Genomic DNA, 57,671 nt, shown 5'->3' with positions numbered 1-57,671 from the left:
TTTATTGTCAGAATCAGTCAATAATTAACCTGCTATCATCAATTTACCTGTTTTTAGTTTTTTAGCTTGATGTATGGCATTATAAATTGAGTATCCAGATGCTTCTTCAAATTGTCGACTAATTCTTCTTTGTTCTGTAATAGCTGGGACAATTCTTGAAAATGCATGGTATTTAGTTAAAAATTGCTCGCAATCAATAGATGATTCATATGCCTGCTCTACAGCATTATAAAAAGCAATTGCTTGAGTTGTCTCTTCTATAGACCAAAAATCTTCTAAAGGATAAGCGTAATTCATTTTGTGTTCTCCTTCCACTAGTCGTCTTTATTTTAGCGCATTTTTTTAAAACATCAAAGAAAATTTAATGGAAAAATCTTGTCCCTAAACCTTTTCAATATCGTGTTTTTTGTCTCTATAAATGTGGTAAAATAAACTAATAAAGATTATATTTAATATGGAGGCTTAACTATGCTATTAATGAAAGATATTGTCCGTGAAGGAAATGATGTCTTGAGAAAAGTGACCGATGAGGTAACTTTCCCTCTATCAGATGAGACTAAAAAACTAGCTGAAGATATGATGACATTCTTAAAAAACTCACAAAACCCTGAATTAGCTAAAAAACACCAACTACGTCCCGGCGTCGGACTAGCAGCTAACCAAGTTGGTGTCTCAAAAGCGATGAGTGCAGTTTTAATTCCTGATGCTGATGATAATATCATCATGGAAGAAATGTTAATTAACCCGAAAGTTATTCGTCAATCAGTTCGCAAAGTTGCTCTTGGCGAAGGCGAAGGTTGCTTAAGCGTTGATCGTAACGTTCCCGGATACGTTCCTCGTGCTAATAAGATTACGATTCGCTATCAAAATATGGACGGTGAATTCATCGAAAAAACACTTAAGGGCTATGAAGCTATTGTTTGTCAGCATGAAATCGATCACTTGAACGGTCATCTGTTCTACGACAGAATAAACCAAGAAAATCCATTTTTTGTCGAAACTAACATGCTAATTTTAGAATAAATTGGTACTTTATAGGGCCATAAGATTTTTGTACTTAATCATGCTTTTATGCTATTATTCAACTATCTGTTGGTCCATTTCAACTTATTGTTCGTAACAAATACTATTTAATTAAAAGGAGATTTTACTTTGATTTATAAAGTTTTATACCAAAAAAATACAATTCAAAACCCACGTCGAGAAACGACACAAACACTCTACTTAAATGCCACATCACTTGTTGATGCTCGTGAAAAGATTGAAAAAAACACCCCCTATAATGTTGAATTCATTCAAGAGTTAACAGGTAATTCTTTAGATTATGAAAAAAAATCTGAAGCATTTAAAATCACGGAGTTTTAGTCGATTATGAAACTCAATGTAAAAAATCATGAAACAGCCGTCTTTGCTATAGGGGGACTAGGTGAAATTGGCAAAAATATGTACGTTATCCAATTTCAAGATGAAATCATCATCGTTGATGCTGGAATTAAATTCCCAGAAGATGATTTACTCGGCATTGACTATGTTATTTCTGATTATTCTTACTTAATCGAAAACCAACATAACATCAAAGGTTTAGTTATCACTCACGGACATGAAGATCATATTGGAGGTATTCCTTACCTGCTTAAACAAATTCCATCAATCCCTGTTTATGCTGGACCATTAGCTTCTGCATTGATTAAGGGCAAGCTAGAAGAACACGGTCTACTCAATACTACTGCACTACATGAAATTCATGAAGACACCGTATTGAAATTTCCAAAAATCACCGTTGACTTCTTTCAAACTACTCACTCAATTCCTGATACTTTAGGAATCGCTATTCATACACCTCAAGGTGTTATTGTTGAAACTGGAGATTTCAAATTTGACTTCACACCTACCAGTAATCAACCAGCACCTAACTTACAAAAAATGGCTAAGTTGGGAGAAGAAGGTGTTCTAGCTTTACTATCCGACAGTACAAATGCAGAAGTTCCTGAATTCTCAAAATCAGAACGTTTTGTTGGAGATTCTATTAAACATATCGTTGAAGGCATCGAGGGTCGTATCATTTTTGCAACATTTGCTTCAAACCTTTATCGTGTTTCTCAAGCTATTGAAGCTGCTATTCAAAGCAACCGGAAAGTAGCTGTTTTTGGCCGAAGTATGGAAAATTCAGTAAAAAATGGACTTGAACTAGGTTATCTTAATGTACCCGATGGCGTAATAATTGAAGGCCGTGACATTAATCAATATCCCGCAAATGAAGTCTTGATCATCTGTACTGGATCACAAGGTGAACCAATGGGAGCTTTAAACCGTATCGCAAACGGTACCCATCGTCAAATCACTCTAAATCCTGGCGATACTGTTATTTTTTCAAGTAACCCTATCCCCGGAAATACGATTAGTGTTAATCACTTGATTAACTTATTATATGAAGCTGGCGCTGAAGTGATTCATGGCAAAGTTAATAATATCCATGCTTCAGGTCATGGTGGTCAAGAAGAACAAAAATTAATGCTTCGATTGATGAAACCTAAATATTTTCTTCCTGTCCATGGTGAATACCGCATGCAAAAAATCCATGCCGAATTAGCTATTCAATGTGATGTTAATCCAGATAATATTTTCATCATGCAAAACGGTGATGTATTAGCTCTTGGACCTGACTATGCTAGGACAGCCGGACATCTCCCTGCCGAAGATGTCTATGTTGATGGCTCTGGTGTCGGGGACATTGGATCGGTTGTCTTGCGAGACCGTAAAATTTTATCCGAAGAAGGTGTCGTCGTTGTTGTTGCTACTATCGATTATGACAAAAAGCGTGTTTTAGCTGGACCTGATATTTTATCTCGTGGATTTGTTTATATGAGAGAGTCCGTTGAATTAATTAATCAAGCTCAAAAGCGTGCTTATCATGTTATGCGTTCAGCAATGGAAAACAGTGATAAACCTTCTGAAAAAATCATTCGCCAACGTGTTATTGATTCACTTCAAGAATTTTTATTTGATAAAACAGAACGTCGTCCCATGATTTTACCAATTATTATTAGTAAAGATTAAGGACAAATAAAAAGCCTAAACTCAACTGTGAGTTTGGGCTTTTTATTTTAGTTGAACATCTGTCATTCCAATCATCGGATCAATTTGTTGACTTAAAATTAAATCCGGGGTTAGCTGATAATTGTTTGTTTTTTCATCTTGTTGACTATTGAGTTCTAACTGCTGTTCTAGATTACTTTTAAACTTGGTTTGGAGTCTCAAAGCCAACGTTGTTTTTCTATTACTGCCATCTGTTGTGATAGCAGTCTGAAATGCCCGCTTCTCACCAACCATCACCAAACTTTCACTGGCACGTGTAATTGCAGTATATAGTAAGTTACGTTTTAACATTCGACTGTTTTGCATTGTCAATACTAAAACAATTAGCGGAAACTCGCTCCCTTGTGATTTATGAATAGAAATCGCATAAGCTAACGTTAAATCTCTTAACTCTTTTTTACCTAAAGTAACTTCATGCCCATCAAAATCAACAATCATTGTTTCAGTTTGATTGCTAGGCGTCAAACTAACAATTTCACCAATCTGACCATTATAGATATCTTTTTCTGAATTATTAACAAGTTGCAAAACACGGTCATTAATACGAAATTTGTGCTTACCTATCTCAATTTCTTTAGTTTTTGATCCTTCTTTTGGATTTAGCAATTTCTGAAGTGACTGATTTAAATTATCAATCCCACTTTCTCCACTATACATTGGTGTTAACACTTGGACTTGGTCCATTGAAAAGCCCTTTTCTGTTGCCTTTTTGACAATTTGATTCACAACAGTGGGGACTTGATTTCTCGAACAAGCAATAAAACTACGATCTTTTTGCTGTTGAAAAACCAACTCTTCATTTTGTTCGTGATTAATTGCATGCGCTAATTCAACAATAGAAGATGATTCAGCTTGGCGGTGAATTTTTTGTAATTTTGTTTTTTCAAAGCAGTTTGATTTGAGTAAATCAGAAAAAACATTTCCTGATCCAACTGAAGGTAACTGATCTTGGTCCCCTACCAATACAACTTTTATTTCTGGCGTTAACGCTTTTACTAATTGATAGAACAATAGCAAATCTACCATTGACATCTCATCTACGATTAACAAGTCACCTTTAATTTCGGTTTCAGTATCTTCTTGGTTTTGCTGACCATCAGAAACAAGTCCGAGTAATCGGTGCAATGTTGTTGCTTGATATCCTGTTACTTCAGACATTCTTTTAGCGGCCCTACCAGTTGGTGCTGCAAGTAGAATTTTTTGACGATTGGTCTTATCTAACTGATTAAACGATTCAATAATTCCTTTGATAACCGTCGTTTTCCCAGTACCTGGTCCCCCAGTTAGAAGTGACAATTGATTAGTTAACACCATGGCAATAGCATCTTTTTGAGTTTGGTCATACTCGATATCGAGCTTAATTTCTGCTTGCTTGATTACAGCCTCAACATTATCTGCCTGATTGACTTCGGTTTTATAGTCTTTGAATCGTTTTAATTCATCAGCAACATCCAATTCGCATTTATAAAATAATGGCAAGTAGAGTCTTTGTTGATCAATTACAACTTTTTGAGCTTGCACCAAATCTTGCAGCTGTTCTAAGATCTGTTCATCAGTTACTTCGCCAGAAAAACGTGACTGATTTAAAATTTGATGTGCGTCATCAATCACTAAAGTTGCATCCTGGTAAGTGTCACCATTCACGGCTGTATTGCTAACCAATCCCTGTAAAATAGCACCCTGGATTCTTTTCTTTGAGTCATAAGTAATTCCCAGTTTTAATGCAATTTCATCTGACCGCTTAAATCCTACTCCACTGACTTCTGAAATTAATTGATAAGGATTATCTTCAACTAACTGTAAAGCTTTATCACCATACAATTTATAAACAGCTGTCGCTACTTTTTTAGGAAGTCCCAAATTTCCTAGTTGCAAAATAATTTCTGAAAAATTATCAATCTTTAAAGCCCCCAAACTCAATGACTCTTGTTGCCTTTTTGTTAGATTAAGTTGATTAATGTCTTCACTATCTAACCCTTGTTGCAAAGTAGGCAGTGTTTTTCCTCCTAGTTTATCAACAATTTTTTGAGCTGTTTTTTGACCAATTCCCGGAAAATTTTCCCCACTTAAATATTTGATTAACCCTGCTGTACTAGAAGGCTCAAGAATATGATAATAATGACATTTAAACTGATCTCCAAATTTTGGATGAGTTGTTAATTCTCCTTGAAATTCATAATCTGTATCATAATCTAAATCACCGATTGTTCCTGTCACAATAATTTCTGATGTTGGCCAATTTAAATCTTTTTGATTACTAATTTCAACGCTGATAATTTTAAACAAATCAGCTGTATTTTCAAAAATTATTGTCTTTAGTTTCCCTACAAAATCAGCCATTTAACTTACCGTTTTTAACTGCTGAAAGTAGCGATTCATATTGATTCAATACTTGTTTGGCTACTTTAGCATTCACCTCATTTGCTTTTTCAAAATAAACCTGGGCTTGTTCATAATTTTCGCTATATAAGCAAATTCCCAAAAAAACATATGACTTTGCCGTAGGGTTAATTTTAACAGCTTCATTAAAATAATAAGACGCCTGTTTCAAATCACCCATAGATAACCAAATATCTCCTAACAGTTCTTTAGTTTGACTATCTGATGGATTTTTCTGGTCTGAAGTCATTGCATAAGCTAAAGCTTTAGGATACTGTTGCACGTTGAAATAAACCAGCGCTTTTTGATATAAATTATCGGCTGTGTCAGGTAATTGATTCAGCAAGCTGAGCGCTTTTTCAAGTTCACCTTTAAGATAATATGCTGTTGCTAAATTAAAGTACAAATCTTTAGGCTTTTCTACAACATTAGCGGCTTTCAATAGCAACTCGATAGCTTTTTCAAGTTCGTTACCTTTTACTAAAAATAAAGATAGTTGCAAGTAGCCCTGTATATCTTTAGGGTTATGATCAATTTGATTGACAAGTAGATGAACCGCCTCATCTGTTTTTCCTTGTTCAAATAAGTCTTGAGCTTGTTGATTCATTAAACTGTGTCACTCTTTTCTGGTTTTTTAGTTAGATAAGAAGTATTATTAAGCATTAAACACTCAAATTCTTGACTACTATTTTTATTTTCAAGAATAGATAGACTTGTATTAGCTAAGCCACCATCTTTTCTCATGTCTGCTAAAGGTACATGAAGTTGGCTCTTTATAATCGCATTCAGTGCCGCCCCATGGCTAATAATTAAAATATTGGCATCTGTACTGCCATACTGTGCTAAGATTTCCTTGATAAATTGGTTGCCTCGTGCGATGACAGATTGAAATGTTTCACCACCAAAAGCAGACGGGTCATATATTGCCGGATTTTCACGAAAAGCTTTGATTTGACTAGGATAATTTTTTGAACACTCTGTAAAAGTTCTTCCTTCTAAATCACCTAAACCAAACTCTTTTAAACGGTCATCTTCAGTGATTAGAACTTGTGTTTGGTTTAGTGCTTTAAGTAATTCTTTTGAAGTTGTTATCGTTCTTTTTAATGGGCTTGTAAATAGCGCATCAAAAGAAATCCCCTTGATAAAAGAAGCAAGTTGCTTGATATCTTCATATGATTGAGGTAATAACGGGGAGTCCCCGTTAGCCCCTTGATACCTTCTTTCTAGGTTCCACTCTGTTTTCCCATGACGAATCAAATATAATTTCATAAGCAATTTACTCCTTTTTTAGTCTTTCTTTTATTATGGGAAAAATTTGCATAAAACTCAATGACATTTAACTAAAAAGATAATAAAAAAACCGCAATCACCTCAAATAAGAGGGATTTCGGTTTTTAAATATATTGTAAAACTCTTTCGTTTTGGTATGCATGGTCAATGATACCACCGCCTAAACATTCTTCACCGTCATATAACACAACAGCTTGTCCAGGTGTAATTGCTCTAACAGGTTCATCAAATACAACATTGGCTGTATTATCTTCAGCATTGTAATGAACAGTGACCCCTACATCTGGTTGACGATATCTAAACTTAGCCGTCACTTTGTAAGTGCCCGTTTCTGGAAATTGTGTTGTAAACGAGAAATCAGAAGCTTCCAAACGGTCAGCATAAAGATGTTCATTATAAAAACCTTGATCAACGTATAAAATATTTTCATTAATATCTTTTCCAACTACAAACCATGGTTCATTAGAAGAACCTTGTGTTCCACCAATCCCAAGTCCGGATCGTTGCCCAATTGTGTAGTACATCAATCCTGTATGTGTACCCATTTCTACACCATCAGGTGTCATCATTTTACCGGGTTGAGCTGGTAAATATTGACCCAAAAATTGGCGGAAATTACGATCACCAATAAAACAAATTCCAGTTGAATCCTTTTTCTTAGCGGTAGCTAATCCAGCTTCTTCGGCAATTTTTCTAACTTCAGGCTTGGTTAAGTCTTGAAGTGGAAACATTGTTTTATCTAACTGATATTGACTAAGTTGAGATAAGAAATAGGTCTGATCTTTATTTGTATCTGTCGCACGCATTAAGTGTGTATAGCCTGTGTCATCGCGACTAATTTTTGCGTAGTGACCCATCGCAACATAATCAGCATCCAAATCCATTGCGTAATCTAAAAAGGCTTTAAATTTAACCTCTTTATTACACATTACATCGGGATTTGGTGTACGTCCTTTTCGATATTCAGCTAAGAAATACTCAAATACACGATCCCAATATTCCTTTTCAAAATTAACTGAGTAATAGGGAACTCCTATTTTTTCTGCAACCTTACGAACATCTTCATAGTCTTCTGTTGCAGTACAAACACCAAATTCGTCTGTATCATCCCAGTTTTTCATGAAAACACCAATAACGTCATATCCCTGTTGTTTAAGCAACAAAGCCGTAACAGATGAATCTACTCCACCACTCATTCCTACAACAACACGAGTCTTGCTATTATCCAAAAAAATCAACTTCCTTCTTATTTATCTTCAGTAATAATATGTGCTTCGACTAAATCTTTTAAGATAAATTCAAGTAGTTCTTTTGCAGCAGATAATTGCTCGTTTTTAAATAAGTTCACCTTTTGCAAACCGTTTTTATCAGTAATGACCATTGTCAACTGTGTCATGTCCTTAGATATTGTGATTTTCAATCGCATAGTTGCGTTATAAGGCGAGTCATTATATAAAGGACGATCGTAACTAAAATTTCCATTTTTAGTCTGCTTAAACCCAGCATCTATTAATGGATAACGTTTAATATTATCATCTATTGCAAACTGTCTTGAATCACCATTTATTGAAACAAATTTAGATTTTGCCATCATAAAACTCCCAACGAATTATTATTATAAAATAGATTGCACAAAAATGCACGCATTTTTACTTATTTTTTGTTAGTAATTTTGAACTAATTTTCACTACCTGATTAGACAAGGCTTCAACTTCACTTTCTGTATTGAATTCGCCAAAGCTAATTCTAATTGATTCGTTAACACGAGAACTATTTTCCCCATACATTGCAGTTAAAACATGCGAAGGCTCAAGTGAACCAGCTGAACAAGCAGATCCGCCAGATACCGCAATATGGTTAAGATCCAAATTCATTTGCAGGCGACTTGTTTCAACACCTTTTATCCACAGATTTAAAACATGATAGGAATGATTGTCACTAAGTTGACCATTAACTTCAAATGCAACATGATTTTCTTTTAAATTACTAAGGAGCTGAGTCGTTAATTTTTTGAAGAAATCTTGTTTGTCTTGTTTAGATTTTTCATCTAACAAGCTAACAGCTTTAGCAAATCCAGCAATTGCAGGAACATTTTCTGTTCCGGCACGTCTTTTGCTTTCTTGTTCTCCACCTAAAATAAGTGGTTTGACAAAAATATCTTTGTTAAGGTATAAAAATCCGATAAATTTAGGGCCATTGATTTTATGGGCACTAGTCGAAAGTAAGTCAATATGGTCACGTCTAACATCGATGCTATCTAATCCGTAGGATTGAACTGCGTCTGTATGAAAAACAGCCTGATGATCTTTCAATAGTTCACCAATTTCATGAATAGGCAACTTCGCACCAGTTTCATTATTAACACTCATAAGCGAAACTAGAATTGTATCTGGTCTTAAAGCAGATTTCACGTCTTCAGTACTTAAATTACCTTGTAAATTAACAGGTAAATAAGTAACCTCAAATCCTAAACCTTCTAGATATTCAAGCGTTCTTAGCACTGAGGGATGCTCGATAACAGTTGAAATAATATGGTTACCTTCGTTTTGTTTAATTTGAGCAACTTGGCGAAGAGCCATATTATTACTTTCTGTTCCACCGCTGGTAATAATAATTTCTTTATCTGTTGCATTAATACTTTTAGCTAAAATTTCTCGACTATCATCTAAAACCTTTTTGGCTTGACGACCAAATTCATGAGTACTCGATGCATTACCATAAATAGTAGTCATCTTGTCTGTCATTTCTTCAATAACTTCAGGTCTCATCGCTGTTGTTGCAGCATTGTCAAAATATAGTGAATTCACTTGTAAACGCCTCTTCTTTTTATTTTAAATTATCTAAGAAGTGGAATACGATTTTCGCAGCATTTTTACCAGCAAATTTAACAAAATGATCAAATGTCATATCTGAGCTCATATCACTTTTGTCAGATATTGAGCGAATTCCTACCATTGGAACTTGATAGTTATTCAGCACTTGCGCAATCGCAGCCCCTTCCATTTCAACACATAAAGCATCGGGAAAGTTAGAAATAATATGTTGCTTTGTTTCTAATTTCCCAACAAACATATCTCCTGTTACAACTAGTCCTGTTGTATTTGGCACACTTAGCTGTGTTAATGCTTGTAATAATTGTTCATTGTAATAACGACTTGTTTCGTATCTTTCGGGTTGTCCTGGTAATTGTCCTAGTTTATAGCCATCTTGAGTAGAATCAGCATCATGATAAACTAGTTCATTTGCAACAACAACATCACCAATTTCTAACTCATCTGATAATGCACCAGCTGAACCTGTCATAATCACTAAGTCAGGTTTGAACTCTTGCATTAACAAAGTTGTCGTCATTGCTGCTTGAACTTTACCGATACCACTTAATACGATAACAATTTCAAAATCATGGTACTGTGCTTCATACACTTCAGTTGGACCTACCACTGATCTTTTAATATTTTCAAATTGCTCTAAATAATACTCTCGTTCTTCTGACATTGGAACAATGATACCAATTTTCATTTAAAATTTCCTCGCTTTAAATTAAAGATAAATCAAGACTAATATTGTCAAAATAATCAAAGCGCTAACGCTTAATATGGCAATATTAAGTTTCTTTTTTAATCTTCTTACTTTTTTTTCTTGCTCTTTAAGTTTATCAGTATCAATCCGATTTTCCAATTCTTTATTGGACAAACCCTTATCACCTTCGGCATTTTGCTGCCGTTTTTTGATTTCTTTTTGATATTCTTTTCTAGTTTTCATTGAGCCACCTCAATTGTTTTCCAATAGTTGATTGCCATTATTGTTTTTAAATCAACTATTCTACCAGAATCTATCAATTTTTCTGCTTCAGACAATGTTAACCAATTAACACTCAAAAACTCGTCGTCATCAAGTGGGCGCGTATCTTTTAACCGACTTAATTCATCACAATAATAAAAATACATTTTTTCATCACTAAATCCTGGCGAAGTATAAAAGTCATAGACTTTCTTCCAATTACTAGCTTGATAACCCGTTTCTTCATCTAGCTCTCTTTGAATCGCTTCAAAAGGCTTTTCTAAAGCCGAGTCTAGTTTTCCTGCAGGGATTTCAATACTAACACTTTTAAAAGGTTCACGCCATTGAGTGACAAATAATGCTCTCCCCTCATTAACTGCTAAACAACTAACTGCTCCATTATGACGTACAATTTCTCGAAATGAGACTTCACCATTAGGTAATTTAACAGTTTCGACATCTAAACTAATAATTTTACCTTTGAATTTTTCTTGTCTTGATAACTCAATTTCACGATAGTTATCCATTTTTTCCTCCTGATAAAAAAGAAAAGAAAAAGCTGAATATTCAACTTTTTCTTTTACTTTAATCTAAAACTGTAACATTGATTGCTTGGTACCCCTTAGGGCCTTTAGCTAATTGGAATTCGACATTTTGTTCAGGTTTTAAGGTCTTAAAACCATCGGTTGTAATAGCTGTATAATGCACAAAATAATCAGTATCCATAAATTCATCATAGATAAATCCGAATCCTTTTTTCAAATCGAATTCTTGAACTATTCCTTTTATCATTAATCTTCAAATCCTTCTGCTACTGCTTCTGGGAAATCAGCTTCTACAATTTTAGCACAGCGAGCACATAATTCAGGTAATTTTTCATCAACACCTGTATCTGTACATACTTTACGACATCTTGGACAAACTTCGCCATCAGCGTGTTCAACAACGACTGCCATATCTTCATAGTGGTCAGCATTTTCTGGTGCTTGCTCATCACTTACAACAAGTTCTGATGTAATCAATAATACACGAACATCTGAATTCAAGCTACCTAACAATGACTTCAATTCTGAATTAGGATGAATTGTCACTTTAGATTCTAGTGATTTACCAATTACTTTTTGATTTCTAGCTTCTTCAAGAGATTTTAAAACATTATGACGGAATTTCATAAATGCTTGCCATTTTTCAAGTAGTTCAGCTTCATTTTCAAAAGTTTCAACTTCTGGCATTTCAGCTAATTGTACATATTCTTCAGGTTCCTTCAAGAATGACCACACTTCTTCAGCTGTATGAGTCAAAATAGGTGTAATTAATTTCGTTAATTTCACTAAAACATCATACATAACCGTTTGCATTGTACGACGAGCTTTAGAATCAGCTGATTCAATATAAACAACGTCTTTGGCAAAGTCTAAGTAAAAGGCTGATAAATCATTTGTAATAAATTCAAAAACTAGTTTATAAACATCATTAAAGTCATAATTTTCATAAGCTTCTTCAACTGCTTTGACTACTTGATTTAGGCGAACTTCAATATATTGATCGGCACCTGGCATATCTTCAAAAGCAACACGATTTTCTTTTGGATTAAAATCAGTTGTATTTGATAGCATGTAACGCATTGTATTACGGATTTTACGGTAAACTTCAGATACTTGTTGCAAGATTTCCATTGAAACTGCAACATCTGCACTTGAGTCAACTGATGAAACCCATAGACGGATAATTTCAGCACCCATTTGTTTAATAACTTTGTTTGGTTCAATAACGTTTCCTAGAGATTTACTCATCTTACGTCCTTGACCATCCAACACAAATCCTTGTGAAAGCAATGACTTGTATGGTGCTTGTCCATGAACAGCGACACTTGTGATGATACTTGAGTTAAACCAACCACGGTATTGATCTGATCCTTCTAAATAAAGATCAGCAGGATAGCTTACTTCAGGACGAGCTTGTAAAACAGCTGTATGTGATGAACCTGAATCAAACCAAACGTCCATGATATCATTTTCTTTTGTGAACCCACCGTTTGGACTACCTTCATAAGTGAATCCTTCTGGTAACAATTCTTTGGCTGTTTTTTTATACCAAATATTTGAACCTTCTTTTGAAAATAGGTCTGCTACATGTGCAATTGTTTCTTTTGTGATGATAGCGTCACCATTTTCAGCATAGAAGATTGGTAGTGGTACACCCCATGCACGTTGACGAGAAATTACCCAGTCACCACGGTCACGAATCATATTGTAAAGTCTTGTTTTACCCCATTCAGGTAAGAAGTTAACTTTATCGATTTCAGCTAAAATGGCTTTTCTAAAGGGTTCGATTGAGGCAAACCATTGCGTTGTCGCACGGAAAATAACTGGTTTTTTAGTTCTCCAGTCATGTGGGTAACTGTGAGTGAAGAATGATAGTTTAAGTAGTGAGCCGTTTTCTTTTAGCTTATCAGTTACCATTTTGTTACCATCGTCATAGAATACACCTTCAAATCCAGGTGCTTCATCAGTATAGTGACCAGATTCATCAATTGGTGATAACACAGGCAAGTTATATTTCATACCTGCGATAAAGTCATCTGCCCCGTGGCCTGGAGCTGTATGAACTAAACCAGTACCACTATCTAGTGTGACGTGATCTCCCAAAATAACAAGTGATTCACGGTCATATAATGGGTGTTTAGCCTTAACATATTCTAGGTCTTGTCCCTTGATTGTTTTTAAAACTTTGACATCTTCAAAGCCTAAAGTTTCGCTAACAGTTTCAAGTAAATCTTGTGCAATCACATATTTGTTACCATCAGCTTCAACAACTGCATAATCAAAATGAGGATTTACGGCAATGGCTAAGTTTGATGGGATTGTCCATGGTGTTGTTGTCCAAATAATTAATTTGGCATCTTCATCTAGAACACCTTTCCCATCTAAAATGTCAAATGCTACATACATAGATGGTGACTTAACGTCTTTATATTCAATTTCTGCTTCAGCAAGTGTGGATTCAGAAGATGGTGACCAATACACCGGTTTTTTACCTTTGTAGATGTAACCATTTTCATACATTTGACCAAACACTTTAACCTCTTCGGCTTCATATTCAGGTTGCAATGTGATGTATGGATTATCCCAATCAGCAGCTACACCTAAGCGTTTGAAGTCTTCACGTTGTTTGTTAACTTCGTTCATTGCAAAGTCACGACACATGTCACGATATTCTGAAAGTGAGATTTCTTTGCGGTTAACACCTTTTTTAGCAAGTTGTTGTTCGATAGGTAGTCCGTGAGTATCCCAACCTGGAATAAATGGTGTTGAGTAACCTGTCATTGATTTATATCGCACAACAAAATCTTTACTAATTTTGTTTAAGGCATGTCCCATGTGGATATTACCATTAGCAAAAGGAGGTCCATCATGTAAGATAAATTGAGGTTTACCTTCATTTAGTTCTAAACGTTTTTCATATAGTTTATTTTCACGCCAGTCTTCTTGCCATTGACCTTCACGATTTGGAAGATTTCCTCGCATTGGAAATTTAGTTTTTCCTAGATTCAAAGTTTCTTTTAATTTCATGTTAGTTCCCCCTTTTAAAATAAAAAAGCTTTCACCCTATATAGGACGAAAGCTTCGCGTTACCACCTAAATTGTATAAAACAAACTTTTATACCACTTAATTGATATGTATCGTATATCATCACGCTAAAATGTTACAACAGCTGATGGACTTTTTAAATCTATAATTGTTGGGCTTTCACCATCACCAACTCGCTTTAATCGACTTTAAGCCACTACTATTCATCTTAGTTTTGTTTTTTATAATCATCAGGAAATACGATTACTGGACCGTCATCATTTGACTTTTCCGTATTTGTATCTTCCGATGACCGGTTATTATGTTCAGATTGTACCTCTTGATCATCGCTTGTGTCAAGGTCATTTACAGAAATAGGTTCTTCGCCATTTGCTGGGTATATACGTTGACGGCCAAAATATTTATCTAGGAAATATTGCCAGTCATCACTTTGAAATTCTTCAAGTTGTGTCTGTAATAATTGACCGTATTCTTGTCTTGTTTCAAGTATTCTTTGTTTAAGCAATTCATAGTCATTATTCAATGACTTGATTTTTGATTGTGCCTGTGATTCTTCATGTTGGAGTCTTTGACTAGTTTCTTCTTTTAATGATTCAACATACTGTTTAGCCTCTGAAACAAGCTTATTAGAATCTGTTTGCGCTTGATTCTTGATTTGTGTTGCTACTTCCTGGGCACTAATAATAGAGTCATTTAGAGAATTCTTTTTATGGTCATACTCATCAAGTTGTTGATGCATTATTTGTCGCTCTTGCTTCAACTGATCAACTTCTTTTAGTAAATCACTATAGTCAACAATAACTTGATCTAAAAATTCGTCGACTTGATCAGGATCATATCCCCACATTTTCCTTTGAAAATCTTTTTCATGAATGTCTTTTGGTGTTAAATTCATTGTTTCTTATCCCCTTTTCTTGGTCCTCCACAATTTAAGCCTTAGCCGATGCTTTCCACGTTTTGTTTCGCCTTCTTCAACCACAAACTGAAAGCGACCAAAGTGTCGCACACTAATATAGTCTCCAGGTAAGATTGAAGAAGATAACTGTTTAGGTAGCAGCGCCACCCAATTACGCTTAACGGCTGATGATTCAACCAATTGCTTAACGGCAGAACGACTTTGATTGGTAGCCGAGGCAATTAAATTATCAATTCTCTTTGAACTTGTTAGAATTGAAGTTTCTTCATAATTTTGGTCAGGTATTATAACTTCTTCTAATGGTACATTTATCAGTTTGATTTTTATTTTAAAAATTGATGTTAACTCTTGTTCAGCATAGTCTGCCATTGTTTGATTAACAAAAAATTGCCAGGTACTGCCTTGATTGACAATATCACCAAACGAATTAAATTCAACACCCAATTGATGTAATGCTGCATAAATTTTACCATGAGACAACTCATTGAATTTGCTATTATAACTAATTTCAAACGCGTTTATCTCAAATGAAACATCATCAATAGAAGTTTGTTTATCGCTAAATAGCAAAGCCCTTTTTCGCTCAGCTTCCCCATCAATAGATTTATATCCACCAAAAAAGCTAACGTAGCATTCAGTTTTAGAAACTTTCAACAGCTGACTTAAAATAAACTGTTCCCTTAGAGTTAAAAAAGGAGTTAGGATTTTTCCACCATATGAAAAGTGAGTTTGATTAATCAAACCCACTAAATAGTTTATTGTTTTATGTTCATTGGTCTCAAAAAAACTATAGAAGTTACTTGCTTGTAATTTCATTAACCTAATAACCTCCAGATTAATAAAAAGAAATTAGGTAAAACATAGTTTTGTGCTAGATATAGCACAAAAACACCAATGACTGGTGCAAAACTAATGCCACCAATTGCCGGAACATATCTTTCAATAGTACCAATATAAGGATCTACCAATTTACCAAGTAAACGTCCCAAACTGCCGTTTTTTAAAGCTGGAACCCAACTTAAAAGTGCATCTATTATGATAAGAATAGAGTAAATGTTAAGCACAAAATGTATTATTTTATAAATAAAAATAATAAAATCAGCCATTAATCTAAATCATCCTTATTTTGTTCCATCATTTTTGTAATTTTACCATCGATTTCGAATTTAGGAGGAGTGGCTAGAAAAATTTTATCGCCAACACGTTCAATTTTACCGTTTAATGAGTAAACTGTACCTGTTAAAAAGTCAACAACTCTTTTTGCTTGGTCGTCTTCCATTCTTGAAAAGTTAATGATACATGCACCATTATTCAAAACTTGCTCTGCCACGTTTTTGGCATCTGAATAAACTCTAGGTTCAAATAAAAAAATCTTATTTGAAGGTTTTTTATCAGAATTCAAAGGGACCACATTGTCTCTTTTTGTGTTATTAGTTTCGTTTTGATGGTAATCATTTTCTTTTTCGTAATCATAAGTTTCTTGTTCAATATCTTCGTCTCCAAAACCAAAGAATTTTTCAAATTTTTCAAAAGCCATAATGATTCCTCCTAAATATTTCTAATCATAATTTATTAAAATTTATTTTTGCGGCGTCTAAAGAACGGTGGTAAGTTATTATCATCATCTTGATGTGTTTCAACGTCTGTATTTACTGTACTCTCATCTTTTTCTGTTCTAAAGCTTCCAAATGGATTGCTTTCAGTATCATCATCTGAATAAGTATCAAAACTTTTAGACTCTTGACTTTCTTTCCAATCAGAAGTTGGATCAAAAGTATTTCTTTCGGTACCATCTTCACGATTAGTATCAAAAGTGAATTCTTTCTTAGGTTCTGCTTTTGGTGATACTTCAGTTTCTTTTTGAAGTTCTTGTTGTGAATATGCCGCGTGAGTTTCTGCTTGACTACTTGAATTTAAAGTAGGTTGTGGACGTGTATTGAGTGATTCTTTTGTGATTGAAGGCTTAACGCTATCACCATTTTCAATACCCGTTGCAATCACAGTGACAACAACTTCGTCTCCCAAACTTTCGTTAATTGACGTACCAAAGATAATATTAATATCATCACCAGCTGACTGGCTAACAATACTTGAAGCATCTTGTGCTTCAAACAATGTTAAATCAGGTCCACCTGTAATATTTAATAATACTTGTTTTGCACCATCAATTGAAACTTCAAGTAGCGGTGATGAAATAGCTTTTTTAGTAGCTTCAACTGTACGATTTTCGCCTGTAGCATAACCAATCCCCATTAAAGCAGAACCTTGATTTTGCATAACTGTTTTAACATCAGCAAAGTCTAAGTTCACGTAATCTGTTGATGTAATCAAGTCTGAAATTCCTTGAACACCTTGACGTAAAACATTATCTGCTTCTTTAAAGGCTTCAAGCATTGGTGTCTTTTTGTCAACAATTTCAAGTAAACGGTTGTTTGCAATAATAACCAATGTGTCAACAAACTCTTTCATATTTGAAATTCCTTGAGCGGCATTTTTGCTTCTCTTGGGTCCTTCAAATAGGAACGGTCTGGTCACAACACCAACAGTTAAAGCACCTGTTTCTTTAGCAATTTTAGCAACAACTGGAGCTGCACCTGTACCGGTTCCGCCTCCCATTCCGGCTGTTACAAAAATCATATCAGCGCCTTTTAATTCATCTTCAATAGCTTGTGCACTTTCTTCTGCAGCGCTTTCTCCAACTTCTGGATTAGAACCAGCACCTAGTCCACGTGTTAGTTTAGGACCTAACTGTATTTTTGTTTCAGCTTTTGAACTTTCTAATGCTTGCACATCAGTGTTTGCAACGATAAATTGTACGCCTTGTACATCTTCATCAATCATTCGGTTAACTGCATTTCCTCCAGCACCCCCGACACCAATCACCTTGATGATGGCGTTATTTGTATCTTGTGAATCAAATGAAAAATCCATAAAATATGTGCCTCCAATTATTAGTCAAAAAATTTACTCCAGAAATTTTTGAGTTTTTGTTTTCCTTGCTTAGGTTGTTTATTATTTGAATTCTGTTGAGTAGAAGAAGAGTTGTTTTCTGATGGCTTTTCAGAATCATTATGTACTTGTTCTTGTTCGTCACTAGAATTGTTAGAAGCATTAGGTTTATTAAATTTACTAAACAAATTGTTACTTCTTTTATCAACGTTAACACTAACACCTTTACCATCTATATTAACACTAATTAGGTGATTAATTAAACGGTCAATATCCTTTAATTGAGACATATAGTCAATAATACCATATACATTTGTGTATTCTGGATGTCTCATGCCCATTCGATCTGGACTATAAATTCGCGTTTGGATACCATAAAAGTTTTGAACAAACTCTTCTAGACCTGCTAGTTCAGCACTTCCACCGGATATCACAATACCCCCAGGAGCTTCAAGTAAATCATGGCGATACAAAGCTGAACCAACATTATCTAATATTTGATCAACACGCGCACCAATAATTTGCGATAGATACCTTTCGTCCACAATATCTAAATTCTTTTGACCAATTTTTTCAACTGAAAAAGTATCTTCAACACGAGTTTGAGATTCCATCGCATTACCAAAATCAATTTTTATTTGTTCCGCTGAATTTTTGGATGTATTCAAAACAACTGCAATGTCATTTGTAATATCACTTCCAGCCTCCAGGTCTACAAATGCATACCTTAACTGATTACTTTGAATGACAGAAGCAGTTGTTTGCCCCCCGCCAATATCCAGTAAAATAGTACCAAATTCTTTTTCGTCATCTGTTAATGCAACAGATGAAAAAGCTAAAGGTGCTGCAACAAAGCTTTGACTTTGGTAACCCGCAGTTTCGATTGCTTTTTTTAAATTATGCATGAGGTATTTAGGTGCTGACATCATGGTACCTTTAACTGCAAGAACTTTTCCCATCATACGTCTTGGATCACCGACATTGCCTAATCCGTTAACTTTAAAATAAAGTGGTGTAAAACTAACGACCGCTTTATCTTGATCCAAATAAAATTCGAAGGCTTGGTTTAAAGCCCGTTCAACATCTTGGTTGTCAATTTCTCTAGCTTCTTGATCAATTTGATATTCTGTCTCAATAATTTTCAACTGTAGCATATTAGCAGGAATAGCTGTTACTACTTGCTTAATATTATGCGTACCAGCTTTTTCTTCAACGTTGCTTAATACTTGTTTAATTGCTTCTGCTGTTTGATTAATATCAACAATATTGCCTTTATCTAATCCCTGAGTTTTAACAGAGGAAACTCCAATAATACGAATATCATTAGAAGAAATATCAGCAATTGTTGCTTTGACATTTTTAGTACCAATATCTAAACCAACAACTAACTTTTGATTACTCAAAATTTATCCCCCTATACATTAGCGTGGATTATTTAGTCTAAACTAAATTTTATCATAATTTAGAATTATTATGATACTGCTAAATCTAATTATTATAGTTTTTTTCTGTTTCATCTGATAATGGTTGTGCAAAATAGCCTACTTCTAAATCAATCAAATACTTTTTGTTATCTAGCTTTTCCTTCATTTTATCGTAATAACTTGATTTATCAACAATTGTATCTTGATTTCCTAATATAATGTTACCATCTTTCATAACAAATATAATTTGATTTTGTTTTAATCCATCAACTCGAATCTTGGCTACTTCTGTTTTCACTTTGTCTGACAGCCGATTGAATAAGCCAACGCTCTGTAGAAGTCTATCTTTTTGATTATCTCCTTGAAATCCGAAATAAATAATGTGGTCCTTAGGGTTTTCAACATTTTCTGGAGATACTCTACCATCCGTCACTATGCGTTGATATCCAGAAGCATTTTGGAGATACCCGATAACTTCAGCAGGAACAGCTGTCATATTCAATTCGTTATAATTAGTGATTTTTAAATCTAATCTTGCAATAGATGGATAAGTTTCATTGACTTTTTGACTTAATGTTCCTTGATTAAAATAGGCAATCAATACTTTATCATTTGGATTGAAAATCACTAATTTTTCAAGTTCTTCTTTCGAAATGATATTTTCAGAATTTATATCAACTTTGCTAACATTTGATATTGGGGACATATAGTAGATACTTGCTAATATAACCAATGTTGCAATCGTGAATATCAAAACCAGCTTTTTAATTAAAGAACGTCGTCTTTGAACTTTTAATTGAGTTAAGCGTTGGCTAGCTCTTTCCGGCTTATTCTTGACGTCTTGATTTTTCTGGCTAATCCAACCATCTAATTCTTGCCGTGGATCTTTTTTTGTGAACTTTGAAGACGACGAGTTTTTCTTCTTATGACGTCCCATGATAAATCACCACCTATTTTCACTAAACTTACTGCGTAATATCATGTACCAACTCAATTAGTCTATCACTTGCATCACTAATACCATGTTTCTTAGCTGCTAAGGACATTTTTTTAGCATATGAAGCATCTAACAAAATATGATCAATTGAACTGACAAAGTTATAATCATTTAAATCACTTTCAGCTATCACTACTGCGGCACCGGTTTTTTCTAAATCTTGTGCATTTTTAGTTTGATGATCATGCGTTACATTAGGGCTTGGAATCAAGATAGACGGTGTTCCAACAGCTGTCAACTCTGCTATTGTCGTTGCACCCGAACGAGAAACAACTGCTGTTATTTCTGGTAAAATGGCTGTCATATTGTCAATATATGGCATAATGACAATGTTTTTTTGAACATTTAGTTGTTCTTTAGCAATTGTTTCTTTAACCTCATTATAATAATGACGCCCTGTTACAAACATAACTTGATAGGGTTTGTGATTTAAGACATCCAAAGTGTCTAACACTTTATCATTAAGCGCTTTTGACCCCTGAGATCCCCCAAATACTAAGACAGTTGGAACATCATTTTCTAGGCCAAAGTCAGTTAGTCGAGCAAACTGTGTCATTTCGGCAACTTCTTGTGACCTTGGATTCCCTGTTTTAACTAGTTTTTTCTTTTGCGAAAATTGAGTAGCTGCTCCATCAAAAACATAGGCAATTTTAGTTACAAAATGAGATAAAAATTTATTAGTAATGCCCACAACCGAGTTTTGTTCATGAATAATAGTGGGAACTTTGAGCCTTGAAGCTGCGTACACAACTGCGCCACTCACGTATCCACCACTCCCAATTACAACATCTGGTTTAAACTCTTTAATCATTTTCTTTGCTTCACGAACGCTTTTAAAGAAAAGGTTTAATGTTTTAAAGTTATCGAAAGTTAATTTACGTTTAAATCCTTGAATTTCTAATGATTTGAAATCAATACCTTCTTTGGGAACAAGGTCACTTTCTAATCCCCTTTTACTACCTACAAAAAGAACATCCTCTAACTCGCCACGTTCTTTCATTCTCTTGATTAAAGCTAGCATTGGATAGATATGACCACCCGTTCCGCCACCAGTAACTAATACTCGCATTTAATTTACCACCAAACTCTTAACATATTTTATAAAACAATCGCCACGTTCTTCAAAACTATCGAATTGATCCCAACTAGCAGCGGCCGGTGAAAACAAAATGATTTCACCAGGACTACTTTTTTCAAACGCTAGCGGGACAGCTTGTTCTAGAGTATCCACAATACTGATATCGGATAGTCCTGCTTGCTTAGCAGCTTTAGCCATCAATTCTTTGGTCTCACCATACAAAACAATTTTACTAACATGTTCTTTTAACGCTATAACTAAATCATCAAATTCAAATCCACGATCTAATCCACCAGCAATTAACACTTCTGGATTATTAAATGAATTAATCGCCACCAACGCCGCTTCAATATTAGTTGCTTTTGAGTCATTATAAAATTTCCGATTGGCAATTTCATCAACATATTGTAACCGATGTTTAACCCCTGTAAACGTTGTCAGTGTTTTTTTAATCGCTTGATTTGTAATTCCCATGAGCTTAGATATTGCTACAGCAAAACTAATGTTTTGTAAATTGTGTTGCCCTGGTAATTTAATTTCATTAATGTTAATAATTTTTTCTTCTTTATACTGCAAGCAATTATCCTTAATTGAAACTACAGATTCTGACTTATTTTCCAAACTAATGGGTTCAAGTGTTGCTTTGCTATATTCTGTTTCAATTTTTAAGATGTCGGATTGATCTTGATTGACTAAAAGAAATTGTTCTGCAGATTGATTTCTAGTAATAGACAGTTTAGCACTAATATAATTATCAAAGGTTTTGTGATAATCCAAATGTGTTGGATAAATATCAATAATGGCAGCGATATCGGGTTTAATTGACGGCATTCCCATCAATTGAAAACTAGATAATTCTGTTACTAAGACGTCATTTGGCGTTACTTTTTGAACGATATCACAAACAGGCACGCCAATATTTCCTACCGCATAAGCCTTCCCTTTTTTAAGACCATTGTTCAACATATCTGCAACTAATGTTGTGGTCGTTGTTTTGCCATTAGAACCTGTTATGCCGATAATCTTAGCGTTGCAGATGGAAAATCCTATTTCTGGTTCTGTAACAATTGCAATGGATCGGTTTAATCCTTCTTGTACCATCGGATTATCATATGAAATACCCGGACTTTTTACTATGACTTCAAAACTGTATTTATCATACCAATCAAGTGCTAATTCACCTGAACGAATATTCACACCTTTAGACTGTAATTTTTCAGCATCAGTATTACCAGACAAATCTTTTGATTCATTCAAAAAGACTTCACAACCTAGGTTTAATAAAACATTAGCAACAGAATAGCCGCTTTTACCCATACCCAAGACCAAAACGGTCTTGTTTTTATAATCTGCATTTTCCAAAATTTAAATTCCCCCAAAAATCAAGTAACAAATTGAAGCAACTAAGCCTACTGCCCAGAATAGACCATCCACTTGCCATTCATTCATACCTAACATTTCAAAATGGTGATGAATAGGTGACATTTTAAATAGCCTCTTATGCGTCATTTTGAAATAAGATACTTGTAAAATCACACTAAGTGTCTCTAAAACAAATACGATTCCAATAATCAGCAATGACCAGGGACGGTCTAGTAAGATAGACACTGTCGCTAAAATCCCCCCCAATGCCAATGATCCAACATCGCCCATGAATATTTTAGCTGGTTTTTTATTAAAAATCATAAACCCAATCAAAGCAGAAATTAAGGTTATAATAAAAACAAATACGCTTAAATTATTTTGATTGTATGCAATAACACCATATGTACCAAAGGAGATAATACTCAATCCAGTAGCTAAGCCATCTAGTCCATCCGAAAGGTTTACCGCATTTGAAAATCCAACAATCCAGATTGTGTAAAAAACAAATAGAATCATAAGTGATGAGGTACTTCCAACAATTGGCAACTGCAAATTAGGTAAAATCCCTGTAGCTGTTGCAATAGTTAAACTGATAACTGCTGCTGCAACTTGTAATGTGAATTTTTGATAAGCTTTCAGTCCCAAATTTTGTTTTTTGAAAACTTTGATAAAGTCATCAAAAAATCCAACCAGACCGTAAACCAATAAAATAACAAGTAAAACATAAAAGGCACTTGTAACCGTGTGGAACAGACTGAGATAAATAAAAGAAAAGATAGCTGTAACAACTAAGAAGACCAGCCCTCCCATTGTCGGTGTCCCAGCTTTTTTTTCGTGCCACTTAGGACCTTCTTCTCTAATCTGCTGTCCTTCTTTGTGTTTTCTCAAATAACTGATATAAAATGGCATAGTCACACATATACCTAAAATGGTAAGTATGATCAAGAAAGCCACACTAGCATTAAACATTTAATTTCCCAACCTATCTTTTATTTTAATGTTACCGTAATTTGACCATTATCTGTCAAGGCCTGACCTTTCGAGATTGACTGGGCAGTAACAGAACCAGCTACATTTTGATTTTCATAGTTGATTTTTTGTCCTGTAAGCGCAGCAAACTCATCAACCGTATCTTTCGACCATCCTGTCATATCAGGCATTGTTAAAGCCCCATTTGTTAACAGTAGCAATTTCTTAGAAGTTGAAATCATAGTTGATGGTTGTAAACTCTGTCGAACAACTTGTTGACCATCGCCCAATATAACGGGTGTCACATTAGCTGTTTTACTCAAGCTTGTCGCTTCTGAGATTGTTTTTCCTGTAAAGTCAGGAACACTAACAGACGTTGGCGTTGTGTTTGTTGAGCTCAACACGCGTGTCATTAATGGCTTGAAAATATTAGACATTATTGTTTCTGCAGCTGCAGTCATTTTTTGTGGCTGCTTAACAGTGATATATAATGTGTATTTTGGATCATCTGCTGGTGCCATACCTACAACAGAAAAAATGTAGTTATTACTACCTGTTAAATAGCCACCACCATTGGGATTAGCTATTTGGGCAGTACCCGTCTTGGCAGCAATATCAAATCCCGGAACTTTGTAAGCAGTCCCTGTTCCATAATTTTGATAAACAACATCTTTCATTGCTGAAAGAACTTGACTAGCTGTTTGTTTAGAAATCACAGGGTTACCGACATTTTCAACTTGATATTGACTACTATTTTCACCCGTATTAGGGTCTGCAATATGATCAATAATTTGTGGCTTGACCATCTGTCCTTGATTTGCAATTGCACTAAAGGCTTGCATCATTTGAACTGCTGTTACGTTTATTCCTTGACCAAAAGAATTGATAGCAAAGTCTAAATCAGTTTTAGATTGTCGGCTACCAACAACTTCTCCTGGTAAAGTAATTCCTGTTTTTTGATTGATTTGGAATTTTTTAAGATAATCATTAAAAACTGTACTGCCCATTTCTTGTTCAAGTTTTACCATTCCCACATTACTTGATCTAGGAAAAGCTTGAGAAATTGGAATACTACCCCAACCAGACCAATTCCAATCTCGAATAGTAGACCCATTAACATTTACAGCTCCTGATTGGTAATATTGATTAGGATTATATGTGCCGTTTTGAATAGCTGCAGCTAGTGTCAAAATCTTCATAACAGAACCTGGTTCGTAGCCGTCTTCAACTAATGTATTACGCCATGAATTATTTAAGTTGTCTTTGGTTGTTGGGTTAAAAGTTGGCCTTTGTGTTGCAGCTAAAATTTTACCTGTTTTAGATTCCATTAAAATAGCGTTCATACCCAATGGCTCGTACTTATTTTGAGCTTCAGTTAAAAGCTCCTCCATATAGCTTTGAAGTCGACTATCTATAGTTAAATGAACATCTTTACCGTTAGATACCTTCTGAATCTCTTGCTGACTCCCTGGCATCTCATACCCTCTAGCATCGACTTGTGCCCTCTTTACACCGTCTATACCTTTTAACGTATCATCCATGAATTTTTCAATCCCCATGTTACCTTTCAGATATTGACTATTATTTTCATTTGTATCCAATTGTGTCAATCCAATTGTGTTAGAGGCAAAAATGCCATTTGGATAAAGTCGTGAGGGTGTTTCTGTAAAATTTATCCCCGGTAAATTTAATTGTTCAATTTGTTTCTTCATTTGTAAAGACAAATTGATACCTGCCACACCAAAGCTAACTTGAAATGCATTTCGTGTGTTCAAGTATGATAAAAGTTGTTCTTTGGAAGCTGGTAAAACTTTACTTAATTTTTCTGCTGTTTCTTCTTTATTAACTACATACAACGGTGTTTTTTTATCTATAGAGACCTGTGTGTCACTGAGTACAGCATAGATAGAGTATAATCTTGAGTCGGTGGCAATGACTTGATTGTTGTTATCATATATCGTTCCTCTATTTGCTTTTTCTGTTATTGTTTTGTCGTAGGCATTTTTTATTAACTGTCCTAAGTTTTGACCATCAACCTGGCCAATTGTTGTGATATAAACAAACCTCAACGCAAAAATGATGAAAACTAAAAAGACAACTAGCTCTAAAAAAATCCCCATTGCTCTGCTATATTTCTTAGCTTTCATATTTTCATTTGGGGCTTTGTTTTTATTAGGGTTCATGCTCATTTTTGAATATTCCTTATATTGCCTTCGATTAATTGAAGGTGGTTTTGCTGTGTAATATCTGCTAATTTTTGATTATTAGTCAATTCACCAATATCTTGTTGCAAATCGATATTTTTATTTTGTGTCTGTGTAATTGAGGCATTGATACTTTGCAAATTCTGCTGTGATTGCGTACTAAGTACACTTGTAAAAACCAAAGCAATCATCGCTACAAACCCGGTCGCACCTAACCCTAATAACATTATTTTTTCACTAGCAGTGTGTTTTACAACATCTTTTTTATTTGAGTAATTTTGCTGATTTTCACTTTCCATTTTGAAATTGGTTGGCTTTTTAGTGTAGCCATAATCGTAATTGTGCTTTTTTAGTGGACTATCTGCCATAATATCCAGTTCCTCTCCTTATTACATCTTTTCGGCAACACGTAATTTAGCACTATGGGCACGATTATTGTGTTGGAGCTCTTTTTCTCCGGCTGTAATCGGCTTTCGAGTTATTAATTTTAATTCTGGTTTTAGATGATCAGGTATAATGGGCATATTGCTTGGAACATCAACTTCTGAATGTTCCTTAAATATATTTTTTACTATTCTATCTTCTAGAGAGTGGAATGATATAACACTAATCCTACCACCCGGTTTAAGTAAAGAAATCGCATCTTCTAGAGATTTTTCTAAAGCCTCAAGTTCATGGTTAACAGCAATCCGAATAGCTTGAAAACTTTTCTTAGCTGGATGACCACCATGCCTTCTAGCAAACGCTGGGATAGATTCTTTGATGATTTCACTAAGCTGTGTTGTTGTTTCAATAGGTGCGATTTCTCTTTGCTTCTCAATATTTCTAGCAATGTTTTTAGCAAATTTTTCATCACCATAGCGCTTTAAAATACGATTTAAATCTTGGAACCTCCAAGAGTTGACTACTTGATAAGCATCCAGCTCTTGTGTTTGATCCATTCTCATATCTAACCGCGCTTCATAACGATAACTAAATCCTCTTTCGGGAATATCGAATTGAGGGGAAGAGACGCCCAGATCATAGTAAATGCCATCAACTTGATCAATATTTCTTTCATTTAACTGAGTCTTTATGTTTTCAAAATTAGAATGAACAAGATGTAGTTGTGATTTTTTTGAATTAGTAGTTGGATCGAGATAATTTTCGTAGACTTGCTTAGCTCTTTCTAAAGCCATTAAATCTTGATCAAAACCATAAAGTGTCGCTTCTGATATTTGTGATAATAAATAGTTAGCATGTCCACCACCACCAAAAGTACAGTCGACATAGGTCCCTTTATTCTTAGGATTAAGTTGATCAATTGTTTCATGAAGTAATACTGTTGTATGATTAAATGTCATAATTATAATTCCAAATCTTTTTTAGTTTAATTGAGTATCATCGTATAAAAGCAAGTTCATAAAAAATGCCTTTAAACATGCTCTCTTATACCACAAATTTACCATAAATTAAGGCTTTAAACCAGTCGATTTATATATTTGACTCCATATTACATTGATTCTTTAGAAAAAATTGTTAACTATAGTCAATAGACTCAAAAGTAATAAACAAACAATCGATAAAAACGATTGAAATTTACAAAACTTCATCAAAAATACTTTCATATAAATATTTCGATTCAGGATAGCTGTGTAAACAGCATAAACACTGATTGCACTTGCTAGAATAATAAGCACTATCGGTATAAAATGACTAAGCCCATCAGTTAATGATAAATTAAGAACTGCTACCCAAGCAAAAACAGAAAAAACATCGTATCCACTAAAATATGATTTTTTTTTGAATAATGGCTGACTTACAAAATAAGAAATTATTAAACCTATCAAAATAATTAAAAAATACAAACTCATCCCTCCTTATGCTTGTTTTTATATTATGTGACACTAGTATCACATAATGGATTGCAATTCGTTATTTCATAAGTTACAATTTCAATTAATAAAGGAGTTTTTTATATGAATAAAAAAAAGAGTCCGTTTCAAATAGTAACTATAGTTGTTGCAATATTCATGGCATTACTTATGTTAGCCGGACTAATTATCCCAATTGTTTCTCAACTTTTCAGATAACATAAAAAAGCAAGTATCCATTTTATAAAAGATACTTGCTTTTTATATTGATTTAATAAATGGGTACTTTTGAATATATAAAATAAATAATCTATCGAAAATTACGAATAAAATAGTAGTTAACATCGCTGTTTTTATTACCGTTGGTATTCCAGACACAAATCCGGTGTTGGTTTGTATTCTAAAAATAACCAGTAAAATACCAAGGGACAATTGATATCCCACAGAACTTAATAACGTGACAAAACCTCTAGCTAATTTGATATCCGGAAATCTTTTAGCATTAATTTGGCCCAAATAAAAGACAACGGCATATAAAAAGGTGTTAATTCCTATTATTCCTGAATAAAAAACATCACTAATAAGTCCCATCCCAACTATTACATATAGCCAGTAAGTATTGTTACCATTATAAAAAGCAATTAGCGATTGAAATATCAAATAAAATTGTGTAGAAACAATAAAAGTATTATTACCTAACAACGGTGAAATAGACTTTGAAAGTACACCGTCTAATATTAAACACAGCAGCAATAACAAGGGGAGTACCCACTTTTTCACTCTGTGCATACTATTTATCCACATTTCTTAACACCACCGAAACTACTGAAAAATTATTAATATTAGCTGCGGGTTTTATTTTAATAATATTTGAAAAACCATAATCCCCTGCATCTGACTTCTCGACAGTCCCAATTAATAATCCTTTAGGAGAAGCATCACCCAGGCCACTAGTGTAAACTTGAGTTCCGGGTTTTATTTCACTATTTGAACTTACTTGTGTCATCGATAACGTACCCGTTTTGGTATCATAGCCAGATATCACACCAATATTGCTATCTAGTCGATTATCTGTACTAGTTTGAACAGAAAAACGATTAGATGATCGTGATGTCGTTGAAATTAGTTCTACTTTTGAACTGATACTATCAGTTTCTAGAACACGCCCTACTACACCTTTATCAGCCATAACAGTCATACCTTTTTCAATACCACTTTGACTACCTTGATCAATTATCACCAGATTAGACCATGTTACTGAGGGCCTGGAAATAATAGAAGCATTCACCAACTTATAACCAGTTAGCGTTTTTTTCAAATCTAATGCTTCTTTCAATTCTTCATTTTCATCTGCAATAGCCTTAGATTTCACTTTTGTTTGTGCTAGATCATCTAATTGTTTCTTTAGATTTTCATTTTCTTGATAAGTATTAGCTAGTTGACTGACTGTTGCTGCTCCCGAGCTAAACCATGTCACTGGGACATTTATTACCCTAGTCACAACAGAGACACTGTCATTCAAAAATGTCTGCAGAAAAAATGGCTTATCTTGTTTTTTTTGTAAATTGGTAGATGTGATAACTAATCCAACAACTACTATTAATATTGCAAGAATAGACATTATTTTTTTGTTTTTTAGAATTTTCTTCATTTGCAATTAGTCCTAAACACTAAAAAGCGACCCTAAGTCGCTTTTTATTTTTTGCGCATTACATCGATGCTTTTTAAAGATTCCCCTGTTCCAATAGCCACACAATCAAGTGGTTCTTGTGCAATGAATACAGGTACTTTAGTGGCTTCAGATATCACATCTGGTAAGTGTTTTAACAATGCTCCACCACCAGTTAAAACAATTCCATGATCAATAACATCAGCAGCAATTTCTGGAGATGTCTCTTCCAGTGTTTCTTTAATTACAACAATAATTTCTTCTATTACTTCATGGATGGCTTCAGCAATATCTTTAGCTGTGATTTCAACAGACTTAGGTAAACCTGTCAATAAATCTCGCCCTCTAATTGACATATCATCTAACTCTTCTGATTTCTCAACAGAAGCTGAAGCAATATTAATTTTTATATCTTCAGCAGTTCGTTCACCAATCAACAAATTAAAGTGTTGACGAACATGAGATATAATAGACTCATTAAATCTATCGCCTGCCATGCGAGTTGAGCGGGATGAAACAATTCCACCTAATGAAATTGTCGCAACGTCTGTCGTTCCACCACCAATATCAACTACCATTGATCCAGTCGGTTCCATCACAGGTAACCCTGCACCAATTGCAGCCGAAAAAGGTTCTTCAATAACATACGCATCACGGGCACCTGCAACTTTAGTTGCATCAATAACCGCACGCTTTTCAACTTCAGTTACGCCACTAGGTACACAAACCATCACAAATGGTTTGCTATTCCCAATAGTTTTTTCCATAAAATACTTCATCATTGCAGCAGTTGTATCGTAATCGGCAATAACCCCATCTTTCATTGGTCGTATTGCCTTGATGCTACCTGGCGTTCTACCTATCATAGCTTTAGCCTCTGACCCAACTGCCACTATTTCCCCAGTTTTCATATTCTTTGCCACAACTGAAGGTTCTCTTAATACGATACCCTTGCCTTCCATGTAGACAATGGTATTTGCTGTCCCCAAATCAATTCCTATATTTTTTGAACCAAACCCAAACAATAAAATCGCTCCTTTTTCATGCATACATATTCTAAATCAGTATATCATAAGCACTTTACACGAAAAAGAAATATTAAATGTTTACAAATAATTAAATAAAATCATAAGATTTCAAACTAATAAAGCGACTTTTGGAAACAATAAAATGATCTAGACACTCAATACCCATTATTTTACCCGCAGCCACCATTTGTTTCGAAAATTTAATATCTGAAGATGACGGTTCCAAATCTTCACTAGGATGATTATGCGCTAAAATAATTTTAGCACTTCGATTTAGTATCGCTAATTGAAAAACTTCCCTAGGATGGACCACAGAGTGTGTTAAAGTCCCCTTGAAAACGACTTTTTCACTTATTATATAATTTTTTACATCTAAAAATACGACTACCAAAACTTCTCTGTTGAAACAAGCTAAAGAATTGATGAGATGTTCTCCCATAAGCTGATTGCTCGTATATTTCATCAGACTTTTTAAACGCAATTTTTTAAATCTATCGACAACTTCGGCAAAAATGGCACTATTTTGACTCTCACTATCAAGTAAAGATAGCGATGTTGCATATTGCTGTAAACTTTTTAAATCAGCTTCTTTAGTGAATTGATTTAAAAAAAGTTCTAATAACTTTTTATCAGATTTCCTGGTTAAGTTAACTATATTTTTAATCATCATATTTCTTCCTGACATTTGAATGTACTGTTAAGTACGCGAATAGAAATATTAGCAATCAAATTTTTCTAAAGAAGACAATGTCAAAGTCGCGATTTGCCGTTCTACTTGGGTTGCATCCCTCAAATCAGAAACGAAAACACTTGAAATCCCTGCCGCGTTTGCTGCTTGAACACCTGGGACAGAATCTTCAAAGACAACTAGTTGACTGTGAGGAATCACTAGCTTCTTTTGAGCTGCATCGTAAATGTCAGGACTGGGTTTTGGACGAGTTACATCTTCATGGCTTAAGACTACATCAAAAACATGGTGCATATTTGTCTTATTTAAAGCTTCATTAATAAATAAATTATGATTATTAGAAGCTAATGCCAGTTTAGTACCATTCTTTTTCAGTTGACTAATTAGTTGATTAACACCTGGCATCAGTTTTAATTTCCCTGCTTGAATTGCCTTTTCCACATAGTTATTAGTTTGTTTCATAAAACGAGCAAATATTTCTTTGCTAACAAAATTTAAATAGAACGCTTTGAACTCTTTCGACGAATAGCCTTTAATATCCAAATATGCATCTTTTGGTATAGGAAGCTTGTCTCTTTCAATAATCGCTACCCCTGTTTCATAGTAAAGCTGCTCACTATTAATTAATAAACCATCCATATCAAAAATAGCTCCTTTGATTTCTTTGTGTAATTGCGAACTGTACATCTTTAAATCCTCCTTAGTTTTTATTAAAAAACTTTATGACCTCAGATGCAAAGTAAAATGACCCACAAATAACCAAAGTATCACTAGAGTCGGATTGTTGACGCCAATGTTGTATGAAAGATAAATAATCCTCAACATATGTTAGATTGGGAAAATTTAGTTCTTCAAATTCAGACTTCTTTACGGCTCTTGGATTATCTATTGTTGTCAATTTGATTTTGTAATCTTTTAATAGATTAAAGATACCCCGATAATCTTTATCTTTCATAATTGCTGTTAAAATAGTTAATTTTTTTGAATCAGGATAATGCGTGACTAAATAATTTTTCAATTCTTTAATGGCATCAATATTATGAGCACCATCAACGATAATATCAGGTTTTTCGTTAACAAATTGATATCTAGCTGGAATTTCAACCGAATTAAGTACATCAACCACTTTCACAGAATCTAACTGATAAGGTAGTAATAATTCATAAGCCTGTGTTGCTATTGCCATATCGATTTGTTCAACATAGGCTGCTGGCTTAACATCGATATAGTGCCGATTTTGTGTCTTAAATGATTGTTGTTCAATTTCAAACTGATAATCGAGCCAGTACCCACAGGCCTTTATCTTTGTAATACGATTTTGTATAACTGATTTCACTTCTTTTGAAACATGGCCAATTACAACTGGTTTATGTGCTTTGATAATACCAGCTTTTTCTTTTGCAATATCTCTTAAAGTTGGCCCAATAAGAGCTTTATGGTCCATGCCAATTGAGGTGATAATTGAAAGTTCAGGTGTAATAACATTAGTTTTGTCATTCTTACCTCCAATACCAACTTCAATAATAGCGTAATCGACTTGATGATTAGCAAAGGCTAAGTACCCTAGAACTGTCACAAATTCAAACTCAGTTATAATAAAATCTGGTTGTTGATTTCTTATTTTATCAAGTACAGATTTAACTATCTCAACTAGTTTGACCAACTCATTATCACTAATAGGCTGATTATTAATTTGAATCCGTTCATTAAATTGAATAATAAATGGTGAAATAAACAAACCTACTTTTTGATTAGCTGCCGTAAGTAAATGACTCAAATAATAGCAGGTCGACCCTTTACCGTTTGTTCCTGTAACGTGAATTGTCTTAACTTTATTTTGCGGATTATCTAATTGATCAAGCACTAATTTGATATTTTTTAACGAATTAGTGCGTTGCAGTTTCGGGAGATTATGAATAAAACTGACCGCTTGATCAGCCGTCAGTTTATGAGGTGTTGCCATATTATTGATTATCCTTCAATTCTTGAATACGTTCTAACACGCTATCCAATTGTGATTGATAATCTGCTTTTTTATCTTTTTGTTCAGCTACAACTTTTTCAGGTGCTTTACTTACGAACCCTTCGTTTGACAATTTCTTATCAATACGTGCGATCTCACCATTTAAGTTTTCAACTTCTTTATTTAGTTTGTCAATTTCCGCTGAAATATTCACTAATTCTGCTAAAGGAACAAAAATTTGAGCCCCTGTAATTACTGCGTTAAGTGCTAATTTTGGCGCTTTAATATCAGTTGCAATCATCATTGATTTTGGATGAACAAAGCGAGATAAGAAATCTGCATTATTATTTAAGATGTCAGATTGTGCATCCCCATCAACACGAATTTGTAAATCGATTGGGGTTGAAAGTGGTGCGTTAGCCTCAGCACGAATATTACGAATAGATTTAATAACGTCAATCAAGAAGTCCATTTCTACAATCGCCTGATCATCTTCAAACTCAGCGTGTGCTGTTGGATACTCTGCAACCATTAAGCTCTTACCTTCATGAGGCATTGATTGCCATAATTTTTCTGTTACAAATGGCATGATTGGGTGCATTAAACGTAAAATTTGATCAATTATATAAACAAGATGATTAGCTTTAGTTGCTTTAGCTGATTCATCTTCACCTGTAAAGATTGTTTTACTCATTTCGATATACCAATCAGCAACGTCGTTCCAAATAAAGTTGTACAATGCACGACCAGCTTCACCAAATTCAAATTGATCATTTAGACGAGTCACGTCTTTAACTGTTTGGTTTAGACGAGCAAAAATCCAACGATCTGATAAATCAAAGTTTTCAGGGTTAGGTAAATGTGCAGCTTTTGTTCCTTCAGGTAAGTTCATAATAACAAAACGGCTCATGTTCCAAATTTTGTTAATGAAATTCCATGCAGCATCCATCTTGTCATAGCTAAATCTTGTATCTTGTCCTGGAGTTGAACCTGTTGATAAGAACCAACGCAAAGCATCAGCACCATATTGTTCAATAACTTCCATTGGATCAATACCATTACCTAATGATTTACTCATCTTACGGCCTTGAGCATCACGCATCAATCCGTGAATTAATGTGTATTCAAATGGACGTTCATTTGTTAGTTCTAATCCTTGGAAGATCATACGAGCAACCCAGAAAGGAATAATATCGTAACCGGTAACCAATGTATTATTTGGATAGTAACGTTTAAAGTCACTAGCTTCCACATCTGGCCAACCCATTGTTGAAAATGGCCATAAAGCACTTGAGAACCATGTATCTAAAACGTCTTCATCTTGTTCCCAGTTTTCAGCATCTTGAGGAGCTTCTTCTCCAACATAGATTTCGCCTGTTTCTTTATGGTACCAAGCTGGAATACGGTGTCCCCACCATAGTTGTCTTGAGATAACCCAGTCATGAATATTTTCCATCCAACGGGTAAAGGTGCCTTCGAAGCGATCAGGAACAAAAGTTACTTTTTGATCAGTTTCTTGGTTTTTCAATGATTCTTCTGCTAGAGGTTTCATTTTAACGAACCACTGTGTTGAAAGTCTTGGTTCAACTGGCACACCTGAACGTTCTGAGTGACCAACATTGTGAGCCATTTCTTCAACTTTTAACAAAGCGCCTGCTTCTTCTAAGTCTTTTACGATAGCTTTACGAACATCAAAACGGTCCATGCCTTCGTACTTACCAGCATTTTCATTCATTGTACCGTCAGGATTCATAATGTTGATACGTTCTAAGTCATGACGGTTACCTACTGCAAAGTCATTAGGGTCATGAGCTGGTGTGATTTTTACGGCACCTGTACCAAATTCACGATCAACGTAAGTATCAGCAATGATTGGTAATTTGCGGTCAGTTAAAGGCAAAATAACTTCTTTACCAATGTAATCTTTGTAACGATCATCATGAGGATGAACAGCAATCGCTGTATCTCCTAAAAGCGTTTCAGGTCTTGTTGTTGCAATTTCAATATGACCTGATCCATCAACGTAAGGGTATTTAATGTGGTAAAAAGCACCTTGATCTTCTTGGTGGATAACTTCGATATCTGAAAGAGCTGTTTGAAGAGCTGGGTCCCAGTTAATGATATATTCATCACGGTAAATCAAGCCTTTGTTGTACATTTGAACGAATACTTTTTTAACAGCATCACTTAACCCATCATCTAAAGTAAAACGTTCACGTGAATAATCAAGTGATAATCCCATCTTACCCCATTGGTCTTTGATGGTTTTAGCGTATTCATCTTTCCATTCCCAAACTTTTTCTAGGAACTTTTCACGTCCTAGTTCATGACGTGTTAGGCCTTCTTCTTCACGAATTTTACCTTCAACTTTTGCCTGTGTTGCAATACCAGCATGGTCCATACCTGGTAAGTATAAAGTGTCAAATCCTTGCATACGTTTTTGTCTGATAATCATATCTTGTAAAGTCGTATCCCATGCATGTCCCATATGTAGCTTACCTGTAACATTTGGAGGTGGAATAACAATAGAATAGGGTTTTGCTTTCTTGTCGCCACTTGGTTTAAATAAATCTTCGTCTAGCCATTGTTGGTATTGGCCTTGCTCCACTTCTTGTGGATTGAATTTTTTGGATAATTCAGTCATATTATTCCTCCTAAATAAAAAAATCCTAGACAACTTAATGTCTAGGACGAATTGATCGCGGTACCACCTAAATTGACCCTGCTTATAAATAACAAACAGAATCCACTTTAATATCAATAAAGATAACGGGGTTTACCGGTTTAATTTACTCATTTCAATTAAACAGCTCACAAGCTACTTGTTTTTTCTGTTTTAAAATCTTTCAGCGCATCGATTTTATCTCTATAAGTCGAAAAAACACCTCTTGGTCGTTGCTATTGACTATATTCTACTAAAATTATCCCAAATGTCAAAGTAAATCTTCAAACTCATCTTGATTATTGGTCGAAATAAAGTCTTGATCAGGATAAATATCAGTAATTTGAATATTATCTAAAGCTTCTTGAATCATCGATTCTGAGTCTAAAGCGTTTTCATATAGAACTGCTTTTTCAGTCTTAGGTCGAGTCTTAGGTCTAGTTGGTGCAAAAATTGTACAGCAATCTTCAAATGGCATAACCGAAAGATCAAAAGTATCAATTTTTTCAGAAATACGAATGATATCTGTCTTATCTAAGGTAGCAACAGGACGAATAATTGGTGTCGTTGTCACATCATTAATGGCCATCATACTTTCAAGCGTTTGTGAGGCAACTTGTCCAATTGATTCTCCATTGGAAATAGCTAATCCTTTACGTTGTTCACGAATTAAATCAGTTAATTTTAGCATAAAGCGACGTTGAACCGTCATCAAATATCCTTCTGGAATATTTTGCTTAATTTGTTCTTGAATATGGGCAAAAGGAACCGCAATAAATTTAATTTTACCTGAATAAGCTGCTAGCTTACTTGTCAATGCTTTAGCTTTAGCTAGTGCTTTATCTGTTGTATAGGGTGGTGAATAGAAGTGAACCATTTCTATTTCAATTCCACGTTTCATTGTTAGATAAGAGGCAACTGGGGAGTCAATACCACCTGAAAGCATTAACATAGCTTTGCCAGCCGTTCCAACTGGTAATCCACCTGCCCCTTTAATTGTTCGATTCGATAAATAAACAGCATCATGGCGAACTTCGATTCGCAAGACAACGTCTGGATTTTTCATTTTGACAGCAATGTCTGGTAGTGCATCAGTAACGCTTCCACCTACTAATTGATTGATTTCATTAGTATCTAGGTCATACTCATGATCACTTCGACGAGTATTGACTTTGAATGATAAACCTTCATGATAAATAGCTTTCATCATTTCAACTGCAGCTTCTTGAATATCTTCAATATTTTTTGAAACCTTAATGGCTGGTGAATAAGTCTCAATACCAAATACCTTTGATAATTTTTCATCGACTACTTCCCAGTTTTCGCCATTTAATTTAATGTGCATTCTATCTCTTTTAGTTGAGATATCAAGGTGACTCAAATCATGTAGTGCGCGACTAACATTACCATGCAAACGGTTAATAAACTCACGACGGTTCTTTCCCTTAGTTGATAGTTCACCGTATCTCACTAGTACTTCGCTAAATTCCATATATGCAGCTCCTTTTTTTAGTAACTAATATTTTCAAAACGTTTATAAATTTCTTCAAATTTACTGATAAATTCTTGAGCTTCAGCCAATGTATTTTCCGAAGAAAAGCTCAAACGAATAGCCCCTTGGGCAATACGATCATCGACAGCCATAGCCTTAAGTGTCCCTGACCCAGTCTCATCTTTACTGGAGCAAGCACTTGTCGTTGAGACATAAATTTCTTGTTCTTCAAGTAAGTGAACAAGAGTTTCTCCTCTGACGCCTTCTAAAGCAAAAGTTAGAATATGTGGCGCAAAATCACTAGCATCAGGTGAAAAAATAGAAATACCTGGTTTATCAGTTAGATAATCTAGCAGTTCACGTTTTATTGCGACAGTTTGTTGGGCAGTTTTTTGCTGTGTTTCAATTGTGAGTCTTAATGCCTTGGCACTCGCAACTATGCCCGGAGTATTTTCGGTTCCTGAACGTAGATTTTGCTCTTGCCCACCACCACTCAATAGTGGCTGCAATTGACGGTTGGCTTTTTTATATAAGAATCCAACCCCACGAGGACCGTTAAATTTATGTGCTGAAAAACTCATCAAATCAATACGTGGATGAAAAAGTTTTGACCATAAATTTTTACCAATAGCCTGAACCGCATCCACATGATAGTGAATTGATGGGTATTCTTTTAAAATATCTCCAATTTTAGCAATAGGTTGAATAGAGCCAATTTCATTATTAACTGCCATGATTGAAACAAGTATCGTATTTTCTGTGATTGCTTGTTCTACAGAATCTGGGCTTACAATACCGGTTTGGTCAACAGGTAGATACGTCACTTTGAAGCCTAATTCTTCAAGTTGTTTCATCGAGTTTAAAACCGCAGGGTGTTCAATCTGGGTCGTAATTAAATGATTTCCTAGTTTTCTTTTTGAAATTGCGGTACCTTTAATTGCCCAGTTATCGGATTCTGTGCCACTGCTGGTAAAAAACACTTCGCTACCTTTAACCCCAAGCAGATCAGCAATTTGTAAGCGAGATTGTTCAACTAGCATAAAGCTCTTCTCACCAAACTTGTGTAGACTAGAAGGATTAGACCAGTACTTTTGACTAACCGCTTGGTAAGTATTTAGTACATTAGCATTGATTAAGGTTGTTGAACTATTATCAAAATATATCAAATTATTATCCACCTTTAAAACTAAAAAAGACCAGTAATCTGGTCTAAATTGTTTGAACGTCTAAAGTATTATAGCGAAAAATTAAATAACATTCAACTCATTAACTTATTTTTTATAAGCCTTTGTAGTAATCTTTCTCAATTTTTTCGTAGGCTCCAGGTTCAACCTTTTCCAAGGCACTAGCTATTGTATCTAGCGCACCCTCATAGTCAAATTCTTGATTGTATAATTGGTATGCTTTTTTTACGGCTTGATTAATGTTTTTATTATCCTGAATATATTTATTACTATACTGAACCGCAATTTCTGTCAATTCTGAAGTGGCAAGGATATTTTCAGAGTCCGTAGTTAATTTATTCAAATCTTGTTGGGCTAAAATCAAGTCATCGGAAATTTGTTTCATATCAATTTTGACTTGATTTAATTCATCATAAATTTTTTCGATTTCAGCTTCAACAAGTTTATAATATTCAATAAATCGTGCTGGATAACCTGGTAATTTATAACGATCTAATTTTCGCTTCAACATGTTGAGATTCAAATGCATCTCTTGAACAGATTGTTGAGCAACTTTTTCAGCCTCTGTCAGTCCTTCAATATCTTGTTCAATTTCTCGTTGACGACTACTAATCTCATCTAGTCTTTGATTAATTCTTAAAAAGTCAGCCTTGATTTCAGAGTAAACTGGAGATTCTTTTTCAATGTTTTGAATGTCCAAATCGAAATCATTTTTCATTTGGCTTATTTCAGATCCAATATAACCACTTTCAGTAATTTCATCATTAGTTAATATATAGCTTTGGTCTATGTGAACTAACAAATCCATTAAATTTGAGTTGGCTAATGAGACTTTTTCAAATTGCTCGGATAACCGTCTTTGAAAATCAATCACAAATTTTTTGGCATTTATTTCGTTTTCTAAAATTTGCTCAATTTCCATCATCTTATTATTGACGTTATCAATCGAATTTTCAACTTCATCTAGGTTAATTTGATTTAATTGCTGATTAGCTTGATTAACGCTTGCATTTAAGTTGTCAATAAGTGTTTCCACATTAACATTCGAAAATTGATAATTTTGACTAAGTAAATGTTGGTAATCGTCAGCTATTTCTTTAACTTGCTGTGGCAATTTTTTACTTAATTTTTCGTAACTTTTTTTAATTCTTGGCAACTTTTGTGCTAGCAGATTTAATTGCAATCTCAGATAGCTTAATAATCGATGAGTCTCGATATGATTACCAGCACTATTTAGTTTTTTTACTTCAGAAAATTTATTCTCAAGACCCAATAAATAATCTTCTAAAAAATTAATAGTTTGTCCATAATTGTAAGATTTTGATAAAATATCTTTTCTCATTTCAGCATACTTATCATATATCTGTTCAATTTCCTTTTCAGATTCACTATTAGCATTTATAAGCTGATTAAAAACCAATTCAACATCTTCAACATCTTGTTCAGCTTCAAAAACAGCTTGCTTTAAATCAATTAACAACGAATTTGCTGTTAATAATCTAAAATGATTTGTAGTCTGAGAAACCTTATGATTTTTTTCTAATAATTCCACAGATCTAGATTCCAAGTCTAAGTAAACTTTCTCCCAATTATTAAATGTTATCAAACTGGATCCTGATAACGTAATTTCCTTCAGATGCTGATATTTTTCAGCTAGTTCAGCTGATTGAAAATCATTTATAACCTGTTCAATATGTTTGACAACACGTTTGTTTCTGATGAAATTCATTAATATCTGAATGATAACTGTAAGTATTAATAAAATACTTATTGAAAGCACAACTGTTTGTCCTACTGACATAAAAGCTTCCCCCAATATTCCATATAAAGTCTATTGTATCAAAAAATATGAGCTTTGCAGAGCCTTTTCACTAAATAAATAGGCTTGATTTAAAATCATATTTCATCTATAATGATTAAAGTGTAAAATATTGCAGCAATAAGTGGCAAGAACGTCAACATTTCATGGCGCTTTAAGTCAATGAGTAACCCGCGGCTGCACGTGGTGAAAGTGTCAACATGAAATGCACGAATGCCGAACTTATTTCTTATATTTTACTCCAATAATCAAATTTTATGGAGGAACATTTTTATGTCAAGATATACAGGTCCTAGTTGGAAAAAATCTCGTCGTCTTGGAATTTCTTTATCAGGTACTGGTAAAGAACTTGCACGTCGCCCTTACGCACCAGGTGACCACGGTCCAAACGCTCGTCGTGGTAAAATTTCAGAATACGGTTCACAATTACGTGAAAAACAAAAACTACGTGTGATGTACGGTCTAACTGAACGTCAATTTATGAATCTTTTCGTTAAAGCTGGTAAAATTCGTGAAGGTAAACACGGTGTTAACTTCATGGTCTTACTAGAACGTCGTTTAGACAATGTTGTTTACCGTCTAGGTTTAGCAACTACACGTCGTCAAGCTCGTCAATTAGTTAACCACGGTCACGTGACTGTTGATGGTCAACGCGTTGATATTCCTTCATTTGAAGTAAAACCTAACCAAGTTATCGCTCTTAGAGAACGTTCACAAAACTTGGCTATCGTTAAAGAAGCAGTTGAAGCTACAGTTGCTCGTCCTGCTTTCGTTTCATTTGACGATAACAAATTAACAGGTTCATTAACTCGTTTACCAGAACGTGATGAACTTGAACCAGAAATCGACGAATCACTTGTTGTTGAATTCTACAACCAAAAACTTTAATATTTATTTATTTTGTTTATTCCCCGGTATCTTTATCGGGGATTTTTTAATACACTTTTATTATAAGGAGGTGCTTTCCACATGACAGATAACCTAACCGATCGTCTTGAAAAAAACAGTATGGGGTCTACACCTCAAACCAACCCAGACGAAAGACGCCAGTATCTTGGTTCCCTACGTGAACGTGTTCTAGTCAGACTATCAGTAGCACAGTTCAAAAACAAAGAACTCGTTGAGACTCTGGTTGACCATATCCCTAGTTACCAAAATTACCAAGTATTAATTAACAACAAAATTAACACTCCTAACGCATCACTAATTATTAAGAGTTGCTCTCAAAACAATATTAGATTTTCATTAATTAGCGACCAATCTGCTCAAACAGTTGATGAAGCAACAGGCGTGCTTGTCGTTTCAAAAGATGCTATTAACGAATCAATTATTGATATTACTCAAAAATATAACAAAAAAACTGATTCTAATTCCAACTATAAGCTTGAGAAAATATCAGTTTGGTCTAAAATAAAAAAATTATTTAAAGGAGAATAATTATGGTGGCTCCCCTAGCCTTTCGTATGCGTCCAAAAACAATAGATGAAATAGTTGGACAACAACATTTGGTGGGGCAAAATAAAATTATCTATCGTATGGTAAAAGCCAAACGATTAACATCAATGATTTTGTATGGCCCACCAGGTATTGGGAAAACAAGTATTGCCAGTGCAATTGCTGGCAGTACAGAATTTGCTTTTAGGCAATTGAATGCAGCTATTGATGGTAAAAAAGAACTAAAGATTGTCGCTGAGGAAGCAAAGATGAGTGGAACGGTCGTTTTACTACTCGATGAAATCCACCGACTAGATAAGACTAAGCAAGATTTTTTGCTACCTATGCTTGAATCAGGTAAAATCGTTTTAATAGGGGCAACTACTGAAAATCCCTATATCTCTATTTCTCCTGCAATCCGATCTCGAACAGAAATATTTGAATTACATTCACTAGATCCAAAAGATATTAGTCAAGCCCTTAATCGTGCTTTATCTGACACTAAAAATGGACTAAAAAAGTACAATGTCAGCTTAACTGAAGATGCCAGAAAACTACTTATCACCCGTAGTAACGGTGATTTAAGAAATGCATTGAATGGTCTTGAGCTTGCTGTATTATCTTCGTCATCTTCAGATGACGAATCTGGTAAAACTGTGATTGATGTTCCCATTATCGAAGAATCTATTCAAAAACACAATATATCAGCTGACAAAAATGGTGATAGTCATTACAATTTACTTTCAGCTTTTCAAAAATCAATTCGAGGTTCAGATACTGATGCAGCACTTCACTATTTAGCTAGATTGATTTTATCAGGCGATTTAATTAGCATTATCAGACGTCTGACAGTCATTGTTTTTGAAGATATTGGATTGGCTAATCCACAAGCTTGGGTTCATACAATGGCAGCTATAGAAGCTGCAGAAAAAGTGGGATTTCCAGAGGCTAGAATTCCATTAAGTAATGCTGTCATTGAACTTTGTCTATCTCCAAAATCAAATGCTAGCTTAACCGCTATTGATTCAGCAATAAATGATATTCAAAATAATCAAACCGGTGATATCCCTAACCATATAAAGGATGCTCATTACAATGGCGCTGAAAAATTAGGCAATGGCGTTGGCTATTTATACCCACATGATTTCGATAACGACTTCGTTGCTCAAGCTTATCTACCTGATAAGTTAAGCGACGCCAAATATTTTCATCCTAAAGGTAACGGTAAGTTCGAGACCGCCTTAAAAAATCAGTATCAAAAACTAAAAGAACTTCAAAGAAAAGGACGTCATTAATTCTATGATTATAAAGATTATTATGATTGTTTTCATAGCAATCATCTGTTATATAGGAGGATGTCTTCTCTATACTAAAAATAAACCATTTTTAGTTTTCCATCCCGAAAGAGACCCCTTCTTAAGTCGTGCATTATTTACATTTGCGATTGCACTGTTTGCTATCGCATGTATTGGCATAGGTATCCTGTTTACCCTACCCGCGGTCTATAATATTATTACTTTAATATTAACTAGTATTACTTTAATCATTTTATCTATTATACTTTCAGTTTCAATTAATACTAATATCAAATAAAAAAGCCATTTATAATAAATGGCTTTTTTATTTGATTTCATTTTTTATTAAATTACGAATAGTATTAGATAAATCATCTAACACTAATAAGCTGTCTAGTAAACGTTCACTATTATAAACCTGATGCCAAAAACCTGACTGCTCATTAGAGCTATAATCATCTTTATACTGCTCATTCCACTGTGTTAAAAGCATTAAAATAAAATAATCATAGAAATTATCTCTCAATGAAAAGCTAGATATTAAATCAGCTAAACCTTGATTTTCACCAAAAATAAGTGGTACATCTGTTTGCAAATAGGCAAACACAACTGCTGTCATTAAATAGACTTTCAGTGCACGGTGAACAGGTGCTTCACATATTTTTTTGGTAGCTTCAACAATCAAACTGTATGTTTGAATCCAACCCATTTTAGAATTGTACCCCTGATAATCTTGCTCCAACAAAGAATATGTAGCTAATCTCAAAGCAATCGATTGGTAATCTTGTGGCGATAATAAATTGTAAAATTTTTCATCTTCTACCAAGATAGCATTCAAAATTAATAATGCTCCACTTCTAACTAAAACAGCATCATTTTTAGGTTCTAAAATGTGAGAATATAAATTATCTAAGTCCAGTATAAAATCTCTTAACCAGATTAATTGATTTTCAGTATAATAATGCTTTTTAATGCTTTCAACAATAGTTTTTAATACATACTTTTCTCTAATATCAACATTTGTTGAACCTATAAACTGCACTAAAAATTTTAAATCAGCCATTTTAGGAGATTGAATTTTTTCTTCCCGAGCAAGAGACTTGATTAACTCAATATTGCTATCAGTTAACTCTGCTATTTGAATCGGACGGCGTCTTTTTTGATAGTTGACCTGCTCTTTTATTTTGTAAAATTGTTGATACAGTGTATTGTAAAAGTCACCCGTTTCAAAACGTTTAAACAAATTATTGACATTCTGTTCAACTTCAACTATTTGACTATTAGTCATTTAGCGCCACTCTCCTAACTGATATAAATATTAAAATTCGCCTTTACCACTGAAAATATAACTTTTATGATGATATTTCATTGAAAGAATCAACCCAACACCTATCATATTTCCCAGCAAAGCAGATCCTCCTGATGAAATAAATGGTAACGGAATCCCTGTTAGTGGTAAGAGATCAATACTCATTCCAATATTTTCAAAAACATGGAATAAAATCATCATGATAACTCCTGTCGAAACATATGAGTAAAAAGCATTACGGGTTTGAAAAGCCACTTTAACCATATTAAAAATTAAATAAAAATACGTTAAAATGACACCAATAATACCGACAAAGCCAAAGCTTTCCCCTATGATTGAAAAAACCATATCTGTCGTTTGAACTGGAACATTAACGACTCTTACACCAAATCCACGACCAAACAATTCTCCTGAACCAATAGCTTTCATGCTTTGCCACAACTGCATTGAGTTATTGGCAGTATCCCCTGAAGGGTCTAACCAACTATTAATTCTTTCAAACTGATAAGCTTTGAAATTAAATTGTCTTAAAATTTCTTGACCATTAGGTGTTGAGACTAACAAAATAGCAATAGTCCCAATAATTGAGACTGATAAGAAAACCGGTAATAAAATTTTCCAGGTAACTCCTGATACTAAAATCGCACCACCTAAAATTGCAAAGAAAACTAACATTGTCCCAAAATCATTTTGAAGTTTTAATAGCACTGCTACTGGCAGCATTGCTAGAACAAGTTTAGCGATTAAAACACTATCGTTTCGAACGGTGTGTTCACGATAGTGTTGGTTATGCCGATAAATCAATCGCCCTAGCATCAGGATAAAAGCTGGTTTCATTACCTCCGAAGGTTGAAATGTAAACGGTCCTATCTTAAACCAACTCATAGCCCCGGTGTCTGCTGCAAGTGATCGATCATGGAAAATCAAGACTAAAAACAACAGCGTCAGTCCTGCTGCATATGCATACGGGGAGACTTTAAATAATTGTTCTGAATCAAACTGCATGATAACTGCTACAATCAAAAAACCCACAAAGTACCAAATAATCTGAGATATAATGGACTTTAAACTAGCTCCTGAAGCCAGCCAGATAGCATACATTCCGACAACTGCTAGTAGTAAAACAGGAACAATAATTCCAAAATCTAGTCGATCAATTAGGCTGGGTTTTTCATCTACTTGTGCCATAATTTATACTCCTCTAGATTTTTATTTTGAAATTTAGATTTTACCGTGCAAGTTAAAATAAACAAGTAAATCATTGATGGCACTTTCTAAATTGTTTGCAAATAGTGTCTTATTCGATTTTTCAATATCTATTTGATAGCGAGATTCCACCTTTTTGATAGTTCCAATTACCTGTTTATTTGGAATAGCCACTTCATAGTAATTTTCATTTTTATTATTAATTTCATTAATTTCTACATTAATATTTTTCGCTTTTTTAGACATAAAATTCTCTACTCACTACTTTTTTTATTTTTGTTAATTATCTCGTCGCCTATTTTATCAGATTTTTTATTACGAAAAAGCGTAAATTTATCCGGAACAAAATCAAGCCCACCTTTGTTAAATGGCTGACATCTTAAAATTCTTGAAATACCCATTATAGTACCCTTAACAGCGCCATGTTTTTCAATAGCTTTAAAAGTATACTGAGAACACGTTGGATAAAATCGACAACGTTTGGGCAACAGAGGAGACACTTGTTTTTGATAAAATCTAATACATTTTAAGAAAAGAACGCGCATTATTTTCTCTTGGCAATATTATCTAATAAAATACCAGTCCCAATAGCAACAGCATCTAAACTATTTTCTGCAACAATAACTGGTACTTTTAGGTGATGTGCTAATAAACGATCTAAGTTATTTAGCAAAGCACCACCACCTGTTAGCATAATACCACGATCAATAATGTCAGCAGCTAACTCAGGAGGTGTCTGTTCTAAAACTTCTTTTGCAGCATCGATAATACTTATTAAACCTTCTGACAGTACTTTTTCAACTTCAACTGCATTAATGGTCATTACTTTGGGCAACCCATCAATCATATCTCGACCACGAACTTCAATTTCTTGTGATTCTTCAGCTTCAAAAGCAGAACCAATTTCTTTTTTGATAGTCTCAGCTGTTCGTTCACCAATCAAAAGATTATATTTTTGTTTAATATAAGCGACGATATTTTGATCCATTTTGTTACCTGCGTAGTGTAGTGAACGACTTGTTACAACTTCTCCCATAGAAAGAACAGCAATATCACTTGTACCACCACCAATATCAATAACCATATTACCTTGAGGTTTGAAAATGTCTAGTCCAGCCCCTACAGCTGCTACTTTGGGCTCAAACTCCAAATAGACTTTATTTCCACCTGCTTTTTCGGCAGCTTGAATGATAGCTTTTTGTTCAATATCTGTCACATTTGTAGGTGCACATATTAAAATATTTGGCTTAGATAAAAAGCCTTTTAAGTTTAGTTTTTCAATAAAATAAGTTAACATCGCTTCTGTAATATCGAAATCAGCAATAACCCCATCTTTTAGTGGCCTAATTGCTTTAATATTTCCAGGTGTACGTCCTACCATACGATAGGCTTCTGTACCTACAGCAACAACTTCATTATTCTTTGTATCGATTGCGACCACAGATGGTTCATTTAAAACGATTCCATCTCCAGCAACATTAATTAGAACATTAGCAGTTCCTAAATCGATTCCTATATTTTTAACCACGATTATCTTTCCCTTCACATGTCAATCATGTCGAATTTTAATACATTATATGACGATAAAAAAATCATTTTTTTATTTATAAAATTCTCTCCTCATATAATATCATAAATTCAGTGTGTAAATATCAATTATTGGCTAACAAAAATATAAATTTAATAAATACTACTCACAAAAAAAGCGAACACAAAATGTGTTCACTTTTTTATAAATGTTTAGAAACATTAATTCTATTCATTGCTTTTTTCAGTGCAACTTCTGCACGACGTTGTTCATCAATATTGTGTTGTGATTCAGCCTTGTGAAGTTTTTGTTCTGCTTCACTTTTTTCTTGTTCAGCTTTACTCAAATCAATATCTCTAGCACGTTCAGCACCGTCTGCCACAATTGTTGCAACATTATCTTGAAATTCTATAAAACCACCATTTACCGCAATTGCGTCAACATGAGTTGTGTTGTCAGTTCTCTTTACCCTAATTTCACTAATTTTTAGTGGGGCAACGATTGGCTCGTGATTAGCCATAATACCTAAGTCACCATCAATCGACTTCACGCTAACCATATGTGCACGGTGACTATATTGAATTCCATAAGGAGTAACAACAGTGACAGTTATAATATTATCTGCCATGATTTTCGCTCCTATTCTTTACCTGAAGTTGCTTCAGCAGGTTGATGATCGTATCCCATTGATTTTGCTTTTTCTATTACATCTTCAATTTGACCAACACCACGGAACGCATCTTCTGGAAGGTCGTCTAGTTGACCATCTAGAATTTGTTTAAAGCCAGATACTGTATCAGAAACAGATACATATGAACCTTTTACACCAGTAAATTGTTCAGCAACATGGAAGTTTTGTGATAAGAAGAATTGAATTTTACGTGCACGTTGTACAATTATCTTTTCTTCATCAGATAATTCATCCATACCTAAAACAGAAATAATATCTTGTAATTCACGATAACGTTGCAAGATATGTTGAACTTCTGTAGCTACTTCATAGTGTTCTTGACCAATAGTTTCTGGATCTAAAGCATTAGATGAAGACTCTAGTGGATCAACAGCAGGATAAATTCCTTGTTCTACTAAACGACGCTCCAAGTTAGTTGTTGCATCCAAGTGAGCAAACGTTGTTGCAGGCGCAGGGTCAGTGTAGTCATCAGCAGGAACGTAAATAGCTTGAATAGATGTAATTGATCCATTCTTAGTTGATGTAATACGTTCTTGAAGTTGTCCCATTTCAGTAGCAAGAGTTGGTTGGTACCCAACAGCTGAAGGCATACGACCTAGTAAGGCAGAAACTTCCGAACCAGCTTGTGTAAATCTAAAGATATTATCAATAAACAACAACACATCTTGACCTTCAATGTCACGGAAGTATTCCGCAATTGTTAGACCTGTTAATGCAACACGCATACGAGCTCCAGGTGGTTCGTTCATTTGACCAAACACCATAGCTGTTTTTTCTAAAACACCGGATTCTTTCATTTCAAAGTATAAGTCGTTACCTTCACGTGTACGTTCTCCAACACCAGTAAAGACGGAAATACCACCGTGTTCTTCAGCAATATTATGAATCAATTCTTGAATCAAAACGGTTTTACCTACACCGGCACCACCGAATAAACCAACTTTACCCCCACGTGTATATGGGGCAAGTAAATCAATAACTTTGATACCGGTTTCTAAAATTTCACTACCAGTACTTAACTCATTATATTTTGGCGCTTCTTTATGAATTCCTTCACGTTTGAAATCAGCAGGGAAATCTTCCCCACCATCAATTGTTTGACCTAAAACATTGAAGACGCGTCCCAGAGTTTCTTTACCTACAGGCACAGAAATCGGAGATTTTGTATCTTCAACGATCATTCCACGTTGCAAACCATCAGTTGATTCCATGGAGATTGTTCTTAAAACACCATCACCAAGTTCAAGAGCAACTTCAAGAATGATTGAGTCGTTATCGTTTTTAGTTACTTTTAAAGCGTTGTCAATATCGGGCAAATCATTATTTAATGGAAATGCCACGTCAACAACGGGTCCAATAACTTGGACAATTTTACCTTGACTCAAACTGTCAACCTCCTTTTTATTCTTGTGCGGCTGCACCACCGACAATTTCGGTGATTTCAGTCGTGATTTGAGCTTGACGCGCACGATTTAACTGTGTTGTTAAATCGGAAACAACGCTGTCAGCATTTTTTGATGCATTTTGCATCGCCGTCATAGAGCTAGCATGTTCAGCAGTCTTGGAATCTAAAATAGCACCATAAATCATTCCTTGAGCAAACTGTGGCAATATTCTATCTAATACTGCTTCTGTTGAAGGTTCTGTTATAAATTGAGCTTTTGGACCTTCATGAACTGCATCTTGAATATCAATATCAGAAATAGGTAACATTTTTTCAGTTCTAAATTCTGATGAAATTGTATTAACGTGATGAGTATAGCAAACATAAAGTTCATCATACACACCATCCATATACATATTAACAGCAGTTGATACAATTTCGCGAGATTCTTCAAAAGTTGGGACGTCACTAATTCCACGATATTCGTAAACCAGATTCATTCCTTGCTTTTTAAAGAAATCTGCACCTACACCACCAACGGCTAAAATTTCAGCTTCACGCCCATCTTTTTTAGCTTGTTCAGCTAGTGACATCATTTGTTTAATTGCTGTGCTATTATATGAACCAACTAATCCACGATCTCCAGTGATAACCAAATACCCAGTTTTTTTGACCGGACGATGGCTAATCAAATTACTCATATCACTATTATGAAATAGTGAAGCGTAATCAAAGTTTTCATCATCAATAACACTATCAGAACTAACACCTAGTTCATTTGTAATACGTGATGCCATTAAATGTGCAATAGTATTGTATAGCATTTCTTGATAATGCATATAGCTTTGATTAATCTTTTCAGTTTGATTTAATTTAACACCTGAAACCATTTGCATAGCTGTTGTTATTTGACCAGTTTTATTAATTGAACTAATTTTTCGCTTTAGTTCAAGTGTTGAGTCAGCCATCTATCTTCCTCCCTCTTATTTTGATGTGAAACCATCAACAAAGTCGGAAATTGCTTGATTTAGTTCATCAAGATTTTCTGGTAAATCTCCTGTTTTTTCAATTTGTTCAAGAATTGAAGCGTGATTACTATCAAAATAATCAAATAGTTGAGCTTCAAAGTCTAAAATTTGGTCAACTTCTACTTTATCTAAGTACCCTTTGGTCAATGAATAAAGAATCAAAGCCTCTTTTTCCATTGGAATAGGTTTGTGAAGTGGTTGTTTTAAAATTTCAACTGTACGACGACCACGATTTAGCTTAGATTGAGTAGCTGAATCTAAATCAGATCCAAATTGAGCAAAAGATTCTAACTCACGATATGAAGCAAGGTCCACACGAAGTGTACCGGATACTTTCTTCATCGCTTTAGTTTGTGCTGAACCCCCAACACGAGAAACAGATTCCCCAGCGTTAATAGCAGGACGAGTTCCAGCAAAGAACAAATCACTTTCCAAGAAAATTTGACCATCAGTGATGGAAATTACGTTAGTTGGAATATAAGCAGAAATATCTCCGGCTTGAGTTTGAATAATTGGTAAAGCAGTCATTGAACCACCACCCATTTCATCACTCAACTTAGCAGAACGTTCTAGTAAACGTGAGTGTAAGTAGAAAACGTCACCAGGGTAAGCTTCACGACCAGGTGGACGACGAAGTAGCAAGGAGATTTCACGGTATGAGGCAGCTTGTTTTGACAAGTCATCAAACACGATTAAAACGTGTTTACCATTATACATGAATTCCTCACCCATAGCAGAACCTGCATAAGGTGCAATATAAAGTAATGGTGCTGGTTCACTAGGACCCGCTTCCACAACAATTGTATAATCCATAGCACCATATTTTTTCAATGATTCCACTTGTCTTCTAACAGTTGACTCTTTTTGTCCAATAGCAACATAGATACAAACAACATCTTTACCTTTTTGATTTAAAATTGTATCTATAGCAACAGATGTTTTACCGGTTTGTCTATCTCCGATGATTAACTCACGTTGACCACGTCCAATTGGCACTAGTGAGTCGATTGCTTTCAAACCTGTTTGCATTGGTTCAGAAACAGATTGGCGTTGCATAACGCCAGGTGCTTGTCCTTCAATAGGTCTAGTTTTAGATGTTTTAATCTCACCTTGACCGTCAACAGCTTGTCCTAATGGGTTAACAACACGTCCTATTAGTTCTTCACCAACTGGAACTTCCATGATTTTACCTGTACGTTTAACTTGATCGCCTTCACGAATATCAGCATATTTTCCTAAGATAATAATACCAACATCATTTGCTTCCAAGTTTTGAGCAATACCGTATGAACCATTAGAAAATTCAAGTAGTTCACTACTTAACGCGTTATCAAGCCCATGAGCACGAGCAATTCCGTCACCAATATAGGTCACTGTACCAACTTCATCAACTACTAATTTGTCTTGGTAGTTTTCTAGTTGCTTTTTAATTAATGCACTAATTTCTTCAGCCTTAATGCTCAATGGGGTCACCTCTTTTTATCTTTATTTTTGTAACGATTGTTTAACTCTTTTTAGTTTTGTTTGAACTGAACCATCAATAACTTGTCCTTGAGCTTCAACAATTACACCACCAATAAGTGATGAATCAATTTCATTTTCAAACTCAAAAGATTTTAAACCGAACTTTTTAGCATAAGCTTTTGATAAGTTTGCTTTTTGATTATCATCTAAAGCAACCACGCTGGTCACTTTTCCAGTCGCTTTTTGATAGTACGCATTGTAGTAATCGTTAAAAGCATCGATAATAAACTCAATTTTATCAAATCGTTTATAGTCTTGAATCAGGTTTAAAAAATCTTGAACGTTTTGACTGAATGATTGAGAAAATGTTGTAAGTAGTTTTTGCTTTTCAGAATCTCTCAATCTTGGATCTGTTAAAACATCTCCAAGTTCCGTATTCTCTTTAACTAATTGCATTAAAACTGACAGTTCTTCAAAATCTGTGTCTAATGTCTTTCTTTCAAGAGATAACTCAAAAAAGGCTTTGGCATATCTTTGACCGATTGTTTTATTATCCAACTTCATTAGTCATCCAGCCCCTTAATATAGTTATTAATCAAATCTTTTTGATCATCGGCTGTTAAATTCTTTTGAATAAGTTTTGAAGAGATTGCTACAGCAATATCTGCAATATCAGCTTGAGCACTATTTAAAGCATCAGTTTTTGACTTCTTAGCTTCTTGTAGAGCATTTGTTTTAATAACTTTGGCTTCGTTGTTTGCTTCATCAAGCATTTGTTGTTGTGTTGCTTTTCCATGAGATTTAGCATTTGAAACAATTTCAAGCGCTTCACTTCTAGAGTTTTTCAAAGCATCTTCACGCTCTTGCGCAAGAGTTTGCGCTTTTTGCTTAGAAGCTGCAGCATTATCTAAATCATTTGAAATTTGAGAACGACGCTTTTCTAACATATTGTTAATAGGTTCCCAAGCAAAATGTTTGATGAGGAGCATTAAAACAACAAACATAACAAAGTATAAAATGACGTCACCTAGCTCAAGTGATGAAAGTTTCAATCCGATTAATGGATGTAGACTCATCTATCTGCTCCTTTCTTTGTCAGGTTTTGACTCACTAATACTTAAATTAACCTTTGAATACGAACAAGATTAGTAGTGAGATAACGATTGACAAAATAGGAACTGATTCAACCAACGCAACCCCAACGAACATTGTACTTCTTAATGAACCTGAGTTTTCTGGTTGACGAGCCATTCCTTCGATTGTTTTTGAAATAAGTAGACCGTTACCAATACCACCACCAAGGGCAGCTAGTCCGGCAGCTAGAGCAGCAGCTAATAATTGCATAAATAAATCCTCCATATATTTTATATATACTAGTATATATTATTCTTTTTCGATTTTATGTGATATGTAAACCATTGACAATGTCACAAAAACATAGGCCTGAATTGCACCTATAAAAACAGAAAATCCTTGCCATAGTAGCGTCAAGGGCATTGCGACAACATATGTTAATGCTCCGTTACTTTGGGCAAGCTGTCCAATTAATCCTAGGACAATTTCACCTGCATAGATATTACCGTATAAACGTAGAGCAAGTGTTAAGAAGTTACTAAACTCTTCAAATATATTTAATGGTAAAAGAAATGATACCGGTTTTGTGTAATTCTTTAAATAGCCACCAAAACCTTGTTTTTCAATACCATAATAAAAGGCCATTAGCAATACAAATGATGCTAGAGTCATCGTAATTAAAGGACTCGATGTTGGCGATTTAATTAAAACATATTCTCCGAATTTAGGTTCCAAAAATAATCCCAATTGGTTTGAGAAGAAGATGAAAAGAAATAAAACAAATGAAAATAAGTAAAACTTCTTCCCTTCTTCACCGGGTATAGATTGCTTAACAATACTATTTGTAAATTCAATAACTCTTTCTAACACATTTTGCTTTCTTGTTGGTCGAAGTTGTGCTTTACGAGCCAAAAGATATACAAATAAAAAGACCATGATACAGACAACCAACCCTGACATAATGTTCGTGAGATTAAAATTTAGTCCCATGAACTGAACAACAACCGGTTTTTCGCCCACTTCGTGACCTCCCCTCTAAAATAAAATCTTATATAAATCTTTAAAAAGACAATCAAATGATACCACCACATGTTCGAAAAGACAAAGCAAAAAAAAAAAAAATTAGATTATTTTTTAATTTGTATAAAATAAAGAGACTTACCTCTTACAGCAAGTCTTTATTTTGTTCCAAATAAGCGATCTCCCGCGTCTCCGAGCCCTGGGAAAATGTAACCATTATCAGTTAGTTCAGTATCTAAAGACGCTGCATAAATATCAACATCTGGGTGTTCTTCTTGAATAGCTTCAACACCTTGAGGTGAGGCTACCAATACAACTAATCGAATATTGTTTGCACCACGTTTTTTTAATGCATCAATTGCCATATTCGCAGAACCACCTGTCGCAAGCATTGGGTCTACAACAAATAATTCACGTTTATCAATATCTGCTGGCAATTTCACAAAATATTCATGAGGCTGCAAAGTTTTTTCATCACGATACATTCCGATATGTCCGATTTTAGCTGCTGGAATCAGCTCCAAGACACCATCAACCATTCCAAGACCGGCTCTTAGAATAGGAATAACCGCTAGTTTTTTACCAGCTAATACCTTTTGCATTGATTTCCCCATTGGTGTTTCGATTTCAACACTCTCCATAGGTAAATCACGTGTGATTTCATAAACCATCAATTCCGCTATTTCATTAGCAATTGACCTAAAATCTTTAGTCCCTGTATTTTTATCACGAATCATTGTTAATTTATGTTGAATTAACGGATGATCTAAAACTGTAAATTTGCTCATCTCAAATAAACTCCTTTTATTAATTTTTAATTTAAAAGTCTAACGGAAATTGCCTAGTCAAATGATGAACGCTTTCCCTCACTTCTGCCAATTTTTCTTCATTATTAAAGTTTTCAATCGCTTTCAAAATTAAATGTGCAACTTCTTTAACTTCTCGTTCTTTGAATCCTCTAGTTGTCACTGCTGGTGTACCTAAGCGAATACCACTTGTTTTAAATGGCCCATTTTCGTCATTCATGATTTGATTCTTGTTTAGTGTGATTGAGACCGTATCAAGTAAATCCTGAATCTCACGCCCATTATATCCTGTTTTAAGGATGTCTAACAGTAGCAAATGATTGTCGGTTGTTCCTGACACAATTCTAACTTGATCGCTTTCTTTAAAAACTTTAGCCATTGCTTTAGCATTGTTAACTACTTGCTTTGAGTATTCTTTAAAGGCTGGTTGCATCGCTTCATAAAGTGCAACTGCTTTACCGGCAATAACGTGTTCCAACGGCCCACCTTGATTTCCAGGGAAAACTGCTGAATTAATTGCTTTAGCATACTTTTCTTTAGCTAAAATTAAGCCACCACGAGGGCCTCTTAATGTTTTATGTGTAGTCGTTGTGACAACATCAGCATAAGGTACTGGATTTTGATGAAGGCCACTCGCAACTAGTCCTGCAATATGCGCCATATCTACCATTAATTTAGCATCAACTTCATCGGCAATTTCTTTGAATTTTTTGAAGTCAATTGAACGACTGTAAGCCGAAGCTCCAGCAACAATTAATTTGGGCTTAACTTTAAATGCGACTTCACGAATTTTATCATAATCCAATACTTCCGTTTTAGGATCTAAACCATAGCTATAAAAGTGATAAGTACGACCGCTAAAATTTACTGGTGACCCGTGTGTTAAATGTCCACCAGCCGACAAATCCATCGCAAGTACACGGTCTCCGTGGTTAAGTAATGCATAGTATGCAGCCATGTTAGCACTGGAACCTGAATGCGGTTGAACATTAGCATATTCGGCTCCAAACAATTTTTTAGCACGATTAATCGCTAAATTTTCAACAATATCAACGTACTGTGTACCACCATAATAACGCTTCCCAGGATAGCCTTCAGCATATTTATTAGTTAAAGCACTTCCTTGTGCGTGCATCACACCTTGAGAAACAATATTTTCAGAAGCAATTAACTCGATATTTTGTCTTTGACGTTCCTCTTCTTTTGCGACTGCATCCCATAACAATGGATCTTGTTGTCTATAATCGGTCATTCCTACATCTCCTCAAATTCTATTTTCAATAAAATTAAGCTTGGTAATGTTGCCCACTGGCTGCCTTATTCAAACGATTCATATACGCTTGTTCCAAGTCATCACCTGAAAATCCTTGAACAAAAATTTCATTGATATCTTGATTATCATCGAAAAATCTTAAAGCGTCAAACAGTTTATTAGCAGCTTCAGCAACACCATGACCCAAAATATAATGATACCGTAGGTTTTGTGATTCTAATTTTTTTATAATACTTTCTTCAGCTACAAAAGCTGTGTGACTTAAATCCTTTAATTTAACAATATTTAAAAAGTCATCTACATCATCTACTACGTAGACAGATGCACTTGGTGCATAGTGACGATATTTCATCCCCGGCGCTTTTGGAATGACATTATCACTCGGTTTCAAATGATTCATTAAAACTGGCTGATTAAGTACTTCTTGTAATTTTTTTTGGCTAATCTTACCCGGACGTAAAATAACCGGGTGTTCAACTGATAAGTCAATTACTGTTGATTCCAGTCCAATCTGAGTTTGTCCACCATCTAAAATCGCAGAAATTTTGCCGTTCAAATCATGATAAACATGTTTAGCTGTCGTTGGGCTAGGCTTTGTAGAAGTATTAGCAGATGGGCCAACAATAGGACGGTTAAACTGTGTAATTAATTTCAACGTCAACTTGTTATCTGGCATTCTAAAAGCCACCGTCTTAAGTCCACCGGTTACATGTTGAGGTAAGCTATCGGGCTCAATAGGTAAAATAATAGTCAAAGGACCAGGCCAAAAAGTTTTCATCAACTGAAGTGCTTCTTGTGGCAATTGTTTGACATATGACTTCACCATGTCTACTGAATTAACATGAACAATTAATGGGTTATCGCTTGGTCGTCCTTTTGCGCGATAAACATTTTGAACTGCTTCATCATTTGTCGCATCAGCTCCCAGTCCATAAACGGTTTCTGTTGGAAAAGCTACTAAACTCCCCTTAGATAGTAACTGGACTCCTTGACTAATCTGTTCTTCTGTCAAAATTTTTGTTTCCATACTATTGTTTAACTCCTCTCATCATTCGTGGGTGACCCGCTAAATCATTTTTGAATGTGATATCGTAATTAGGTAAGTAGTGACCAAATAAGGCTCGTAATGCTTCTTTTTGCTCATATCCAAATTCTAGATAAAAGGCCCCCGTTGGATTTAGATAATCATCAACATATTTAGCAAACTCACGATAAAAATCTAAACCATCGACTCCGGCAAACAATGCTATGTTAGGTTCATTATTTAAGACAGTCTCATCCATAACAGCCGTTTCAGTTGTTTTGATGTAAGGTGGATTTGACACAATTACATCAAACCGGCCTTCAATCGCTTTGAATAGGTCACTTTTGATTGTTTTAATCTCACATCCATGACTTTTAAAGTTAGTTTTAGCAATTGCTAGTGCCTCCTGTGAGATATCACTAGCACTAATTTCCCAAGAAGATGACAACTCTTGACTTAAAACCAAGCTAATTGCACCTGATCCCGTCCCAATATCTAACAGTTTTCCTGTTGATTGTCTTTGATAATCTGAAGTTACAAAAGCCACCAATTCTTCCGTTTCATATCTCGGAATTAAGACGTCAGAATTAACAGTTAACTTTCGCCCATAAAAATAACTATACTCCAAAATGTATTGTGGAGACTGTCCTTGAATTAGTTTTTTAACATCTGCCTTGAATTGTCGATACTGTGATTCTGATAACTCAGATTCTTGATTTAATTTTAGTTGTGTTGGTGA

At 34.6% G+C, this 57,671-nt stretch carries 60 protein-coding genes and 1 other annotated feature (1 of these 61 only partly in view); of the genes, 7 read left to right on the top strand and 53 right to left on the bottom strand.

Features of this window, described 5'->3' with window-relative positions:
* Nucleotides 1-24 precede the first annotated feature (24 nt).
* Nucleotides 25-297: a UPF0223 family protein gene (locus FC86_RS04780; protein ID WP_056974934.1), complete on the bottom strand. Its 273-nt coding sequence runs from the start codon at nucleotides 295-297 to the stop codon at nucleotides 25-27.
* Nucleotides 298-468: 171 nt separating this feature from the next.
* On the opposite strand from FC86_RS04780, the gene def reads away from it, so the two are divergent.
* The 3 genes from def (at nucleotide 469) to rnjA (ending at nucleotide 3,057) form a co-directional block, all read left to right on the top strand.
* Entirely contained in the window at nucleotides 469-1,023 is a 555-nt protein-coding gene (gene def / locus FC86_RS04775) for a peptide deformylase (protein ID WP_056974933.1), read from the top strand.
* Nucleotides 1,024-1,152: 129 nt separating this feature from the next.
* Nucleotides 1,153-1,365: a DNA-dependent RNA polymerase subunit epsilon gene (locus FC86_RS04770; protein ID WP_056974932.1), complete on the top strand. Its 213-nt coding sequence runs from the start codon at nucleotides 1,153-1,155 to the stop codon at nucleotides 1,363-1,365.
* Between the two features lie 6 nt (nucleotides 1,366-1,371).
* Nucleotides 1,372-3,057, top strand: coding sequence for a ribonuclease J1 (gene rnjA / locus FC86_RS04765; protein ID WP_056974931.1), 1,686 nt, complete (start codon nucleotides 1,372-1,374; stop codon nucleotides 3,055-3,057).
* A 42-nt stretch (nucleotides 3,058-3,099) separates the two neighbouring features.
* Here rnjA and recD2 read toward each other — a convergent pair whose 3' ends face one another.
* The 25 genes from recD2 to FC86_RS04640 form a co-directional block, all read right to left on the bottom strand.
* Nucleotides 3,100-5,436, bottom strand: a complete 2,337-nt coding sequence (recD2, locus tag FC86_RS04760; RefSeq protein ID WP_056974930.1) for an SF1B family DNA helicase RecD2 — start codon at nucleotides 5,434-5,436, stop codon at nucleotides 3,100-3,102.
* A complete protein-coding gene (locus tag FC86_RS04755; protein WP_056974929.1) occupies nucleotides 5,429-6,082 on the bottom strand; it encodes a tetratricopeptide repeat protein in 654 nt (217 codons plus the stop codon). Before FC86_RS04755 ends, recD2 begins: the two co-directional genes overlap by 8 nt.
* Nucleotides 6,082-6,744 carry a histidine phosphatase family protein gene (locus tag FC86_RS04750; protein ID WP_056974928.1) on the bottom strand — a complete coding sequence of 221 codons (663 nt, stop codon included), beginning with the start codon at nucleotides 6,742-6,744 and terminating at the stop codon, nucleotides 6,082-6,084. The genes FC86_RS04755 and FC86_RS04750 overlap by 1 nt, the downstream gene beginning before the upstream one ends.
* 125 nt (nucleotides 6,745-6,869) lie before the next feature.
* A complete protein-coding gene (mnmA, locus tag FC86_RS04745) occupies nucleotides 6,870-7,994 on the bottom strand; it encodes a tRNA 2-thiouridine(34) synthase MnmA (protein WP_420835999.1) in 1,125 nt (374 codons plus the stop codon).
* Nucleotides 7,995-8,011: 17 nt separating this feature from the next.
* Nucleotides 8,012-8,356 carry a hypothetical protein gene (locus FC86_RS04740; protein WP_056974927.1) on the bottom strand — a complete coding sequence of 115 codons (345 nt, stop codon included), beginning with the start codon at nucleotides 8,354-8,356 and terminating at the stop codon, nucleotides 8,012-8,014.
* Nucleotides 8,357-8,414: 58 nt separating this feature from the next.
* A complete protein-coding gene (locus FC86_RS04735) occupies nucleotides 8,415-9,572 on the bottom strand; it encodes a cysteine desulfurase family protein (RefSeq protein ID WP_082618861.1) in 1,158 nt (385 codons plus the stop codon).
* 19 nt (nucleotides 9,573-9,591) lie between these two features.
* Entirely contained in the window at nucleotides 9,592-10,284 is a 693-nt protein-coding gene (locus FC86_RS04730; protein ID WP_056974926.1) for a 5'-methylthioadenosine/adenosylhomocysteine nucleosidase, read from the bottom strand.
* A gap of 21 nt (nucleotides 10,285-10,305) precedes the next feature.
* On the bottom strand, nucleotides 10,306-10,527 hold the full coding sequence (locus tag FC86_RS04725; protein WP_056974925.1) for a hypothetical protein: 222 nt from the start codon (nucleotides 10,525-10,527) through the stop codon (nucleotides 10,306-10,308).
* Entirely contained in the window at nucleotides 10,524-11,072 is a 549-nt protein-coding gene (locus tag FC86_RS04720) for an NUDIX hydrolase (protein WP_056974924.1), read from the bottom strand. The genes FC86_RS04725 and FC86_RS04720 overlap by 4 nt, the downstream gene beginning before the upstream one ends.
* A gap of 58 nt (nucleotides 11,073-11,130) precedes the next feature.
* On the bottom strand, nucleotides 11,131-11,337 hold the full coding sequence (locus FC86_RS04715) for a cold-shock protein (protein WP_056974923.1): 207 nt from the start codon (nucleotides 11,335-11,337) through the stop codon (nucleotides 11,131-11,133).
* Nucleotides 11,337-14,117: an isoleucine--tRNA ligase gene (gene ileS, locus FC86_RS04710; protein ID WP_056974922.1), complete on the bottom strand. Its 2,781-nt coding sequence runs from the start codon at nucleotides 14,115-14,117 to the stop codon at nucleotides 11,337-11,339. Before ileS ends, FC86_RS04715 begins: the two co-directional genes overlap by 1 nt.
* Nucleotides 14,118-14,344: 227 nt before the next feature.
* The gene (locus FC86_RS04705; protein WP_056974921.1) at nucleotides 14,345-15,031 is read right to left on the bottom strand and encodes a DivIVA domain-containing protein; all 687 of its coding nucleotides are present in this window, start codon (nucleotides 15,029-15,031) and stop codon (nucleotides 14,345-14,347) included.
* Nucleotides 15,032-15,037: 6 nt separating this feature from the next.
* Entirely contained in the window at nucleotides 15,038-15,868 is an 831-nt protein-coding gene (locus FC86_RS04700; protein ID WP_056974920.1) for a YlmH family RNA-binding protein, read from the bottom strand.
* A complete protein-coding gene (locus FC86_RS04695) occupies nucleotides 15,868-16,158 on the bottom strand; it encodes a YggT family protein (RefSeq protein ID WP_056974919.1) in 291 nt (96 codons plus the stop codon). Before FC86_RS04695 ends, FC86_RS04700 begins: the two co-directional genes overlap by 1 nt.
* Nucleotides 16,158-16,589: a cell division protein SepF gene (locus FC86_RS04690; RefSeq protein ID WP_056974918.1), complete on the bottom strand. Its 432-nt coding sequence runs from the start codon at nucleotides 16,587-16,589 to the stop codon at nucleotides 16,158-16,160. The genes FC86_RS04695 and FC86_RS04690 overlap by 1 nt, the downstream gene beginning before the upstream one ends.
* 35 nt (nucleotides 16,590-16,624) lie before the next feature.
* Nucleotides 16,625-17,983, bottom strand: a complete 1,359-nt coding sequence (gene ftsZ / locus FC86_RS04685; RefSeq protein WP_056974917.1) for a cell division protein FtsZ — start codon at nucleotides 17,981-17,983, stop codon at nucleotides 16,625-16,627.
* A gap of 20 nt (nucleotides 17,984-18,003) precedes the next feature.
* Nucleotides 18,004-19,404: a cell division protein FtsA gene (gene ftsA / locus FC86_RS04680; RefSeq protein ID WP_056974916.1), complete on the bottom strand. Its 1,401-nt coding sequence runs from the start codon at nucleotides 19,402-19,404 to the stop codon at nucleotides 18,004-18,006.
* 85 nt (nucleotides 19,405-19,489) lie between these two features.
* On the bottom strand, nucleotides 19,490-20,362 hold the full coding sequence (locus FC86_RS04675) for a hypothetical protein (RefSeq protein WP_056974915.1): 873 nt from the start codon (nucleotides 20,360-20,362) through the stop codon (nucleotides 19,490-19,492).
* A 28-nt stretch (nucleotides 20,363-20,390) separates the two neighbouring features.
* Nucleotides 20,391-21,491 carry an undecaprenyldiphospho-muramoylpentapeptide beta-N-acetylglucosaminyltransferase gene (gene murG, locus FC86_RS04670; protein ID WP_056974914.1) on the bottom strand — a complete coding sequence of 367 codons (1,101 nt, stop codon included), beginning with the start codon at nucleotides 21,489-21,491 and terminating at the stop codon, nucleotides 20,391-20,393.
* Entirely contained in the window at nucleotides 21,492-22,865 is a 1,374-nt protein-coding gene (murD, locus tag FC86_RS04665; RefSeq protein WP_420836001.1) for a UDP-N-acetylmuramoyl-L-alanine--D-glutamate ligase, read from the bottom strand.
* Nucleotides 22,866-23,834 (bottom strand): phospho-N-acetylmuramoyl-pentapeptide-transferase, encoded by a 969-nt coding sequence (mraY, locus tag FC86_RS04660; RefSeq protein ID WP_056974913.1) that lies wholly within the window; start codon nucleotides 23,832-23,834, stop codon nucleotides 22,866-22,868.
* Nucleotides 23,835-23,854: 20 nt separating this feature from the next.
* Nucleotides 23,855-26,023, bottom strand: coding sequence for a penicillin-binding protein (locus FC86_RS04655; protein ID WP_056974912.1), 2,169 nt, complete (start codon nucleotides 26,021-26,023; stop codon nucleotides 23,855-23,857).
* Nucleotides 26,020-26,406 carry a hypothetical protein gene (locus FC86_RS04650; RefSeq protein ID WP_056974911.1) on the bottom strand — a complete coding sequence of 129 codons (387 nt, stop codon included), beginning with the start codon at nucleotides 26,404-26,406 and terminating at the stop codon, nucleotides 26,020-26,022. Before FC86_RS04650 ends, FC86_RS04655 begins: the two co-directional genes overlap by 4 nt.
* Nucleotides 26,407-26,427: 21 nt before the next feature.
* On the bottom strand, nucleotides 26,428-27,381 hold the full coding sequence (rsmH, locus tag FC86_RS04645) for a 16S rRNA (cytosine(1402)-N(4))-methyltransferase RsmH (RefSeq protein ID WP_056974910.1): 954 nt from the start codon (nucleotides 27,379-27,381) through the stop codon (nucleotides 26,428-26,430).
* A 162-nt stretch (nucleotides 27,382-27,543) separates the two neighbouring features.
* Complete coding sequence (locus FC86_RS04640; RefSeq protein WP_056974909.1) at nucleotides 27,544-27,885, bottom strand: DUF3397 family protein; 342 nt, start codon at nucleotides 27,883-27,885, stop codon at nucleotides 27,544-27,546.
* Nucleotides 27,886-27,996: 111 nt separating this feature from the next.
* Here FC86_RS04640 and FC86_RS06720 point away from each other — a divergent pair, with 111 nt between their 5' ends.
* Nucleotides 27,997-28,110: a DUF4044 domain-containing protein gene (locus FC86_RS06720; protein WP_082618858.1), complete on the top strand. Its 114-nt coding sequence runs from the start codon at nucleotides 27,997-27,999 to the stop codon at nucleotides 28,108-28,110.
* A 42-nt stretch (nucleotides 28,111-28,152) separates the two neighbouring features.
* On the opposite strand, the gene mreD is transcribed toward FC86_RS06720, so the two are convergent.
* The 10 genes from mreD to FC86_RS04590 all read right to left on the bottom strand — a co-directional run bounded on the left by mreD (nucleotide 28,153) and on the right by FC86_RS04590 (nucleotide 40,378).
* Nucleotides 28,153-28,695: a rod shape-determining protein MreD gene (gene mreD, locus FC86_RS04635; protein ID WP_056974908.1), complete on the bottom strand. Its 543-nt coding sequence runs from the start codon at nucleotides 28,693-28,695 to the stop codon at nucleotides 28,153-28,155.
* Nucleotides 28,682-29,542, bottom strand: coding sequence for a rod shape-determining protein MreC (gene mreC / locus FC86_RS04630; protein ID WP_056974907.1), 861 nt, complete (start codon nucleotides 29,540-29,542; stop codon nucleotides 28,682-28,684). Before mreC ends, mreD begins: the two co-directional genes overlap by 14 nt.
* 44 nt (nucleotides 29,543-29,586) lie before the next feature.
* Nucleotides 29,587-30,585 (bottom strand): rod shape-determining protein, encoded by a 999-nt coding sequence (locus tag FC86_RS04625; RefSeq protein WP_056974906.1) that lies wholly within the window; start codon nucleotides 30,583-30,585, stop codon nucleotides 29,587-29,589.
* 91 nt (nucleotides 30,586-30,676) lie between these two features.
* Nucleotides 30,677-31,258, bottom strand: a complete 582-nt coding sequence (locus FC86_RS04620) for a JAB domain-containing protein (RefSeq protein WP_162257576.1) — start codon at nucleotides 31,256-31,258, stop codon at nucleotides 30,677-30,679.
* 48 nt (nucleotides 31,259-31,306) lie between these two features.
* The gene (locus FC86_RS04615; RefSeq protein WP_056974904.1) at nucleotides 31,307-31,963 is read right to left on the bottom strand and encodes an HAD family hydrolase; all 657 of its coding nucleotides are present in this window, start codon (nucleotides 31,961-31,963) and stop codon (nucleotides 31,307-31,309) included.
* Nucleotides 31,964-31,976: 13 nt separating this feature from the next.
* On the bottom strand, nucleotides 31,977-33,239 hold the full coding sequence (locus FC86_RS04610) for a bifunctional folylpolyglutamate synthase/dihydrofolate synthase (protein WP_056974903.1): 1,263 nt from the start codon (nucleotides 33,237-33,239) through the stop codon (nucleotides 31,977-31,979).
* Nucleotide 33,240: 1 nt separating this feature from the next.
* Nucleotides 33,241-35,883 carry a valine--tRNA ligase gene (locus FC86_RS04605; protein ID WP_056974902.1) on the bottom strand — a complete coding sequence of 881 codons (2,643 nt, stop codon included), beginning with the start codon at nucleotides 35,881-35,883 and terminating at the stop codon, nucleotides 33,241-33,243.
* Nucleotides 35,884-35,922: 39 nt separating this feature from the next.
* Nucleotides 35,923-36,144, bottom strand: a binding site (T-box leader).
* 28 nt (nucleotides 36,145-36,172) lie between these two features.
* Nucleotides 36,173-37,393, bottom strand: a complete 1,221-nt coding sequence (gene thiI, locus FC86_RS04600; RefSeq protein ID WP_056974901.1) for a tRNA uracil 4-sulfurtransferase ThiI — start codon at nucleotides 37,391-37,393, stop codon at nucleotides 36,173-36,175.
* Nucleotides 37,394-37,410: 17 nt separating this feature from the next.
* Nucleotides 37,411-38,559: a cysteine desulfurase family protein gene (locus FC86_RS04595; RefSeq protein ID WP_056974900.1), complete on the bottom strand. Its 1,149-nt coding sequence runs from the start codon at nucleotides 38,557-38,559 to the stop codon at nucleotides 37,411-37,413.
* Nucleotides 38,560-38,671: 112 nt separating this feature from the next.
* Nucleotides 38,672-40,378, bottom strand: coding sequence for a septation ring formation regulator EzrA (locus tag FC86_RS04590; RefSeq protein ID WP_056974899.1), 1,707 nt, complete (start codon nucleotides 40,376-40,378; stop codon nucleotides 38,672-38,674).
* A 291-nt stretch (nucleotides 40,379-40,669) separates the two neighbouring features.
* Here FC86_RS04590 and rpsD point away from each other — a divergent pair, with 291 nt between their 5' ends.
* The 3 genes from rpsD (at nucleotide 40,670) to FC86_RS04575 (ending at nucleotide 43,125) form a co-directional block, all read left to right on the top strand.
* The gene (rpsD, locus tag FC86_RS04585; protein WP_056974898.1) at nucleotides 40,670-41,284 is read left to right on the top strand and encodes a 30S ribosomal protein S4; all 615 of its coding nucleotides are present in this window, start codon (nucleotides 40,670-40,672) and stop codon (nucleotides 41,282-41,284) included.
* A gap of 81 nt (nucleotides 41,285-41,365) precedes the next feature.
* A complete protein-coding gene (locus tag FC86_RS04580) occupies nucleotides 41,366-41,833 on the top strand; it encodes a YueI family protein (protein WP_056974897.1) in 468 nt (155 codons plus the stop codon).
* Nucleotides 41,834-41,838: 5 nt separating this feature from the next.
* A complete protein-coding gene (locus FC86_RS04575; RefSeq protein WP_156403356.1) occupies nucleotides 41,839-43,125 on the top strand; it encodes a replication-associated recombination protein A in 1,287 nt (428 codons plus the stop codon).
* A 325-nt stretch (nucleotides 43,126-43,450) separates the two neighbouring features.
* Here FC86_RS04575 and FC86_RS04565 read toward each other — a convergent pair whose 3' ends face one another.
* From FC86_RS04565 to prmC, 17 genes are all read right to left on the bottom strand, one after another.
* Entirely contained in the window at nucleotides 43,451-44,413 is a 963-nt protein-coding gene (locus FC86_RS04565; RefSeq protein WP_056974894.1) for a DUF2785 domain-containing protein, read from the bottom strand.
* Between the two features lie 30 nt (nucleotides 44,414-44,443).
* Nucleotides 44,444-45,622, bottom strand: a complete 1,179-nt coding sequence (locus FC86_RS04560; RefSeq protein ID WP_056974893.1) for an FtsW/RodA/SpoVE family cell cycle protein — start codon at nucleotides 45,620-45,622, stop codon at nucleotides 44,444-44,446.
* A 33-nt stretch (nucleotides 45,623-45,655) separates the two neighbouring features.
* Nucleotides 45,656-45,886 carry a DUF2969 family protein gene (locus tag FC86_RS04555; RefSeq protein WP_056974892.1) on the bottom strand — a complete coding sequence of 77 codons (231 nt, stop codon included), beginning with the start codon at nucleotides 45,884-45,886 and terminating at the stop codon, nucleotides 45,656-45,658.
* Nucleotides 45,887-45,894: 8 nt separating this feature from the next.
* Nucleotides 45,895-46,185, bottom strand: a complete 291-nt coding sequence (gene yidD, locus FC86_RS04550; RefSeq protein WP_056974891.1) for a membrane protein insertion efficiency factor YidD — start codon at nucleotides 46,183-46,185, stop codon at nucleotides 45,895-45,897.
* Entirely contained in the window at nucleotides 46,185-47,168 is a 984-nt protein-coding gene (mreB, locus tag FC86_RS04545) for a rod shape-determining protein (RefSeq protein ID WP_056974890.1), read from the bottom strand. Before mreB ends, yidD begins: the two co-directional genes overlap by 1 nt.
* Before the next feature lie 202 nt (nucleotides 47,169-47,370).
* Nucleotides 47,371-47,796: a F0F1 ATP synthase subunit epsilon gene (locus FC86_RS04540; protein ID WP_056974889.1), complete on the bottom strand. Its 426-nt coding sequence runs from the start codon at nucleotides 47,794-47,796 to the stop codon at nucleotides 47,371-47,373.
* 11 nt (nucleotides 47,797-47,807) lie between these two features.
* On the bottom strand, nucleotides 47,808-49,244 hold the full coding sequence (gene atpD / locus FC86_RS04535) for a F0F1 ATP synthase subunit beta (protein ID WP_056974888.1): 1,437 nt from the start codon (nucleotides 49,242-49,244) through the stop codon (nucleotides 47,808-47,810).
* Nucleotides 49,245-49,260: 16 nt separating this feature from the next.
* Nucleotides 49,261-50,211: a F0F1 ATP synthase subunit gamma gene (locus FC86_RS04530; RefSeq protein ID WP_056974887.1), complete on the bottom strand. Its 951-nt coding sequence runs from the start codon at nucleotides 50,209-50,211 to the stop codon at nucleotides 49,261-49,263.
* A 15-nt stretch (nucleotides 50,212-50,226) separates the two neighbouring features.
* Nucleotides 50,227-51,735: a F0F1 ATP synthase subunit alpha gene (gene atpA, locus FC86_RS04525; protein WP_056974886.1), complete on the bottom strand. Its 1,509-nt coding sequence runs from the start codon at nucleotides 51,733-51,735 to the stop codon at nucleotides 50,227-50,229.
* A 21-nt stretch (nucleotides 51,736-51,756) separates the two neighbouring features.
* Nucleotides 51,757-52,299, bottom strand: coding sequence for an ATP synthase F1 subunit delta (atpH, locus tag FC86_RS04520; protein ID WP_056974885.1), 543 nt, complete (start codon nucleotides 52,297-52,299; stop codon nucleotides 51,757-51,759).
* Nucleotides 52,299-52,811, bottom strand: coding sequence for a F0F1 ATP synthase subunit B (gene atpF / locus FC86_RS04515; RefSeq protein WP_056974884.1), 513 nt, complete (start codon nucleotides 52,809-52,811; stop codon nucleotides 52,299-52,301). The genes atpH and atpF overlap by 1 nt, the downstream gene beginning before the upstream one ends.
* 46 nt (nucleotides 52,812-52,857) lie before the next feature.
* Nucleotides 52,858-53,079, bottom strand: a complete 222-nt coding sequence (gene atpE / locus FC86_RS04510; RefSeq protein WP_056974883.1) for a F0F1 ATP synthase subunit C — start codon at nucleotides 53,077-53,079, stop codon at nucleotides 52,858-52,860.
* 39 nt (nucleotides 53,080-53,118) lie between these two features.
* Complete coding sequence (gene atpB, locus FC86_RS04505) at nucleotides 53,119-53,829, bottom strand: F0F1 ATP synthase subunit A (RefSeq protein WP_056974882.1); 711 nt, start codon at nucleotides 53,827-53,829, stop codon at nucleotides 53,119-53,121.
* A gap of 158 nt (nucleotides 53,830-53,987) precedes the next feature.
* Complete coding sequence (gene upp / locus FC86_RS04500) at nucleotides 53,988-54,617, bottom strand: uracil phosphoribosyltransferase (protein WP_056974881.1); 630 nt, start codon at nucleotides 54,615-54,617, stop codon at nucleotides 53,988-53,990.
* Nucleotides 54,618-54,648: 31 nt separating this feature from the next.
* A complete protein-coding gene (gene glyA / locus FC86_RS04495; protein ID WP_056974880.1) occupies nucleotides 54,649-55,887 on the bottom strand; it encodes a serine hydroxymethyltransferase in 1,239 nt (412 codons plus the stop codon).
* A gap of 34 nt (nucleotides 55,888-55,921) precedes the next feature.
* Nucleotides 55,922-56,935, bottom strand: a complete 1,014-nt coding sequence (locus FC86_RS04490; protein WP_056974879.1) for an L-threonylcarbamoyladenylate synthase — start codon at nucleotides 56,933-56,935, stop codon at nucleotides 55,922-55,924.
* A gap of 1 nt (nucleotide 56,936) precedes the next feature.
* Nucleotides 56,937-57,671, bottom strand: the 3' portion of a protein-coding gene (gene prmC / locus FC86_RS04485; protein WP_156403346.1) for a peptide chain release factor N(5)-glutamine methyltransferase. It continues 111 nt past the right edge of the window; only the last 735 of its 846 coding nucleotides appear in the window; the start codon falls outside the window, past its right edge — the gene reads right to left on this strand; it ends in the stop codon at nucleotides 56,937-56,939.

The sequence above is a fragment of the Holzapfeliella floricola DSM 23037 = JCM 16512 genome (genome assembly GCF_001436605.1).
Lineage (GTDB): Bacteria > Bacillota > Bacilli > Lactobacillales > Lactobacillaceae > Holzapfeliella > Holzapfeliella floricola.
Note: the sequence above shows the minus strand (reverse complement) of the source record. Positions and strands in the feature narration are given on the sequence as shown.

Bases quoted from the DNA above. Each gene is read 5' to 3' on its own strand.
- FC86_RS04690 (WP_056974918.1), bottom strand. From the start codon at position 16,589: ATGGCTTTTGAAAAATTTGAAAAATTCTTTGGTTTTGGAGACGAAGAT.
- mraY (WP_056974913.1), bottom strand. From the start codon at position 23,834: ATGTTTAATGCTAGTGTGGCTTTCTTGATCATACTTACCATTTTAGGT.
- thiI (WP_056974901.1), bottom strand. From the start codon at position 37,393: ATGGAATTTAGCGAAGTACTAGTGAGATACGGTGAACTATCAACTAAG.
- rsmH (WP_056974910.1), bottom strand. From the start codon at position 27,381: ATGACATTTAATCATACAACAGTATTACTTCATGAAACAATTGATCAA.
- ftsZ (WP_056974917.1), bottom strand. From the start codon at position 17,983: ATGGATTTTTCATTTGATTCACAAGATACAAATAACGCCATCATCAAG.
- FC86_RS04695 (WP_056974919.1), bottom strand. From the start codon at position 16,158: ATGGCTGATTTTATTATTTTTATTTATAAAATAATACATTTTGTGCTT.
- atpE (WP_056974883.1), bottom strand. From the start codon at position 53,079: ATGCAATTATTAGCTGCTGCTCTAGCTGCCGGACTAGCTGCCCTTGGT.
- glyA (WP_056974880.1), bottom strand. From the start codon at position 55,887: ATGACCGATTATAGACAACAAGATCCATTGTTATGGGATGCAGTCGCA.
- FC86_RS04755 (WP_056974929.1), bottom strand. From the start codon at position 6,082: ATGAATCAACAAGCTCAAGACTTATTTGAACAAGGAAAAACAGATGAG.
- FC86_RS04590 (WP_056974899.1), bottom strand. From the start codon at position 40,378: ATGTCAGTAGGACAAACAGTTGTGCTTTCAATAAGTATTTTATTAATA.
- FC86_RS04715 (WP_056974923.1), bottom strand. From the start codon at position 11,337: ATGATAAAAGGAATAGTTCAAGAATTCGATTTGAAAAAAGGATTCGGA.
- FC86_RS04580 (WP_056974897.1), top strand. From the start codon at position 41,366: ATGACAGATAACCTAACCGATCGTCTTGAAAAAAACAGTATGGGGTCT.
- FC86_RS04740 (WP_056974927.1), bottom strand. From the start codon at position 8,356: ATGGCAAAATCTAAATTTGTTTCAATAAATGGTGATTCAAGACAGTTT.
- FC86_RS04700 (WP_056974920.1), bottom strand. From the start codon at position 15,868: ATGAAATTACAAGCAAGTAACTTCTATAGTTTTTTTGAGACCAATGAA.
- FC86_RS04605 (WP_056974902.1), bottom strand. From the start codon at position 35,883: ATGACTGAATTATCCAAAAAATTCAATCCACAAGAAGTGGAGCAAGGC.
- FC86_RS04610 (WP_056974903.1), bottom strand. From the start codon at position 33,239: ATGGCAACACCTCATAAACTGACGGCTGATCAAGCGGTCAGTTTTATT.
- FC86_RS04655 (WP_056974912.1), bottom strand. From the start codon at position 26,023: ATGAGCATGAACCCTAATAAAAACAAAGCCCCAAATGAAAATATGAAA.
- recD2 (WP_056974930.1), bottom strand. From the start codon at position 5,436: ATGGCTGATTTTGTAGGGAAACTAAAGACAATAATTTTTGAAAATACA.
- FC86_RS04650 (WP_056974911.1), bottom strand. From the start codon at position 26,406: ATGGCAGATAGTCCACTAAAAAAGCACAATTACGATTATGGCTACACT.
- ileS (WP_056974922.1), bottom strand. From the start codon at position 14,117: ATGAAATTAAAAGAAACTTTGAATCTAGGAAAAACTAAATTTCCAATG.
- mreC (WP_056974907.1), bottom strand. From the start codon at position 29,542: ATGAAGAAAATTCTAAAAAACAAAAAAATAATGTCTATTCTTGCAATA.
- FC86_RS04490 (WP_056974879.1), bottom strand. From the start codon at position 56,935: ATGGAAACAAAAATTTTGACAGAAGAACAGATTAGTCAAGGAGTCCAG.
- FC86_RS04615 (WP_056974904.1), bottom strand. From the start codon at position 31,963: ATGTACAGTTCGCAATTACACAAAGAAATCAAAGGAGCTATTTTTGAT.
- FC86_RS04530 (WP_056974887.1), bottom strand. From the start codon at position 50,211: ATGGCTGACTCAACACTTGAACTAAAGCGAAAAATTAGTTCAATTAAT.
- yidD (WP_056974891.1), bottom strand. From the start codon at position 46,185: ATGCGCGTTCTTTTCTTAAAATGTATTAGATTTTATCAAAAACAAGTG.
- FC86_RS04750 (WP_056974928.1), bottom strand. From the start codon at position 6,744: ATGAAATTATATTTGATTCGTCATGGGAAAACAGAGTGGAACCTAGAA.
- FC86_RS06720 (WP_082618858.1), top strand. From the start codon at position 27,997: ATGAATAAAAAAAAGAGTCCGTTTCAAATAGTAACTATAGTTGTTGCA.
- rpsD (WP_056974898.1), top strand. From the start codon at position 40,670: ATGTCAAGATATACAGGTCCTAGTTGGAAAAAATCTCGTCGTCTTGGA.
- FC86_RS04675 (WP_056974915.1), bottom strand. From the start codon at position 20,362: ATGGGACGTCATAAGAAGAAAAACTCGTCGTCTTCAAAGTTCACAAAA.
- FC86_RS04620 (WP_162257576.1), bottom strand. From the start codon at position 31,258: ATGATGATTAAAAATATAGTTAACTTAACCAGGAAATCTGATAAAAAG.
- FC86_RS04555 (WP_056974892.1), bottom strand. From the start codon at position 45,886: ATGTCTAAAAAAGCGAAAAATATTAATGTAGAAATTAATGAAATTAAT.
- FC86_RS04560 (WP_056974893.1), bottom strand. From the start codon at position 45,622: ATGGCACAAGTAGATGAAAAACCCAGCCTAATTGATCGACTAGATTTT.
- FC86_RS04565 (WP_056974894.1), bottom strand. From the start codon at position 44,413: ATGACTAATAGTCAAATAGTTGAAGTTGAACAGAATGTCAATAATTTG.
- FC86_RS04705 (WP_056974921.1), bottom strand. From the start codon at position 15,031: ATGAATTTAACACCAAAAGACATTCATGAAAAAGATTTTCAAAGGAAA.
- murG (WP_056974914.1), bottom strand. From the start codon at position 21,491: ATGCGAGTATTAGTTACTGGTGGCGGAACGGGTGGTCATATCTATCCA.
- def (WP_056974933.1), top strand. From the start codon at position 469: ATGCTATTAATGAAAGATATTGTCCGTGAAGGAAATGATGTCTTGAGA.
- rnjA (WP_056974931.1), top strand. From the start codon at position 1,372: ATGAAACTCAATGTAAAAAATCATGAAACAGCCGTCTTTGCTATAGGG.
- FC86_RS04780 (WP_056974934.1), bottom strand. From the start codon at position 297: ATGAATTACGCTTATCCTTTAGAAGATTTTTGGTCTATAGAAGAGACA.
- FC86_RS04720 (WP_056974924.1), bottom strand. From the start codon at position 11,072: ATGGATAACTATCGTGAAATTGAGTTATCAAGACAAGAAAAATTCAAA.
- FC86_RS04540 (WP_056974889.1), bottom strand. From the start codon at position 47,796: ATGGCAGATAATATTATAACTGTCACTGTTGTTACTCCTTATGGAATT.
- atpH (WP_056974885.1), bottom strand. From the start codon at position 52,299: ATGAAGTTGGATAATAAAACAATCGGTCAAAGATATGCCAAAGCCTTT.
- mreD (WP_056974908.1), bottom strand. From the start codon at position 28,695: ATGTGGATAAATAGTATGCACAGAGTGAAAAAGTGGGTACTCCCCTTG.
- upp (WP_056974881.1), bottom strand. From the start codon at position 54,617: ATGAGCAAATTTACAGTTTTAGATCATCCGTTAATTCAACATAAATTA.
- FC86_RS04725 (WP_056974925.1), bottom strand. From the start codon at position 10,527: ATGAAAACTAGAAAAGAATATCAAAAAGAAATCAAAAAACGGCAGCAA.
- FC86_RS04730 (WP_056974926.1), bottom strand. From the start codon at position 10,284: ATGAAAATTGGTATCATTGTTCCAATGTCAGAAGAACGAGAGTATTAT.
- atpF (WP_056974884.1), bottom strand. From the start codon at position 52,811: ATGAGTCTACATCCATTAATCGGATTGAAACTTTCATCACTTGAGCTA.